At 63.1% G+C, this 56,887-nt stretch carries 50 protein-coding genes (1 of these 50 only partly in view); 24 read left to right on the forward strand and 26 right to left on the reverse strand.

The genetic code is table 11. The features are described 5' to 3' along the window. The 11 genes from AWB80_RS29265 to AWB80_RS29315 all read left to right on the forward strand — a co-directional run. Positions 1–434, forward strand: partial view of a porin gene (locus AWB80_RS29265; RefSeq protein WP_061178173.1) — the 3' end only. Its footprint begins 691 nt before the window's first position; only the last 434 of its 1,125 coding nucleotides appear in the window; the start codon falls outside the window, past its left edge; the stop codon is at positions 432–434. 14 nt (positions 435–448) lie between these two features. After that, positions 449–802, forward strand: a complete 354-nt coding sequence (locus tag AWB80_RS29270; protein WP_061178174.1) for a BON domain-containing protein — start codon at positions 449–451, stop codon at positions 800–802. Between the two features lie 16 nt (positions 803–818). Further along, positions 819–2,483 (forward strand): fatty acid--CoA ligase, encoded by a 1,665-nt coding sequence (locus AWB80_RS29275; RefSeq protein ID WP_425266898.1) that lies wholly within the window; start codon positions 819–821, stop codon positions 2,481–2,483. Beyond that, entirely contained in the window at positions 2,480–2,944 is a 465-nt protein-coding gene (locus AWB80_RS29280) for a MaoC family dehydratase (RefSeq protein ID WP_061178176.1), read from the forward strand. Before AWB80_RS29275 ends, AWB80_RS29280 begins: the two co-directional genes overlap by 4 nt. Positions 2,945–2,963: 19 nt before the next feature. Then, positions 2,964–4,634, forward strand: a complete 1,671-nt coding sequence (locus AWB80_RS29285; RefSeq protein ID WP_061178224.1) for an alpha/beta fold hydrolase — start codon at positions 2,964–2,966, stop codon at positions 4,632–4,634. 90 nt (positions 4,635–4,724) lie between these two features. Further along, positions 4,725–5,540 (forward strand): poly(3-hydroxyalkanoate) depolymerase, encoded by an 816-nt coding sequence (phaZ, locus tag AWB80_RS29290; RefSeq protein ID WP_061178177.1) that lies wholly within the window; start codon positions 4,725–4,727, stop codon positions 5,538–5,540. 271 nt (positions 5,541–5,811) lie between these two features. Then, entirely contained in the window at positions 5,812–7,896 is a 2,085-nt protein-coding gene (locus tag AWB80_RS29295) for a type VI secretion system Vgr family protein (protein WP_061178178.1), read from the forward strand. 21 nt (positions 7,897–7,917) lie between these two features. Then, positions 7,918–10,503, forward strand: coding sequence for a M23 family metallopeptidase (locus AWB80_RS29300; RefSeq protein WP_061178179.1), 2,586 nt, complete (start codon positions 7,918–7,920; stop codon positions 10,501–10,503). Beyond that, on the forward strand, positions 10,500–11,090 hold the full coding sequence (locus AWB80_RS29305) for a hypothetical protein (protein ID WP_143328153.1): 591 nt from the start codon (positions 10,500–10,502) through the stop codon (positions 11,088–11,090). Before AWB80_RS29300 ends, AWB80_RS29305 begins: the two co-directional genes overlap by 4 nt. Positions 11,091–11,231: 141 nt before the next feature. Continuing rightward, positions 11,232–11,837 carry a hypothetical protein gene (locus AWB80_RS43530; protein ID WP_143328154.1) on the forward strand — a complete coding sequence of 202 codons (606 nt, stop codon included), beginning with the start codon at positions 11,232–11,234 and terminating at the stop codon, positions 11,835–11,837. A gap of 124 nt (positions 11,838–11,961) precedes the next feature. After that, on the forward strand, positions 11,962–12,204 hold the full coding sequence (locus AWB80_RS29315; protein ID WP_061178182.1) for a hypothetical protein: 243 nt from the start codon (positions 11,962–11,964) through the stop codon (positions 12,202–12,204). Positions 12,205–12,234: 30 nt separating this feature from the next. Here the strand turns inward: AWB80_RS29315 and AWB80_RS29320 are convergent, their stop codons facing one another. Both AWB80_RS29320 and AWB80_RS29325 read right to left on the reverse strand, forming a co-directional pair. Next, positions 12,235–13,932: an electron transfer flavoprotein-ubiquinone oxidoreductase gene (locus AWB80_RS29320; RefSeq protein ID WP_061178183.1), complete on the reverse strand. Its 1,698-nt coding sequence runs from the start codon at positions 13,930–13,932 to the stop codon at positions 12,235–12,237. 15 nt (positions 13,933–13,947) lie between these two features. Continuing rightward, positions 13,948–15,738 carry an acyl-CoA dehydrogenase C-terminal domain-containing protein gene (locus AWB80_RS29325; RefSeq protein ID WP_061178225.1) on the reverse strand — a complete coding sequence of 597 codons (1,791 nt, stop codon included), beginning with the start codon at positions 15,736–15,738 and terminating at the stop codon, positions 13,948–13,950. A 314-nt stretch (positions 15,739–16,052) separates the two neighbouring features. On the opposite strand from AWB80_RS29325, the gene AWB80_RS29330 reads away from it, so the two are divergent. The 3 genes from AWB80_RS29330 to AWB80_RS44105 all read left to right on the forward strand — a co-directional run bounded on the left by AWB80_RS29330 (position 16,053) and on the right by AWB80_RS44105 (position 19,052). Next, a complete protein-coding gene (locus tag AWB80_RS29330) occupies positions 16,053–18,350 on the forward strand; it encodes a mechanosensitive ion channel family protein (RefSeq protein ID WP_061178184.1) in 2,298 nt (765 codons plus the stop codon). A gap of 59 nt (positions 18,351–18,409) precedes the next feature. Next, a complete protein-coding gene (locus AWB80_RS29335; protein WP_061178185.1) occupies positions 18,410–18,802 on the forward strand; it encodes a hypothetical protein in 393 nt (130 codons plus the stop codon). Between the two features lie 88 nt (positions 18,803–18,890). Then, positions 18,891–19,052 carry a hypothetical protein gene (locus AWB80_RS44105; protein ID WP_160147481.1) on the forward strand — a complete coding sequence of 54 codons (162 nt, stop codon included), beginning with the start codon at positions 18,891–18,893 and terminating at the stop codon, positions 19,050–19,052. Positions 19,053–19,068: 16 nt separating this feature from the next. Here the strand turns inward: AWB80_RS44105 and AWB80_RS29340 are convergent, their stop codons facing one another. Genes AWB80_RS29340 through AWB80_RS29350 form a run of 3 tightly spaced genes read right to left on the reverse strand, consistent with a single transcriptional unit; the run spans position 19,069 to position 20,930 of the window. Then, positions 19,069–19,590 carry an SRPBCC family protein gene (locus tag AWB80_RS29340; RefSeq protein WP_061178186.1) on the reverse strand — a complete coding sequence of 174 codons (522 nt, stop codon included), beginning with the start codon at positions 19,588–19,590 and terminating at the stop codon, positions 19,069–19,071. Then, positions 19,568–19,936, reverse strand: coding sequence for an ArsR/SmtB family transcription factor (locus AWB80_RS29345; protein WP_061178187.1), 369 nt, complete (start codon positions 19,934–19,936; stop codon positions 19,568–19,570). The genes AWB80_RS29340 and AWB80_RS29345 overlap by 23 nt, the downstream gene beginning before the upstream one ends. A gap of 49 nt (positions 19,937–19,985) precedes the next feature. Further along, on the reverse strand, positions 19,986–20,930 hold the full coding sequence (locus AWB80_RS29350) for a helix-turn-helix domain-containing protein (RefSeq protein WP_061178188.1): 945 nt from the start codon (positions 20,928–20,930) through the stop codon (positions 19,986–19,988). A gap of 93 nt (positions 20,931–21,023) precedes the next feature. On the opposite strand from AWB80_RS29350, the gene AWB80_RS29355 reads away from it, so the two are divergent. The 3 genes from AWB80_RS29355 to AWB80_RS29365 are packed head-to-tail and all read left to right on the forward strand — an operon-like array spanning position 21,024 to position 24,580. Continuing rightward, complete coding sequence (locus AWB80_RS29355; RefSeq protein ID WP_061178226.1) at positions 21,024–22,268, forward strand: DUF1479 domain-containing protein; 1,245 nt, start codon at positions 21,024–21,026, stop codon at positions 22,266–22,268. Positions 22,269–22,312: 44 nt separating this feature from the next. Beyond that, positions 22,313–23,560, forward strand: a complete 1,248-nt coding sequence (locus AWB80_RS29360; protein ID WP_061178189.1) for an ABC transporter substrate-binding protein — start codon at positions 22,313–22,315, stop codon at positions 23,558–23,560. A 3-nt stretch (positions 23,561–23,563) separates the two neighbouring features. Beyond that, the gene (locus tag AWB80_RS29365) at positions 23,564–24,580 is read left to right on the forward strand and encodes an aldo/keto reductase (RefSeq protein WP_061178190.1); all 1,017 of its coding nucleotides are present in this window, start codon (positions 23,564–23,566) and stop codon (positions 24,578–24,580) included. A 115-nt stretch (positions 24,581–24,695) separates the two neighbouring features. Here AWB80_RS29365 and AWB80_RS29370 read toward each other — a convergent pair whose 3' ends face one another. The 5 genes from AWB80_RS29370 to speB all read right to left on the reverse strand — a co-directional run bounded on the left by AWB80_RS29370 (position 24,696) and on the right by speB (position 31,233). Continuing rightward, a complete protein-coding gene (locus AWB80_RS29370; protein ID WP_061178191.1) occupies positions 24,696–25,133 on the reverse strand; it encodes a diacylglycerol kinase in 438 nt (145 codons plus the stop codon). Positions 25,134–25,371: 238 nt separating this feature from the next. Next, positions 25,372–27,063, reverse strand: a complete 1,692-nt coding sequence (gene betA / locus AWB80_RS29375; RefSeq protein ID WP_061178192.1) for a choline dehydrogenase — start codon at positions 27,061–27,063, stop codon at positions 25,372–25,374. Positions 27,064–27,087: 24 nt separating this feature from the next. Next, positions 27,088–28,608 (reverse strand): purine-cytosine permease family protein, encoded by a 1,521-nt coding sequence (locus tag AWB80_RS29380; protein ID WP_061178193.1) that lies wholly within the window; start codon positions 28,606–28,608, stop codon positions 27,088–27,090. A 58-nt stretch (positions 28,609–28,666) separates the two neighbouring features. Then, on the reverse strand, positions 28,667–30,175 hold the full coding sequence (locus tag AWB80_RS29385; RefSeq protein ID WP_061178194.1) for an aldehyde dehydrogenase family protein: 1,509 nt from the start codon (positions 30,173–30,175) through the stop codon (positions 28,667–28,669). 83 nt (positions 30,176–30,258) lie between these two features. Further along, positions 30,259–31,233, reverse strand: a complete 975-nt coding sequence (gene speB / locus AWB80_RS29390) for an agmatinase (RefSeq protein WP_061178195.1) — start codon at positions 31,231–31,233, stop codon at positions 30,259–30,261. 153 nt (positions 31,234–31,386) lie between these two features. On the opposite strand from speB, the gene AWB80_RS29395 reads away from it, so the two are divergent. Continuing rightward, positions 31,387–32,304: a LysR family transcriptional regulator gene (locus AWB80_RS29395; protein WP_061178196.1), complete on the forward strand. Its 918-nt coding sequence runs from the start codon at positions 31,387–31,389 to the stop codon at positions 32,302–32,304. A 74-nt stretch (positions 32,305–32,378) separates the two neighbouring features. On the opposite strand, the gene AWB80_RS29400 is transcribed toward AWB80_RS29395, so the two are convergent. From AWB80_RS29400 to AWB80_RS29455, 12 genes are all read right to left on the reverse strand, one after another. Further along, positions 32,379–33,641: an MFS transporter gene (locus AWB80_RS29400; protein ID WP_244206778.1), complete on the reverse strand. Its 1,263-nt coding sequence runs from the start codon at positions 33,639–33,641 to the stop codon at positions 32,379–32,381. Positions 33,642–33,768: 127 nt separating this feature from the next. Further along, on the reverse strand, positions 33,769–35,430 hold the full coding sequence (locus tag AWB80_RS29405; protein WP_061178198.1) for a UbiD family decarboxylase: 1,662 nt from the start codon (positions 35,428–35,430) through the stop codon (positions 33,769–33,771). 68 nt (positions 35,431–35,498) lie between these two features. Continuing rightward, entirely contained in the window at positions 35,499–36,971 is a 1,473-nt protein-coding gene (locus AWB80_RS29410; protein WP_061178227.1) for an NAD-dependent succinate-semialdehyde dehydrogenase, read from the reverse strand. A 76-nt stretch (positions 36,972–37,047) separates the two neighbouring features. After that, complete coding sequence (locus tag AWB80_RS29415; protein ID WP_087131678.1) at positions 37,048–37,638, reverse strand: UbiX family flavin prenyltransferase; 591 nt, start codon at positions 37,636–37,638, stop codon at positions 37,048–37,050. After that, complete coding sequence (locus tag AWB80_RS29420; RefSeq protein WP_061178200.1) at positions 37,625–39,292, reverse strand: UbiD family decarboxylase; 1,668 nt, start codon at positions 39,290–39,292, stop codon at positions 37,625–37,627. Before AWB80_RS29420 ends, AWB80_RS29415 begins: the two co-directional genes overlap by 14 nt. Before the next feature lie 95 nt (positions 39,293–39,387). Then, a complete protein-coding gene (locus AWB80_RS29425; RefSeq protein ID WP_061178201.1) occupies positions 39,388–40,116 on the reverse strand; it encodes an enoyl-CoA hydratase/isomerase family protein in 729 nt (242 codons plus the stop codon). A 63-nt stretch (positions 40,117–40,179) separates the two neighbouring features. Then, positions 40,180–42,546 (reverse strand): xanthine dehydrogenase family protein molybdopterin-binding subunit, encoded by a 2,367-nt coding sequence (locus AWB80_RS29430; RefSeq protein WP_061178202.1) that lies wholly within the window; start codon positions 42,544–42,546, stop codon positions 40,180–40,182. 6 nt (positions 42,547–42,552) lie between these two features. Then, complete coding sequence (locus tag AWB80_RS29435) at positions 42,553–43,065, reverse strand: (2Fe-2S)-binding protein (protein ID WP_061178203.1); 513 nt, start codon at positions 43,063–43,065, stop codon at positions 42,553–42,555. Positions 43,066–43,079: 14 nt separating this feature from the next. Then, the gene (locus AWB80_RS29440) at positions 43,080–43,967 is read right to left on the reverse strand and encodes an FAD binding domain-containing protein (RefSeq protein WP_061178204.1); all 888 of its coding nucleotides are present in this window, start codon (positions 43,965–43,967) and stop codon (positions 43,080–43,082) included. Positions 43,968–43,997: 30 nt separating this feature from the next. Then, positions 43,998–44,711: an SRPBCC family protein gene (locus AWB80_RS29445; protein WP_087131672.1), complete on the reverse strand. Its 714-nt coding sequence runs from the start codon at positions 44,709–44,711 to the stop codon at positions 43,998–44,000. Between the two features lie 87 nt (positions 44,712–44,798). Beyond that, complete coding sequence (locus tag AWB80_RS29450; RefSeq protein ID WP_061178205.1) at positions 44,799–45,593, reverse strand: alpha/beta fold hydrolase; 795 nt, start codon at positions 45,591–45,593, stop codon at positions 44,799–44,801. Positions 45,594–45,653: 60 nt separating this feature from the next. Further along, positions 45,654–46,049, reverse strand: coding sequence for a carboxymuconolactone decarboxylase family protein (locus AWB80_RS29455; protein ID WP_061178206.1), 396 nt, complete (start codon positions 46,047–46,049; stop codon positions 45,654–45,656). Here AWB80_RS29455 and AWB80_RS29460 point away from each other — a divergent pair. From AWB80_RS29460 to AWB80_RS29480, 5 genes are all read left to right on the forward strand, one after another. Then, positions 46,044–46,886, forward strand: a complete 843-nt coding sequence (locus AWB80_RS29460; protein WP_244206779.1) for a GntR family transcriptional regulator — start codon at positions 46,044–46,046, stop codon at positions 46,884–46,886. The genes AWB80_RS29455 and AWB80_RS29460 overlap by 6 nt on opposite strands. Before the next feature lie 268 nt (positions 46,887–47,154). Beyond that, positions 47,155–48,453 (forward strand): MFS transporter, encoded by a 1,299-nt coding sequence (locus AWB80_RS29465; protein ID WP_061178208.1) that lies wholly within the window; start codon positions 47,155–47,157, stop codon positions 48,451–48,453. A 10-nt stretch (positions 48,454–48,463) separates the two neighbouring features. Further along, entirely contained in the window at positions 48,464–49,855 is a 1,392-nt protein-coding gene (locus AWB80_RS29470; RefSeq protein WP_061178209.1) for a uracil-xanthine permease family protein, read from the forward strand. A gap of 73 nt (positions 49,856–49,928) precedes the next feature. Next, positions 49,929–50,975 carry a porin gene (locus tag AWB80_RS29475; protein ID WP_143328155.1) on the forward strand — a complete coding sequence of 349 codons (1,047 nt, stop codon included), beginning with the start codon at positions 49,929–49,931 and terminating at the stop codon, positions 50,973–50,975. A gap of 138 nt (positions 50,976–51,113) precedes the next feature. Then, positions 51,114–52,160, forward strand: coding sequence for a porin (locus tag AWB80_RS29480; protein ID WP_244206782.1), 1,047 nt, complete (start codon positions 51,114–51,116; stop codon positions 52,158–52,160). 39 nt (positions 52,161–52,199) lie between these two features. Here the strand turns inward: AWB80_RS29480 and AWB80_RS29485 are convergent, their stop codons facing one another. From AWB80_RS29485 to AWB80_RS29500, 4 genes are read right to left on the reverse strand one after another with little or no spacing between them, the layout of a single operon-like run. Continuing rightward, the gene (locus AWB80_RS29485) at positions 52,200–52,700 is read right to left on the reverse strand and encodes an aromatic-ring-hydroxylating dioxygenase subunit beta (RefSeq protein WP_087131674.1); all 501 of its coding nucleotides are present in this window, start codon (positions 52,698–52,700) and stop codon (positions 52,200–52,202) included. Beyond that, positions 52,697–53,983, reverse strand: coding sequence for an aromatic ring-hydroxylating dioxygenase subunit alpha (locus tag AWB80_RS29490; protein WP_087131675.1), 1,287 nt, complete (start codon positions 53,981–53,983; stop codon positions 52,697–52,699). Before AWB80_RS29490 ends, AWB80_RS29485 begins: the two co-directional genes overlap by 4 nt. A gap of 31 nt (positions 53,984–54,014) precedes the next feature. Beyond that, a complete protein-coding gene (locus AWB80_RS29495) occupies positions 54,015–55,238 on the reverse strand; it encodes an NAD(P)/FAD-dependent oxidoreductase (RefSeq protein ID WP_061178213.1) in 1,224 nt (407 codons plus the stop codon). A 27-nt stretch (positions 55,239–55,265) separates the two neighbouring features. Then, positions 55,266–55,574, reverse strand: a complete 309-nt coding sequence (locus AWB80_RS29500; RefSeq protein ID WP_061178214.1) for a non-heme iron oxygenase ferredoxin subunit — start codon at positions 55,572–55,574, stop codon at positions 55,266–55,268. 260 nt (positions 55,575–55,834) lie between these two features. On the opposite strand from AWB80_RS29500, the gene AWB80_RS29505 reads away from it, so the two are divergent. After that, complete coding sequence (locus AWB80_RS29505; RefSeq protein ID WP_160147482.1) at positions 55,835–56,722, forward strand: LysR family transcriptional regulator; 888 nt, start codon at positions 55,835–55,837, stop codon at positions 56,720–56,722. Positions 56,723–56,887: the final 165 nt, after the last annotated feature.

Below are 56,887 nucleotides of genomic sequence, written 5' to 3' on the forward strand. Positions count from 1 at the left end.
ACGGACACGACGCGAGCCCGTTGCCCGGCGTCGCGCCGACGGGGCTCAACAACAATCGCTTCACGTACTTCGGCGCGATGTACACGTTCCGCGATTTCTCGGTATCGGGCTCGTACAGCCACGGCAAGAATCCGGCCAACGCGGGTCGCGCGGACTACGACCTGTATTCGGTCGGCCTCGGATACAGGTTCAACCCGGTTCTGAAGGTGACGTCCGGCTTCTACTACCTGAAGGACAAGAACAATTCGACGAATCATTCGAGCGAATTCGCGGTGGGCACGGAATACAGCCTGTCCAAGCGCACGCTCGCCTATGCGCAAGTCGGCTATGTCGACAATCACGGCACCATGAACCAGACGATCGTTTATGGACAACCCGTTGCGCCGGGCGAGTCGACCACGGCCGCGATGATCGGCATCCGCCATAACTTCTAAGAACGGACCAACCCATGAAGAGAATCAGTGCAGCATTGATCGTACTGGCGTCGATCGGCGCGAGCCTTCAGGCCGGCGAAACGATGGCGGCGGCGAGCGACCCCGCGATGGCGTCGGCCGCGAGCGCGCCTGTCGCGACGAAAAAAGAAAATCGCGCGCTGCGCAACGGCGTGTACGCCGCGTTCGCGAAAGACAAGCGTATCGATGCCGGAAACATCGGGGTTCGCGCAACGAATGGCGCCGTGACGCTGACCGGCACCGTGACCGAGCCGGCGCAGATCGACAAGGCGGGCGCGCTGGCGAAAGGCGTTCCCGGCGTCACGTCGGTGACCAACAAATTGACCGTACAGCGCAATTTCGGGCAGTAATCAAATGAATCACGACATGTTCGAATCATCCCCCGCAGCGTATGCCTATCCGTTGCTCATCAAGCATCTGCTGCATACGCCGCTCGCCCATGCGGTCGATCAGGAGATCGTGTATCGCGGCGAGACGCGCCTGACCTACCGCGCCATGCGCGAGCGCCTCGCGCGTCTCGCCAATGGTCTCTCTCGTCACGGCGCGAGCATGGGCACCACGGTGGCCGTGATTGACTGGGATAGCCATCGCTACCTCGAATGCTACTTCGCCATTCCGATGATGGGCGCCGTGTTGCAGACGGTCAACGTGCGGCTTTCGCCCGCGGAAATCGCCTACACGATCAACCATGCGGGCGCGCAGATCCTGCTGCTCCATACCGACTTTCTGCCCGTGATCGAATCGATCAGGGATCAGCTCGAAACGGTGCGCACCTTCATCTGGATCGACGACGCAGGCAGCGAAGCGAGCGCGCACACGATCCCGTTCGCGGACGAATACGAGCGCATGCTGGCCGCCAGCGAGCCCGCGTACGACTTCCCGGATTTCGACGAAAACACGCGCGCCACGACCTTCTACACGACCGGCACGACCGGCCTGCCGAAGGGCGTCTATTTTTCGCACCGTCAGCTCGTGCTGCACACCATCACAGGGATGGCGGCGCTCGCAAGCCCGGTGTCCGGGCAGCGCTTTCATCGCGGCGACGTGTACATGCCCATCACGCCGATGTTCCACGTGCACGCGTGGGGCATGCCCTACATCGCCACGGTGCTGGGCGTGAAACAGGTCTATCCCGGTCGCTATCTGCCGGAGCGCCTCCTTGCGCTCGTGCGCGATGAAGGCGTCACGTTCTCGCATTGCGTCGGCACCATCATGCACATGCTGCTCGGCTGCGGCGATGCGAAGAGCATCGATCTGAGCCGATGGAAAGTGGTCATCGGCGGCGGCGCGCTGCCGCACGGACTCGCGCGCGCGGCGCTCGAACGCGGCATCGATATTTTCGCGGGCTACGGCATGTCGGAGACGTGTCCGCTTCTGACGCTCGCGCAACTCAAGCCGGGCAGCGAGACGCTCGATCTCGACGAGCAGGTCGAACTGCGGTGCAAGACGGGCTTGCCGCTTCCGCTCGTCGATCTGCATATCGTGGATGAAGAGGGAATCGACGCGGTTCATGACGGCCGCGCGAGCGGAGAAGTCGTGGTGCGTACGCCCTGGCTCACACAAGGTTATCTAAAGGATGCCGAAGCATCGGCGCAGCTTTGGGACGGCGGCTATCTGCACACGCAGGACGTCGCGAACATCGATCCGAACGGATATCTGCAGATCACCGACCGCATCAAGGACGTGATCAAGTCGGGCGGCGAGTGGGTGTCGTCGCTCGAAATCGAGAGTCTGATCTCGCTGCACCCGGCCGTTTCCGAAGTGGCCGTGATCGGCATCAAGGACGAGAAGTGGGGCGAACGCCCCGTGGCGCTGGTGGTGTTGAAGCCGCAAGCGGCAGCGCCTGCATCGGCGGACGACATCAGGAATCACGTGCTCGCGTTCAGCGAGACAGGACGGATCTCGAAGTACGCGGTGCCGCAGATCGTGAAGATCGTCGATCAACTCGACAAGACCAGCGTCGGCAAATTGAACAAGAAGCGGTTGCGCGAACAGTTCGCGGTTACGCCGGAAGGGAAAGCAACATCATGAGCATCGCAGGATACGGCATCGCGACGATCGACGAGTTCGTCGGCACGGAGTTGGGTGTCTCGGAATGGATCGTCGTCGACCAGGCGCGCATCGACGCCTTCGCGCAATGCACGGGCGACACGCAGTGGATTCACCTGAACGAGGAGCGCGCAAAACGCGAGAGCCCGTTCGGCGGCACCATCGCGCACGGCTACCTGACGCTTTCGTTGCTGGCGACGCTCGCAATCGACGTGGGTCTGATCCCGCCGGATGCGTCGGCTGCGCTGAATTACGGGCTCGACAAGGTGCGCTTCATGACGCCGGTCAGATCCGGTTCCCGCGTGCGAAGCCGCGTGGTGCTGACCGCGGTCGAAAGGAAGGGCGATGGCCGCATGATCGTCAGAACGGACAACGAATTGCAGATAGAAGGCGAGGACAAGCCCGCGCTGATCGCGCAGACGCTCGTGATGATCATCGCGTGACGAAAGTATGGAGATGGAGATGGCAGTAAACGTAAGCAGCGAACAAGACGACATCACGGCCGGCGCGACCGATGGCATGTCCGGCCCCAATCCGTTCGTCGGGCTGCGCGCCGTCGACATGCTCGCCGCCGCGCAGCAGATCGGCGCGCAGGCAGTGCTGCATCCCGCGCTGCTGCTGACGCAGACCGCGGCGCTCGCGCGCGATCTGATGTCGGCATTGCCGCAGCAGAACGACAAGCGCTTCGCCGATCCCGCATGGCGCGATCAGCCGCTGTATCGCGCGACGCTGCATGGGTATCGGGCGTGGTGCAGCGCGGTTGCCGGATTCGTCGAACGCTCGGCGCTCGACGGCAAAAGCAAGGAACGCGCGCAGTTCGTCACGTCGCTCGTGACCGACGCGCTCGCACCGACCAACACGCTGGCGGGCAATCCCGCCGCGCTCAGAAAGCTCGTCGAGTCGGGCGGCGCGAGCGTCGTTGCCGGCATGCGAAACATGCTGACGGACACGCTCTGCAACAAGGGTATGCCATCGCAAGTCGACAAGCGCGCGTTCGAGGTCGGCGGCAATCTCGCCGCAACGCCCGGCGCGGTCGTGTTTCGCAACGAAGTGCTCGAATTGATTCAATACGCGCCCGTCACGCCGAACGTCTACGCGTGCCCGCAATTGATCGTGCCGCCGCAGGTCAACAAGTACTACATCTTCGATCTGGCCGCGAACAAGAGCATCGTCGAATATCTGGTCAAGAGCGAGTTTCAGGTGTTCGCCGTGAGCTGGCGCAATCCCACCGTGGAACATCGCGACTGGGACATGGACACCTATGTCGCCGCGCTGATCGAGGCGATCGGCGCGGTGCGCGATATCACCGGCCATGAGGCCGTGAACCTGCACGGCGCGTGTTCCGGCGCGATGACGATCTCGGCGCTGCTCGGCCATCTGGCAAGCCGTGGTGAGCAGACCGTCAACGCGGCCACGCTGATGGTGGCGGTGCTCGACAATGCATCGGAATCGCAGCTCGGGCTTTTCACCACGCCCGAGGCCATCGAGATCGCCAACCGCAACAGCGAGGCCAAAGGCGTGCTGGCAGGCGACGAAATGGGCCGCATGTTCGCCTGGATGCGACCGAACGATCTGGTGTGGAACTTCTGGGTCAACAACTATCTGATGGGCGAAGCGCCGCCGGCCTTCGACATTCTCTACTGGAACAACGACACCACGCGTCTGCCCGCGACATTCCACGGCCAGTTGCTCGACATCTTCTCGCGCAACCTGCTCAGCACGCCGAAGGCGTTGACTGTGCTCGGCACGCCGGTCGATCTGTCCGAGGTCACGTGCGACACCTACGTCATGGCGGGCGCGACCGATCACATCACGCCGTGGAAAGGCGTCTACAACACGGCGCGCGCATTCGGCGGCAAGACGCGCTATGTGCTGAGTTCGAGCGGCCATATTCAGAGCCTGATCAATCCGCCGGGCAATCCCAAGGCGAAGTTCTTCCACAACGCGGCGCTGCCCGAAGACGCCGATGAATGGCTCGCCGGGTCCCGGTCCGTAGCGGATTCGTGGTGGAGCGACTGGCGCGAATGGCTCGCCGAACGCTCGGGCGCATTGCGCGCCGCGCCCAAAGCGCTCGGCAGCAAGCGTCATCGACGTATCGGGGATGCGCCGGGAACGTATGTTCACGAGGCGTGATCCGCCTCAAAACGTAAAACGTGGGCAAGCGCACCGGGGAATGCCGCGCGCTTGCCCGGCGTTTCGTCGACATTCACATGGACAAGAACGATGAAAAGTGTGCGCACAGTGGATATACAGACCGTCGCGCTCGGCGCGCAACTGCTTCGCGTCGGCATCTGGAAGGGCAGCGATGCGTCGCCGCCGCTCCTCATCTTCAATGGCATCGGCGCGAATCTCGAACTGATCCAGCCGTTCGTCGACGCGCTCGGCGACGTGGAAGTCGTGATGTTCGATATTCCCGGCGTGGGTGGATCGCCCGCGCCGCTCATGCCGTATCGCTTCTCGACGCTCGCCGTGCTAGCCGACCGGCTGCTCGCGCAACTCGGCTATGACGGACCGGTCGATGTGCTCGGCGTGTCATGGGGCGGGGCGCTCGCGCAGCAGTTCGCGTATCTGTATCCGTCGCGTTGCAGGCGGCTGGTGCTGGCCGCGACTTCGCCGGGCGTCATCATGGTACCGGGCAGGCTTTCGGTGCTTTCGAGGCTGGTCGGGGCGCGCCGCTATCGGGACCCCGATTATCTGCGGGAGATCGGCGCGGAAATTTATGGCGGCGCATACAGGCGCGATCCCGGGTTGCTGGCGGAACACGGGCGTCATATTCAGGCGCCCGGCGGGCGTGGATACATGTATCAGCTGCTCGCCACGTGCGGATGGAGCAGCCTGCTGTGGCTCGGTTCGCTGCGCCAGCCGACTCTCGTCATGCACGGCGACGACGATCCGATCGTTCCGCTCGTCAACGCGAAGATCATTGCCAGCCGCATCCGTCGGGCGACGCTTCGCGTCATCGAGGACGGGCATCTTTTTCTCATCACGCAAACGGATGAAGTGGGTCCGCTGGTGCGCGACTTCCTGCTGAAAGCGTAGTGCGGAACCGCTCGATGGTCGATAGGACTGTCGAGCCCTATGTAAGTCGTGAGAACACAGCTCGGATTGTTTCCAGCACGAGGTGATCTGGTCCGCGTCCCCAAATTCGTTGCTCATCAAAAACGGGGTCGCATTAAGAATTTTCCTGTGTCGGGAAGTTTCTCCTCTCCTCATAATCAGTTCGCGGGGATTCTCCTTGCGGATGCCCCATTGCATTTAACGACTTGACTTCGCCTCGCGTCGTGCGAGGCATTCGGGGAACTGATTATTCATGCCGCGTCAATCCGACCAGCGCTTCACTTTCGAACCCGTCAGTGGCGTGCCCTTCGATGTGCGGGAGTTCCGCCTCACCGAAGCGCTCTCCGAGACCTTCACGCTCCAGCTCGAACTCTCCAGCAGCGATCCCGAGATCGACTTCGGCAAGGTGCTGGATCAGCCCGCGCTCTTCACCATCTGGCGTGATGGCGCGCCGGTGCGTTATGTCCACGGTATCGCGACAGCCTTCGAGCAGGGCAAGACGGGGTTTCGGCGAACGGTCTATCACGTGACGGTGGAGGCCGCGCTGGCCCGTGCGAATTTATCCAGCGATTGGCGAGTGTTCCAGCAAAAGAGCATCCTGCAAATTTTTCAGACGCTGATGGATGAACAGGGGATCACTGACTACGAGCAGCGGATTTATCTGCCGCATGAACCACGCGAGTACTGCGTGAACGCAGGGGAAACGGTCCGTCATTTTATCGATCGAAATGCCGCCGAAGAAGGTCTGTACAACGCCTATATCCATACCAAGCAAGGCCACCGACTGATTCATGGCGACAAGCTAATCGTGCATGGTGCAATCGACGGTGGTCCGGTCTCCTACAATCCGAATCCCGGTGGCGACGCGCCCGAACCGGGCTTGCGTTCGTTCCGCTACGCCGAGCGGGTACGAACCGCACGCCAAACGCAGCGTGACTACACTTTCAAGCATCCGCAGTACAACCTGCAACACGTCGCCGACGGCGTGAGTCTCGATCATCAGGGCCGAGGGTCCGAAAACTATAACTTCCCCGCGCGCGCCAAACGCGATGAAGCCGCTCGGCCTTTTACGCAAACCCGCATTCTCGCACTGCGAAACGATGCACAGATCGCGATCGCCGAAGGCGACGACGCGCGCCTGGTGCCCGGTCTGTGCTTCCAGCTCGTCGATCATCCGCGCGACGAGTGGAATCGTGGCTGGCGGCCCGTGCGGATCGAGCACCACGGCAAACAGCCTGTAAGTCAGGAAGAAGAATCCGCCGACGCTCAACAGGGCACGCACTATAGCTACACCGCCGAGTTGGTGCGAGACGATGTCGAATGGAAGGCGCCTTTGCTTCCCAAGCCGCGCATCGACGGGCCGCAAATCGCGACCGTGGTGGGTCCTGCGGGCGAGGAAATTTTCTGCGATGAGTGGGGGAGGGTCAAGATTCAGTGGCCCTGGGACAGGGAAGGGAAGAGCGACGAACACAGCTCCTGCTGGGTGCGCGTGGCGCAGAACTGGGCCGGCGCGACGTGGGGGCATATGTCGATTCCCCGTATCGGGCAGGAAGTGATTGTCGCATTCCTGGACGGCGATCCGGATCAGCCGATCATCATCGGCAGGACGTACCACGCGACCAACCTGCCGCCCTATGAGTTGCCGCGCCACAAGACGCGCATGACGATCAAGAGCCAGACGCACAAGGGCGATGGTTTCAATGAACTGCGCTTCGAAGACGAGAAAGATCAGGAGGAGATCTACGTCCACGCGCAAAAGGATCAAAACATCCACGTCAATCACGATGAGACGACTTTCGTTGGCAATGATCGTAGCGAGAACGTCGAGCACGACGAGACGATCGGCATCGGACATGACCGCAAGGAGAGCGTCGGTAACGATGAGCAGGTCAGCATCGGCCATGACCGGCGGCACACCATCGGACAAGATGCGTTTCTGAATATCGAGCGCAATCACACGATCAACATCGGCAAGGACCGCGTCGAGCAGGTCGGAAACGATCGCAAGGACCAGACGACGGCGAACCATATCATCGATGTGGGTGGCCACGTCGAGCACACCGTGCAGGGGCATCACAAGCTCAGCGCCGGCCAAAGCATCGAGCGGCAGACTCAGAAGTACCAGTTGCAGGCGAGCGACCGCGCGGTGATTCAGGGGCCGGGCGGCACGATCACGCTCGACAGCAGCGGTGTCAAGATCGAAGGTACGGCGATCCGGCTCAAGGGGGCATTGACCGTCGATCCCGATGGCGCAGGGCGCGCTTTCGGTCTCAATGGCACGCCCATGCCCGGCCTCCCTCCTGATGAAACGTCGACGCCTTCCTCATTCTCTGAGTAACCCTGACACGCATTCGACGCCATGTTAATCAGCGCTCCTTTTATCACTGGCACGGCCGACAGTAACGCCAACGAGAACACTCTGGGCGAACTTGTCGGGCAAGGTGCCTTTCCGATCAGCAACGAATTCGGTTGGCATGGCGGCATTCATGTTCAGGCGCCCGGTGCCCCCCAAAAGCCCGAGTGGGTCCGTGCCATCGCCGACGGCACGGTTATCTTTGCACGCGAAAGCGACCCGATGCCCAAACCGGATACTGATCCCGCCATCCTCGCCGCCAACCCGCTGCTCAACTACAAGGGTTGGACTAGCAATGGCGTGGTGATCATCGAGCACACCACTGAAGTTGGCGAGGGCGTGAGCGTCACGTTCTATTCGATCTATCAGCACTTGCACACGCTCGCTCAGCGCACGGAGAACGGCCATCAGAAGACACAGCAGCGTGCGCTGAAGAATGGCGACAAGGTTTATCGGAAGGAATTCATCGGAATGGCTGGCGCGATGTATGGGCAGCCTAACCGTATCCACTTCGAGATCGTGGCGGACGCCGCCAACGTCGCTGCGCTGATGGGGCGCAACAGCGGCGCTTTCACTCAGGCGCGCTCCACGAGCGTGTGGGGCGATATCCATATTCGCGTACCGGCAAACACGCCCTATTACGCGACCGATCCGCGTGAAACTACGCTGCGATACATGGTTCCATTGACTGATAGAGGCGATCCACGCGGCACAACCCTCACCTCCCTTGCCGCACAATTCGCCACCACGGTCGAACGCATCACGCACCTTAATGCCGAACTCATCGCCAGCTTGCGCCAGCGTTATCCTGCGCTTTTCTCAAACGACTGGTTTTCTGCGGTCAATGGTTCGTATCAGAACGCGGCTCGCTTGCCCGCTCCGGATGGTCACGCGCGCTTTGTCACGGTACCCGCGATCTGGGGTTCGGCTCCACCTCCCGCCGATATGCCCGCCGAGCTATGGGCTCAGTGGCAGGTGCCAGTTAAGGGGCGTACCAAAGCAGACACGATCATCTCGCTCAGCGAGAACAAGGCCACGCTGACGCTGACCACGCGCGATGCTTCCGGCCGGGCTTTGGGCAGCATCACCGAGAATAGCTATGATTTATACGAACGCGCCACAGCCCAATATTCCGGCTGTCCCAGCGCGGGGTATGAGTTGCTTCGTTTCGGTCGTGTGCTGGGACCCGACGCGCTGGCGGCCAGCGACCAATATCGAGGCCGCGTTCCGCATATCCGCAAAGTGCGGCTCAACCCGGAGGCGGTTTTCATCGACCTCAACGTGCCGGGCATTCAGGCCTACAGCGATGCGGATTTCCCCGACTGGCAAGGATGGACCTTCATCGATGACGACACCGACGGCAACAGCCGATGCGATTCGAACCGGCTGATCGAGCTGATCCTCGCTGAACTGCCACCTGAATCTGGCGCGGCCGACGATCAGCGCCAGCGCATCGTACGCGCTTATCTCGGCACGCACGAGGCCAGGGTACGCGAGCGCCTGAAGCGATGCGTCGTGAAGATGCCCACCGAATGGTCCAGGAATGACTTCGACACGCGCTGGAGCTGGATGAAGGATGCGGAGGCGGATCGGCCTGCCAATACGCAGTTTTCCAGGACGCTGACGCCAGCGGACTACGAGAAGTTCAAACGCCATCAGGCAGCGTTGGCGTTCTGGGAAGATGCGCAGGCCGCGGGGCTGAAGCTCGACAAGGAGCATTATCACTTTCATCCGCGCCTGTTCATTCAGACGTTCAAGAAGTGTGGGTGGTTGAGTGAGGGGGAGTTGACGCAGTTGCTGCCCATGACGGCTATGCGAAAGAGCGGGACGGGATGGGTGTCGGAGCCGGTGACGATAAACAGAGGTAACAGTCCCGCGATACACAATAACCGTGTCGAACTCAACAAGGCGTTGCGCAAATACGGCATCGCACCAAGTCCACAACGCATGGCCGCCTTCTTTGGCAACGCTATGCAAGAGACGCAATGGTTTGCGAAGCTGTACGAGAGAAACAGCACGGCGTGGTACTTCCCGTGGGATGGGCGGGGCTTCCTTCAACTCACGGGGCCGGACAATTACATTAAGTACTGGCGCTTCCGTGGACGCAAAGTGAGCGATGCACTCAGGGCCGAGCTGAGTGCTGCTGCCTCCAGGGCGCACGCCGAGCGAAAGAACGATGCGTTACGGGATGCACAACACCCAGCCATCACGGCGGCGATGGTTAAATGGCGTGAAGAAGTGGCCGATGACAGGGTCAAGGATCCCGGCGATAGTGCTGGTGCCTATTGGGCCTGGACCGGTGCGGCCAGCTTCGCCGACCAGCCACCGGCTCTGAAGCGCGAGGTCGAGATTGTGAACAACACGATATTCGTCTACTACAGTTGCGAGTCGTTTGGGCAAGTTGCGGCTACCGTGAACTTCGGCAGTCCGGTCAAAGATGCAAGCAAGATCGCCAGGGTCAATGGCATTGTGGCGCGTTATCAGGCGTACACCAATGCGCTCGTGATTCTGGAGGATTATCGAATATTTCCCTATTCACAAGGGCATGAAGAAGAAACACCGGAAGGCCATGAAAGGAGAAGGCCGCAATGAAGAAACGCATGCTATTAGTGGCATGGCTCGGCTGCATCGCGATGTCTGCGTCGGCGAGACAGCCGCACGCGGACCAAATATCAAAGCAAGAATGGAACTTCGACGGATGCCATTTCATGCTGACGGACCTCTATGGAGGCCGAACGACTAGGCCAGAGGGTGCCCTCTATATCGCCAATATCAATCCCTTGGCTCGCCACCCCTTCGATACATCGATTCAATTCAGTTGCGAGAATCCGGCAAGCGCGAAAACGTATCTTGATCTCGCTGGAATCCGAATGACTGGTAAAGAGTGGGCGCTTGATCCGTCTCCGGAGAATGTTGGACTCAAAGAGCAGCGCACGACGTTTCAAGCGCTACGCGGCAAGGGATGGGCTGGTGGGGGAGTCACGCAAGACGACATCAATGGTGACGAGCAGCGTCGTACTCGAATCTATGCATTCTGCATTCCACATAATCAGCTTGCGTTATGTGGTGTAGTCCGACATGTTGGATACCTGATGTGGCCCAAAGAGACGACTCTGCCGCAGGTCATCAAGTTACTTGAAAGCATTGAATTCATCGACAGCTCAGAGCCGTCAAACTGAAAAAAACCCCGCTCAAAGGGTGGCGAGGAAGGGGCAGCAGTCATCAGCAGGCACAGCAGCGTGCGCTGAAGAATGGTGACAAGGTTTATCGGAAGGACATGAAGAAGAAACACCGGAAGGCCACGAAAGGAGAAAGCCATAATGAAGAAGTGCGTGCTATTGACGGCATGGCTCGGCTGCATCGTGATGTCAGCGTCGGCCAAGCAACCAACTTCGGTTCAAGCCATCGACCGTGAAATCCAGTTCGAAGACTGTCACTTCAAAATGAAAGATCCATACAACGGTGACTTTCGAGCATCACGCGATAGCACACCAGCGGTGGGAGGCTATATCGCCAACATCAACCCCAAAGCCCGCCACCCATTCGACACGTCGATTCAATTCAGTTGTGAAAATCCCGCGACTTCACAGGTTCTTCGAGATTTAGTAGCAATGCGAATGACAGATAAAGGATGGGCGCTTGATCCATCATCAGAAATCATCGGCCCAAAAGAGCAGCGCACCACCTTTCACGCACTTCACGGCAGAGGGTGGGATGGAGGGGGCGTAACCGCAGATGACATTAACGGCGACGAGACGCGCCGCATGCGCGGCTACGCCTTTTGCATTCCGCATAGGCAGTTAGCGCTATGTGGCGTGGTTCGGTATGTCGCTTATCTGAAGTGGCCGAAGGAAAGCGTTTTGCCGCAAGTCATCAAGTTACTCGAAAGCATTGAATTCATCGACAGCTCAGGGCCACCAAACTGAAAAAAACCCCGCTCAGAGGCGGGCGAGGAAGAGGCAGCAGTTCATCAGCAGGCACAGCAGCGTGCGCTGAAGAATGGTGACAAGGTGTATCGGAAGGAATTCATCGGAATGGCTGGCGCGATGTATGGTCACCGACGGCAACAGCCGATGCGATTCGAACCGGCTGATCGAGTTGATTCTTGCTGAACTGCCGCCTGAGCCCGGCGCGGCCAACGATCAGCGCCAGCGCATCGTACGCGTGTATCTCGGCACGCACGAGGCAAAGGTGCGTGAGCGCCTGAAGCGTTGCGTGGTGAATTGGAATGGCAGAAGTACCAGCTCTACATCGACACGCACGGCATCAACTTCGATGGCCTGCGATAGCTGAGCCGAGGGCCGCGCAAGCGGCCCTCTCGATTCACATGTTCGGATAACCCGGCCCGCCGCTGCCTTCGGGCGTGACCCATACGATATTCTGCCCCGGGTCCTTGATGTCGCAGGTCTTGCAGTGCAGGCAATTCTGCGCGTTGATGACGAGTTGCTCCGCGCCATCGTCGTCCTTCACGAACTCATAGACGCCCGCCGGGCAATAGCGGCTTTCCGGCCCCGCGTACTTCGCGAGATTGATCGTGACGGGCGCCGTCGCATCCCTGAGCGTCAGATGTGCCGGCTGATTCTCCTCGTGGTTCGTGTTCGAGATGAACACCGAGGAGAGCCGGTCGAAGGTCAGCTTGCCATCGGGTTTCGGGTACACGATCGGCTTGCAGTTCGCGGCGGGCCGCAGCGTTTCGTGATCCGCATGACGATGCTTCAGCGTCCATGGCACCTTGCCGCCAAAGAGCTTCTGTTCGACGCCCACCATCAGCGAGCCGACGACCAGTCCCTTGCTCATCCACTGCTTGAAGTTGCGCGCCCTGTGCAACTCCTCGTGCAACCACGAGCGTGTGAACGATTGCGGATAATCGCCCAGTTCGTCATGCTGGCGGCCGGAGCGGATCGCCTCGAAAGCGGCTTCGGCGGCGAGCATGCCGGATTTGATCGCGCCGTGGCTGCCCTTGATCCTCGACGCGTTCAGAAAGCCCGCGTTGTCGCCGATCAGCGCGCCGCCCGGAAACGTCAGCTTCGGCAGCGCGGTGAGACCGCCCGCCGTGATGGCGCGCGCGCCATACGAAAGGCGCTTGCCTCCTTCCAGAAACGGCCGGATCGCGGGATGCGTCTTGTAGCGCTGAAATTCCTCGAATGGCGACAGGAACGGATTCCGATACCCCAGTCCGACGACAAACCCGACCGCCACCTGATTCTCGTCGAGGTGATAAAGGAACGACCCGCCATAGGTGTCCGTATCGAGCGGCCAGCCGGCCGTGTGAACGACGAGGCCGGGCTTGTGCTGCGCCGGGTCGACTTCCCACAGTTCCTTGATGCCGAGCCCGTAGACCTGATGGCCCGCTTTTGCGCGCAGTCCGAACTGGTCGCTCAACTGGCGGCCGAGATGACCGCGCGCGCCTTCCGCGAACAGCGTGTATTTGGCGTGCAGTTCCATGCCGAGCTGAAAGCCGGCGGTCGGTTCACCATCCTTGCCGACGCCCATGTTGCCGGTGGCGACGCCCTTGACCGAGCCGTCGTCGCGATACAGCACTTCGGCTGCCGGAAAGCCCGGGAAGATTTCGACGCCGAGCGCCTCGGCCTGCTGAGCGAGCCAGCGCGTCACGTTGCCGAGACTGATCACGTAGTTGCCGTGATTTCTGAAGCTCGCCGGCAACGCCCAGTTCGGCGTCTTGACCGATCCCTTCTCCGACAGGAACAGGAACCGGTCTTCCGTCACTTCGACGTTCAGCGGCGCCCCGAGCGCCTTCCAGTCGGGGATCAGTTCGGTGATCGCGCGCGGGTCCATGACGGCGCCCGAGAGAATGTGCGCGCCGATCTCCGAGCCCTTTTCGAGCACGCAAACCGATACGTCGGCGCCTTCTTCCTGCGCGAGCTGCCTGATGCGGATGGCCGCCGACAGCCCCGCCGGACCGCCGCCCACGATCACCACGTCGTATTCCATCGATTCGCGCGGGCCGTATGTTTCGATCCATCGGTCCGATGGATTCGCTTGTCTGGTCGATATCGTCATGAGTTGATCGCTCGCTCAGAACTGGTCTTCATCGAGCGCGAGCACGCCCTGATCGCCCTTCGCGCTGACGATCGACGCCTCCAGCGCGACCGCCTGCGGCAGCAGATGATCGGCGAAGAAATGCGCGGTCGCGATCTTTGTTTCGTAGAACGCGGGATCGTCGGCGCGTTTGGTGTGCGCCGCGATCAGCGCGCGCGCCATCTGCCAGCCCGACAGCACGATGCCGGCGAGCTTCAGATACGCCACGCCGCCCGCGAAAACGGCTTTTGTGTCGCTCTTCGCGTTGTGCAGCATGAACTCGACGGTGTTCGCGAGCGCGGCGCGTCCGGCCATGAGCCGCCGATGCATCGCACCGAATGCGGCGCCGTCGTGCCGTTCGAGCGCGACGAGCGTCTCGTCGATCTGCGCGAGGATCGCGCGGGCGGCCGCGCCGCCGTCGCGAATCGTCTTGCGGCCGATCAGGTCGTTGGCCTGGATCGCGGTCGTGCCTTCGTAGATCGTCAGGATGCGGGCGTCGCGGTAGTGCTGCGCCGCGCCCGTCTCCTCGATGAAACCCATGCCGCCGTGCACCTGCACGCCGAGGCTCGTGACGTCGATCGACATCTCCGTGCTCCAGCCCTTCACGACCGGCACGAGGTATTCGTAGATGGCGGCGTGCCGCGCGCGCGCGTCGGCGTCGGCGGCGTGATGCGCGATGTCCGAATGCGCGGCTGCGACATAGGCGAGCGCACGGGCGCCTTCGGTCAGCGCGCGCATCGTTGCGAGCATGCGGCGCACGTCCGGGTGCTGAATGATGGCGACGGACTGTTTCGCGGAACCGTCGACGGGACGGCTCTGCACGCGATCCTTCGCATAGGCGGCCGCCTGCTGGTAGGCGCGATCCGACACCGCGATGCCCTGCACGCCGACCGCGAAGCGCGCCGCGTTCATCATGATGAACATGTACTCGACGCCGCGATTTTCCTCGCCGATCAGATAGCCGAGCGCGCCGCCGTGATCGCCGTATTGCAGCACGGCCGTCGGGCTCGCCTTGATGCCGAGCTTGTGTTCGATCGACACGCAGTGCACGTCGTTGCGCGCGCCGAGCGAGCCGTCGTCGTTCACCAGGAACTTCGGCACCAGGAAGAGCGAAATGCCCTTGACGCCTTCGGGCGCGTCCGGCGTGCGCGCGAGCACGAGATGCACGATGTTCTCCGCCATGTCGTGCTCGCCGTACGTGATGAAGATTTTCGTGCCGAATACCTTGTAGGTGCCGTCGCCCTGAGCTTGTGCGCGCGAGCGGACCAGAGCGAGATCGGAGCCGGCTTGCGGTTCCGTCAGGTTCATCGTGCCGGTCCATTCACCCGAGATGAGTTTCGGCAGGTAACGCTGTTTCAGTTCGTCGGAACCGGCGGTGAGCAGCGCTTCGATCGCGCCGTCGGTGAGAAGCGGGCAGAGCGCGAACGACAGGTTCGCGGCGTTCAGCATTTCGATGCACGGCGTCGCGATCAGCTTCGGCAATCCCTGTCCGCCGAATTCGGCCAGATGCACCACGCCTTGCCAGCCGCCTTCGCCATACTGGCGGAACGCTTCCTTGAAACCGGGCGTCGTCGTGACTTCGCCGTCATGCCATTCGCTCGGATTCTTGTCGCCTTCGGCGTTCAGCGGGGCGAGAATCTCGCTGTTGAACTTCGCGGCTTCGTCGAGCACCGCCTGTGCGATGTCGAGCGAGGCGTCCTCGAAGCCCGGCAGCGCCGAAATGCTCGCGACATCGGCGAGTTCTTCGATCACGAACAGCATGTCTTTCAGTGGCGCGGTGTAAGTCAATTGTCTCTCCGGATAAATGCGTGTGAGCGCCGCGGCAGCGGCCGTGAAGCTCGCGGATGCGCGCGTGCCATATCCCACAGTGCGTTGAGCCGATCTTAGAGCGGCGCCGGCCCGTCGCGCGCCTCCCGCAACGGGAGGGGCGCAGGCGCGGATGACTTAAATGTTCACTGAGATGACTCGCCGCCGTTAGCCATGCCCACGTCGATAGGCTAATCTCCAAGAACCGAAACCCCGGCGCACTCGGCGATTCGAATCCTTTGACGATCTCGCGGATAGTGCCGCTTTGACCGGGATGACATCCCGGGGGAGTCTTCATGAGCGCATTCACGCGGCGTATCAAAGCGGACCACGTCCTGATCCATGCCCGCGCGTGGATGATTGCGCTCGGCATCTTCATCGGATGCGCGATGTTCGTGCGTTGCGCCGTGGCCGCGCCCCTTCCCGCGGCGATGCAGGGCATCATCTCGAGCTGGGCGGCTTCCGGGCCTCAGGCGGCCGCCGCGCCGTCGCCCGCGAGTCAGGCCGAAATGGTGCGCTCGCTGAACGGCCTGATCGGCACGCTCGACAACGACGCGCAACGCAGCGCCTTCGTCGCGCAATTGAAAGTGTTGCGCGACGCCACGGAGAAAAACGCGCCGGCCGCGCCCGTGCCCGTCAACGGCGATCTGCTCGGGGCGATTGCATCGGGCATCGCCTCGGTCGAAACGAATCTCAGCCAGGGCATTTCGCCGTTGCGATTCTGGGCCGCGCGTTCGAGCGCCGCCGCGAGTGAATTGCGGGCCGTCGTCACCGGCGCGACAGGCGAGTCGTTCGGCATGATCGTCGCGCGCATGGGCACGACGCTCGCGCTCTGGGGCCTGTGCGCGTTCGTGCTGATTCGCGTTCAGCGGCACGTGTTTGCACGCTATGGCAGGAACGTCGCGCTCGCGCCGAATCCGACATCGGTCGAGATGTTGAGCTTCGCCTTGCGGCAGACCGGACCGTGGATCGTCGCATTCCTGGCGGTGCTGCTCTTCGTGCGCGCGATGCCCGACGCGCTCGGCCGCACGCTCGGGCTCGTCATCGCCTATTCGATCCTCGGCGGAGCCATCTTTTCGGCGATCTGCATGATCGTGATCTCGATGTTCAGCACGGCGCATCGTCGCGCCGCCGTGCAGCATCTGCTGGCGCGGTCGCTTTGGCCGCTCTTCGCGGTCGGCGCGTGCGGCGCGCTCGGCGATGGAACGGCCAACGTCGATGTCACACGGCAGCTCGGCCCGAATCTCGCGGGCATCGTATCGACCTTCGCCAGTCTGGCCGCAGCGCTGCTTTTCGCCTATTTCGCACTCGTTTACCGGCGGCCGGTCACGCATCTGATTCGCAATCGCCCGTATGTGCGACGGCGCGATCATCAGTTCGCGACGGAAACGCTCGATATCCTCGCGTCGCTATGGCATATCCCGGTGTTGCTGATCGCGGCGGCGTCGATCGTCGCGATCATCGACGGGCGCGGCGCGGAAAGGGACGTGCTGCGGCCGTCGGTGCTCAGCGCGGTACTGCTCGTGCTGACGATTTTCGTTTCCGCGTTGCTGCTGCATCTGACGCGCCGGCGCGACACGCGTGCGCAACGCCGCGCGCCGCACATGACGCGGCTGTTGCGCTTCGTGTGCACGCTGGTCGTGTTCCTGATCTGGCTCGCCTACCTGCGTTTCGAGCTGGAACTCTGGAGCGGACCGATTGCGCGCGTCATCAGGCACGGCGCGTTGACGCCCGGCTTCAGGCACGCGCTGATCGCGGTCGTCGCGACGGTGTTCGGCGCGTGGTTCCTGTGGATTCTCATCGACACCGTCATTCTCGAAGCGCTCGGCCCGAACAACTCGCGCAACAAGGCGCTCAATCCAGGCACGCGCGCACGCACGATGCTGCCGATCGTGCGCAACGCGATCTTCGTGACGGTCGCGAGCCTCGCGGTCATCGTCGCCGCCGCGAGTCTCGGCATCAATCTGACGCCGCTGCTCGCCGGCGCCGGTGTGATCGGTCTCGCGGTCGGGTTCGGCGCGAAATCGCTCGTCACCGATCTGATCACGGGGCTTTTCATCATCGTCGAGGACACGATCTCGGTCGGCGACTGGATCGATCTCGACGGCGGACATGCCGGCACCGTGATGGACCTCACGATCCGCACCGTCCGGCTGCGCGATGCGCAGGGCGCGGTTCACACCATTCCGTTCTCGCAGATCAAGATCGTGAAGAATCTGTCGCGCGATTTCTCCAACGCGGTGTTCGAAGTGCGCGTCCCGTTCTCCACGAAACTGGACGACATCACGCGCATGATCACGGAAGTGGCCGACGATCTGAGCGCCGACTTTCGCTTTCGCAGCGAGATACTGGCGCCGGTCGAAGTGTGGGGCCTCGATCGCTTCGAGGCGAACTGCGTCGTGGTGAAAGGGCAGATCAAGACCAGGCCGCTGCAGCAGTGGAGCGTGGCGCGGGCCTTCAACGCGAGGCTCAAGCTCAAGATGGACGATGCCGGTATCGAGATGATGCTGCCGCAGATGCAGATTCACTCGCCTGCACAGGAACGCAGCGCGTCGGCTCAGCCGGAGTTGCGCGTGCTGAGGGAGTCGCCCTGAGCGGTCGCGAAGCCGTTGTTTGCCCTATACTGAGCCCACTCCAGGAACCGGAGATTCCGATGCGCGCCCACGTCTCGCTGCCTGTTCTTGCGTCAGTTTTCCTCCTTGCCGCGTGCAATACGCCGCCTATCCCGCCAGGCAAGCCGGTGGATATACCCACGGCGCTCCAGAATGTCCTGGACGGACTGTGCAACTTCAAGAAGGCGCAGGCCGAGCACAAACGGGACTACGGCGTCGCCATCGATTCGATCACCGTGGAACTCGACCTGACCGTCGATGGCGCGCAAAACCCGCCCGTCGCCGTCGCGCCCGATATCAAGTTCATCCCCACCGTCAGTTACGGGCATATCATCACGGCGACGACCGGAAGCAGGCTGCTTGTCTCGCTGAAGAATGTCGACGGCGGCAAAGCGGCGGACATGCGATGCCCATCGACCAGTGCGGAGAAATAAGCCGGTTTGACGTGGGTCAATCGAGCAGCGGGGCGCGGAGATAGGCTATGAGTGTCGCGCAAGGCTTGGTGGCCGCGAGGAAAACGCCATGGGAATTCTAGTGTCAGCGGTGATCTTCCTCGTATCGGCTGGATATCTCGTCGGTGCGTCGGGGCCCGAGCCGTCGACGGAGGTCGCACCGGCGTTCGCGCCGGCTTCGTCGAACGCGGGAAGCGGCGCTGCGCGGCCCTCGACTGGCCGCGGCGATTGAATGCGAGACGACTCGCTCAGTTCCGTTGCGCGCCCGCGCCGCGCGCAATGAGAAATGCGTCCAGTTGCTCGAACGTCTCCGGCATCGCTTCGTCCATGCCTTCGATGGCGATGTCGAGCGCTTCCTTCGACGGATAAAGCTCGCGCATCACCAGCAGCGTCTTGCCGTCCTTCTCCTCGAAGGTCACCGTGGTCACCGCGCCGTCTTCGCTTTCCTCGTTGGTCCAGACGAGGCGGGCGTTCGGCACCACTTCGAGATACTTGCCGAAGAAGGCCAGTGGCGCGGCGGCCTTGGGATGAGCGAACTCCAGGCGATAACTGCCGCCGACACGGACATCCTGTTCGCAGGAAAGCAGGGTTGCGCCGCTCGACTTCGGCACCCACCATTGCCTGAACAGCTCGGGCGTGGTCCACGCTTCGAACACGAGCCGCGGCGGGGCGTCGAAGATTCGCGTGATGACCATTTCACGCTCGGACTTGCGTTCCGATGTCGTGCGGTTGCGAGTGCCGGCGGGCTCATTTTCTCTGCTTGCGACCATCACGTTTCTCCTTGCGTTTGAGTTCCTCGATGACCGTGTCCAGCGCGTCGAAGCGCGCCGCCCACATCTGGCGATAGTTCTCGATCCAGGCCAGCTCTTCCTCGAGACGGCGCGAGCCAAGCCTGCAGGTCCGCACGCGCCCCACCTTCTCCGTGGCGACGAGTTCCGCCTGCTCCAGTATGCCGATGTGTTTCCGCATGCCGGTCAGGGTCATGTGGAAGCGTTCGGCGAGGTCCGTGATGGACGCGTCGGCGCGCATCAACTGCTCCAGCACGCCGCGTCGGGTAGGATCCGATAGCGCGGCGAACGAAGCGTCGAATCGAGCTTGTTGAGAATACTGAGCCATTTGGTTCAGTATTGCATGGGTGTCGATGGGAGGCAAGGGGGACCAGCGCTCAGGATGCGTTGCGCTTCCTTCGAAGCGAAGGCGGCCGTTCGGTCAGGCTGGTTGCCGTGCCGGTTTCAGCGGCGCCCGCCGCCATGAACTGCCGTCGATACTCCGCCGGCGTCGCCTGCTTCGCAGCCTTGAACTGCCGATTGAAATTGGCGACGTTCGCGAAACCCGAGCGGGCCGCGATGACGGACACGGGCAGCGACGTATCGCCCAGCATCCGGCACGCGTGCCCGATGCGAACGCGCGCGATATATCGGCCGACGCTCTCGCCGATATGCTGCACGAAGTAGCGCGTGAGCGTGCGCTCCGACAGGCTCGCCGCCGCACAGAGCTCCGAGACCCGCAGCGGTTCGGCGAAGCGCGCATCGATCATGGCGAGGACGCGGTTGATCCGCTCGGGCTCGTGGCCGGATGGGCCGGCGTTCGTCTGATTGAAGGCGCTCGGCGAAGCGAGCGGATGGCCGGGCGCTTCGGCGAGCATGCACAGAATATCGAGCGCCGCGCTCAGGCGTTCGCGCGGCACGTTCGAGAGCAACTGATCCAGACGGCCACGCATCGATTCCCCGGCCGGCGGTTCGAACGCCAGCCCGCACGCAGCGCGGCGCAAGAGCTTGCGAAGCGGCTCGTATTCGCGGCAGCAGTCCGCCATGCGTCGCGCCCACTCGCCGTCGAACCATATGACGATGGCGACTTGCGGCAAGGACGGCTCGATCGACCGGTTCGATGACCACGTATGCGGCAAATCCGGCGGCACGAGAACCAGGTCCTCGGCTTCATAGTCGCTGACCGAGTCGCCGATGTAGCGCTTGCCGTGACTGTTCATCGTCAGCGTCAGTTCGTACTCGGGATGGTGGTGCCATTCGAACGGAATACGCGCAAGCTGCCGATGGTAAACCCGCACCGAGCAGTCCTCGCCGAACTCGACATGTTCGTAGGCTGGTTTCATGGCCGAAAACGCAAATGAATTGCCTGAATAGTATCACCAGCACCCACCGCCGCGTCATATGCTGTGCGCACAGAAATTGACATGGAGACGATCATGGCGCTGAAAATCGATGACTTGCCGGGCGCGATCCGGCAGGCAAAAAAGGAGTTGCGGGCGGCGCTGCCGAATTACCGGGAGGTGTTCGCCGAAGTCGAACAGGCGATCGGCGCGCAAGCGCAACGCATCGCCGCGCAGCGCGATCGCGGGGAAGACGTGATTCCCGAGATTCAGTTCGCCGACATCGCCGAACGACGCGTGACCGACGAGCAGATCGCGCTCGTCAGATCGCGCGGCGCGTGCGTGATTCGCAAGGTCTTCCCTCGCGCGCTGGTGCAAGAGTGGGACGACGATATCGCGCACTACGTCGAGCGGAACGATCTCGACAAACGCCTCGAAAATCGTGCGGAAGACAAATACTTCGGACAACTTGCTTCGAGCAAACCGCAGATCTACGGCGTGTACTGGTCGAAGCCGCAAGTGCTGGCGCGTCAGTCGGAGTCGCTGACGGCGGCGCGCGTCTTTCTCAACAGGCTCTGGCGCAACGAGAGCGAAGGGCGCGTTCATTTCGATCCGGAACACGTGCCTGTCTATGCGGACCGTCTGCGCCGGCGGCCGCCCGGCTCGGCGTCGCTCGGTCTGTCGGCGCATTGTGACGGCGGCTCGGTCGAGCGCTGGATCGAAGGCAATTTCCGCAAGGTGTATCGCCACGTTTTCTCCGGCAACTGGCAAGGCTACGATGCGTTCGACGCCGCCTTCCGTCCCGATGTGGAAGAGATCGCGTCGCCGGCGGTGTGTTCGATGTTCCGCACGTTCCAGGGCTGGACCGCACTGACGCCGCAGGGCCCGGGCGACGGCACGCTGCAACTCGTGCCCATCGCCAATTCGATGGTGTACATCCTCCTGCGCGCCCTTCAGGACGATGTCGCCGACGACGATCTGTGCGGCGCCATGCCCGGACGCGCGCTCTCGATCAAGCAGGAATTTCATGCGCCGCTGTTCGAGGCGCTGTCGTCGATTCCGAAGATGGAAGCGGGCGACACGGTGTTCTGGCACAGCGATGTCATCCACGCGGTCGAGGACGAGCACAAGGGCGCGGGGTTCAGCAATGTGATGTACATCGCTTCCGCGCCCGCCTGCGCCAAGAACGACGCCTATCTGAAGCGGCAGTTGCCCAGCTTTCTGAAGGGCGAAAGCCCGCCTGATTTCCCGACCGATCATTTCGAAACCGATTTCGCCGGCCGCGCGACCGTCGACGATCTGACGCCGCTGGGCCGCGCGCAACTCGGGCTTGACCTGTAATCGCTCGCACCGCTTCATCCATAAAGAAAACATCGGAGACTGCAATGAAGACATCACTGACGTCGGCGGCGGCGGCCGTCGCGCTGTTCATCGGCGCTACGCATGCGGTGCTGGCCGCCGAACAGCTCTCGGTCCTGCACTGGTGGACCTCGGGCGGCGAATCGAAAGCCATTCGCGTGCTCAAGGACGACATGAGCAAGCAAGGCTATGAGTGGAAGGACTTCGCGGTCGCCGGAGGCTCGGGCACGGCCGCGATGACCGCGCTCAAGACGCAGGTGATCTCGGGCAACGCGCCATCGGCTGCGCAGATCAAGGGGCCGTTGATTCAGGACTGGGCCGATCAGGGCGTGGTGGTCACGATCGATCAGGCCGCGGCCGACTGGAAAAGCCACACGCCCGCGCAGATCGACAGCGCCATGAAATCCGGCGGTCATTATGTGGCGGCGCCTTTTTCCGTGCACCGGATCAACTGGCTGTGGATCAACAAGGCGGACCTCGACAAAGTGGGCGGCACGCCGCCGACGACGTGGCCGGAGTTCTTCGCGCTCGCCGACAAGTTTCGCGCGGCGGGCATCACCGCCGTCGCGCATGGCGGTCAGCCGTGGCAGGACATGACGATCTGGGAGACGGTCGTGTTGTCGCAGGGCACGGACTTCTACCGTAAGGCGCTCATCGATCTCGATCAGAAAACGCTGACGTCGCCGCAGATGGTGCAGGTCTTCGAGACCGTCCAGAAGATCCGCACTTACTTCGACAAGGCCTATCACGGCCGCGACTGGAATCTCGCCACCGCGATGGTGATCTCCGGTTCGGGCGGCATGCAGTTCATGGGCGACTGGGCCAAAGGCGAGTTCGCGAACGCGAACAAGAAGGCGGACGTCGACTTTGTCTGCGCACCCGCGCCCGGCACGTCGAATGCCTACACGTACACTGCGGACGCATTCGTGTTCTTCCAGCAGAACGGCAAGAAGGATGCGACGCCCGGACAGCTCGCGATGGCCAAAACGATCATGTCGCCCGCGTTTCAGGAGCAGTTCAGTCTCAACAAGGGATCGATTCCCGTCAGGCTGGACGTGCCGATGGACAAGTTCGACAGTTGCGCAAAAAAGTCACGCGCGGACGAGCAGGCGACGATCAAGTCGGGCGGCTTTCTTCCCTCGCTGGCGTTCGGCGAACTTCAGTCTCCGGTCACCGCCGGCGCCATCACCGATGTCGTGACGAATTTCATGAACTCCAACGAAGACGCGAAAGAGGGCGTGCGCAAGCTCGCCGCTGCCGCAAAGGTCAAATAAGACATGAACCCGATCGCCAGGGAAAAATGGCCCCGTTCCGGGCTCGAGGCAACGTTGATGGGTTTCGGCGCCGCGCCGATCGGTAACATCTTCAGGCCGATCAGCGAAGAGGATTCGGCCGCCTTGATCAAGGCAGCCTGGGATGCGGGCGTGCGCTACTTCGACACCGCTCCGATGTACGGGCACGGGTTGAGTGAGGCGCGCTGCGGGCAGGGCCTGCGATGGTATCCGCGCGATCAGTACGTCCTCTCCACGAAAGTCGGACGACTTCTCAAGCCGCGCAGGCGCGCCGAAATTGACTTCACACCGTGGGTCGACGGCTTGCCGTTCGAAACAGTTTTCGACTACAGCTACGACGGCGCCATGCGCTCGATCGAGGACAGCCTGCAGCGTCTTGCGCTGGAGCACATCGACATCGCGTTGATCCACGATATCGATGTCTTCACACACGGCGAGCGTCAGCCCGAGATGTTCGAGGCAGCGATGGCCGGCGCGTCGAAAGCGCTGCTGAAGCTGCGCGATGAAGGCGTCGTGAAGGCGGTCGGAGTCGGCGTCAACGAATGGCAGGTCGCGCACGAAGCGATCCGCCGTCAGGATTTCGATTGCCTGCTTCTGGCCGGCCGTTACACACTGCTCGAACAGGAGGCGCTCGACGGCTTTCTGCCGCTGTGCGAAGCGCAACAGGTGTCGGTCATCCTCGGCGGCGGCTACAACAGCGGCATTCTAGCGACAGGCGCGGTGCCCGGCGCGAAATACAACTACGCGAGCGCGCCGGAGGCCATTCTGGCGCGCGTTCGCGAGATGGAGCAGGTCTGCCGGGAGTACGCGGTGCCGCTCAAGGCTGCCGCTCTGCAATTCGTCCTCGGACATCCTGCGATCCCGACGAACATTCCAGGCGTGCGCACGGTTGCGCAACTCGAAGACAACCTTCGAACCTTCCGGACCGACATACCTGCGGAATTCTGGGCTGAGTTGAAGCGCCGCGAACTGATTCGTGAGGACGCGCCCACGCCGCGATAGCGCGATCAGACGTGCAGAGCCAGTCCCTTCACCGCCTTGTCCACGGCTTTCCTCGCGCCATGCAGCGCGAGGCCCACGACCTAGCGTCATGGACCGCGATCGATAACGCGCAACCTCAAAGATGCGCGCTCAGCCAGCGCCACGCGAGCGGCATGCAGATCACGCCCCACGTCAATGCCCCGATGACGATGGACACCGTCACCGCCGCGCTGCCGCAGTCTTTTGCGCGCCCGGAGAGTTCGTGACGTTCGAGCGAAATGCGGTCGATGGCTGCTTCGATGCTTGAATTGATCAGCTCGACGAGCAGCACGAGCAACACCGATGCCGCGAGCAGCACGTGCTCGGCGGCGCTCACCGGCACGAAAGGCACGATCGGCAGCAGCACGGCCGCAACGCAGACCTCCTGTCGAAACGCGCTCTCCTCGCGCCAGGTGGCGACGATGCCGTCGCGCGAGTGACGCAGCGCGAACAGGCCGCGCAGCAGTCCACTGCGCTTGATGGGCACGGGTTTCGAAGTCCCGGCGGCCTTGGGGGAAGAGGTGGATCGAACCATGACGCAACGTGGCGATTTTGGTGAAGAGATCTCTGGCTTGATGCGAACTGCCATAGATTATGCAACCGTTGCGCAAACAGGCCTGCACGCACCGGCCCGATCCGCGTCCGCAACTAACGGTCAATCGCGCCACCGTCTGAATCACAACCCGATGCGCGTGGTCTCAATGCTCGGGGCTGCAAGCATCGAGACCAAAGCTTCGAGTTCATGATGAGACGAACAAGCCGCCGCCCGACACTCACACGTGATGCAGCTTGCGCTTGGGCTGATGCGTGCGTTGCTGCGTTTCCCAGCCTTGCGCGAGCCCCACTTCCGCGTGCGATGGTTCGAGCGTCGGAACGCCCTTGACCAGGTCGGCGGCGCGTTCCGCCAGCATGATCGTGGGCGCGTTCAGATTGCCGTTCGGCTCGGTTGGAAACACGGACGAGTCGATCACGCGCAGGCCGTCCATGCCGCGCACGCGCAGTTCGGAATCCACCACTGCCCTCGAGTCTTCGCCCATCCGGCACGAACCGCAGGGGTGCATGGTGCTTTCCAGATTCTTCCGGACGAAGGCGTCGATTTCGGCGTCCGTGCGGACGTCCGGCCCCGGCGCGAGTTCGACATCGCGAAACGCATCCATCGCAGGCTGCGCGATGATTTCCCGCGTGAGGCGCACGCAACGCCGGAAGCCCTCGCGGTCTTCCTCGCGTTCGAGGTAATTGAAGCGGATCTCGGGATGCACGTACGGATCGGCGGCGTTCAGGCGCACGTAGCCCCGGCTCTTCGGCTTGTTGGGTCCGGTGAGCACCATGAAGCCATGCCCCTTGAGCGGTTTGTCGCCGTCATAGCGCATGGCGGCGGGCAGGAAGTGGAACTGGATGTCCGGCCAGCGCAGCCCTGCTTCCGAGCGAATGAAGCCGCCGGCCTCGAAATGATTGCTGGCGCCGAGTCCATCCTTGAAGAGCAGCCAGCGCAGCCCGATCATGAACTTGCTGAACGGGTCCATTCGGCTGTTGAGCGTGACCGGCTGCTTGCAGGCGTACTGGATGTAGATTTCCGCGTGATCCTGCAGACTCTCGCCGACGCCCGGCAGATCGTGCCGGACTTCGACGCCCGCGTCGCGCAGCACCTGCGACGGACCGATTCCCGAGCGCTGCAGCAGATGAGGCGAGCCGATCGGCCCCGATGAGATCAGCACTTCGGCGCGGCAGCGCGCGGTACGCGTCGTGCCGCCCTGTTCGTAGACGACGCCGACCGCGCGCTTGCCCTCGATCAGCACGCGATGCGTCATCGCGTTAGTCACGACATGCAGATTGGGTCGGGTCATCGCCGGACGCAGATACGCATTGGCGGTGGACCAGCGCACGCCGTCCTTGACGGTCATGTGCATCGCGCCGAAGCCTTCCTGCATGTGGCCGTTGCAATCGTCCGTCTTGATGTAGCCCGCCTGCGCGCCCGCTTCGACCCATGCGCCGTAGAGCGGATTACGCATGTTGTTGCCGTTGTTCGTCGACAAGGGTCCGCTCTCGCCGCGATATTCGTCGCCGCCGAACTTGTAGCTCTCCGCGCGCCGGAAATACGGCAGGCAGTTCGCATAGCCCCAGCCGCGCGCGCCGAGCGATTCCCATTCGTCGAAGTCGTAGGCATGGCCGCGAATGTAGACGAGGCCGTTGATCGACGACGACCCGCCCAGCACCTTGCCGCGCGGACAGTGCAACTGGCGTCCGTCGAGATGCGGTTCCGGCGCGGTCTGGTATTTCCAGTTGTACTTCTTCGTGTTCATCGGCATCGAGAAGGCGCTCGGCATCTGGATGATGATGCTGCGGTCGCTGCCGCCGTATTCCAGCACCAGCACGCGCACGGACGGGTCTTCGGTGAGGCGGTTGGCCAGCACGCATCCGGCCGAACCCGCGCCGACGATGATGTAATCGTATTGATCGGTAGACATGACTTTTTCCTGATCCTTTGCTGTTCAGAAGCGCTTGTCGCCAGTCGTGTACTGCGGCTGCGTCTTTTCGATGTGATGGATGATCACTTCTTCGTTTCTCATGTCGAGCGAGCGCGCGAGCAGGAAGTACGCGACGCCCGAAACGATCAGGCCGACCAGCCACGCGAGATCGACACTGCCGATCGCCCGTGCGAGCGGACCGACGTAGACTTCGTCCTGACCGTCGAAGATGCAGAAGAAGGGGATCATCGCGGCGAAGCCGATCACGTATGAAATCAGGCCGCGCGCGCCCCATGCGCCATACACGCTGCCGTGCGGCATGAAGAAATGCGGAATCGCATAGCGGCCCTTGCGCACGAAGAAGTAGTCGGTGAGATTGACCGCCGTCCACGGCACGAGGAAGTACAGCATCACGACGAGATAGATGTTCAGCACCGACAGTCCCTTGCCCGACGTGTAGATGCTCAACGCGACGCCGAGCTGCAGACACACGACGAAGAGCACCGCGACGATGCGCGTGCGGGCCGTCGGCCGCAGCTTCCTGAACGAATCGACACCCGTGATGGCTGTGAGCTTCGCGCTGTAGATGTTCATCGCGATGACCGGCAGGAACGCGATGATCGTGACGGCGACCACCACGCTGCCGAGTCCCGGCGCGAGATCGCTGCCGACCTGATTGAGCGCGACGAGCACATCGCTCGCATGCAGGTGATCCGCGAGCCAGCCGCCCACGGCGATCATCCACGCACCCGACAGCGACGCCCCCACGAACACCGCCGCGATCAGCTTGCCGCCCGGCGTGTTCTTCGGCAGATAGCGCGAGTAGTCGGACACATAAGGCGCGTAGGCGATGTTGTAGCTCGCGGCCGCCGCGAACTGGGCGATGAATCCCGTCCAGTTGAAGCCGAGCGGCGCCGGCGCATTCGCGCCCGCCGCTGTTGCCGGCAACGGGATGTCGTGAACCCAGTGCATCAGCACCGCAAGCGTGACGAGGCCATACAGCGGAAGCGACAGATAAAGCGCCCACTTGAAGCTGCGGTGCATCCAGTCGTGGCCGAGCACGGCGAGTATCGACGCGGGCACGGTGACCGCGAGCGCGATCCTGAACGGGTCCCATCCGAACAATGTCTTCAGGCCCTGCATCATCAACACGAGATTGACGATGTTGAAGCCCGCGAAGACGAACAGCGTCGCGAACAGCACCAGAATCACGCCGCGATAGCCGAACTGCGCGCGCGACTGGATCATCTGCGGCAAGCCGAGATGCGGACCCTGCGAGCCGTGAAACGCCATGAACAGCGTGCCGAACATGATGCCGAGCGTACCGGCGACGGTCGTCCACCACGAAGTCAGTCCGACGCTCGGGCCGACGAAGCCGATCGTCATCGTAAAGAACGTGAAGTTGCCGAGAAACCAGAAGGGACCTTGCCTCGATAGCCGGTCGGTTCGTTCGTGCTCGGGAATGAAGTCGATCGAATGACCTTCTATTGCTCCGTGTTCGCTTGCCGCCGCGCTTGCGTTCGCGGCGCTTTCATATGATTCCATCGCATACCTCGATCAGTAAGCTGATGCCATGAGAGTAAAAAGCCGAGGGGAAAGCGGCTCAGTGCAGCGTGATCCAGACGGCCTTGGTCTCCGTCAGATGGTCGAGCTGCTCCATCCCGAGGTCTTTGCCGAAGCCCGATTCCTTGAATCCGCCGAACGGCATCGCCGGGTCGATCGTGCTGTGCGCGTTCACGTAAACGCTGCCCGCGCGCAGTTGCGGCACCAGCGCGTGGATGCGATTCACGTCGTTCGAATAGATGGCCGCGGCGAGACCATAGGGCGAGTCGTTCGCGAGCCGCACGGCTTCGCCGATGTCGTCGAATGGCGAGGTCACGAGAACGGGGCCGAAGATCTCTTCACGGACGATCTTCATCGAGTTGCTGCAATGCGCGAAGATCGCGGGCTCGACGAAGTAGCCGGTTTCTTCCCGTCTGCGTCCGCCGTAGACGAGCTCGGCCCCTTCGCGCCGTCCCGCGTCGATGTATGCGCTCACGCGTTCCTTCTGCAGCGCCGACACCAAAGGACCGATGAAGCAATCCGGATCGAGGCCCGGCGCAATCTTCAAGGTGCGCGTGTAGTCGATCAGCGCGGCGAGGAAGCGGTCGTGAATCTTGCGCTGGACATACACGCGCGTGCCTGCGTCGCAGACCTGGCCGGAGTTGAAGAACATGCCGTTCGCAACGGCGCGCGCGGCGGCGTCGACGTCCGCGTCGTCGAGCACGAGCACCGGCGACTTGCCGCCGAGTTCCAGTGTCACGCGGCGGATATCGTGCACGGCGGCCTGTCCGACGTTGCGCCCCACGTCGGTCGAGCCGGTGAAGGTGAGCTTGTCGATGCCGGGATGACGCGCGAGCGCCGCGCCGATCACGCCGCCGCGTCCCGTCACGACATTGACGACACCTTGCGGAATGCCGGCCTCCTGCACGAGTTCGGCGAAGCGCAGCGTCGACAGCGACGTGAGTTCGGCGGGCTTGATGACCGCCGTGCAGCCCACGGCGAGCGCGGCCGCGAGCTTCCACGCCATGGTTTGCAGCGGAAAATTCCACGGCACGATGATGCCGACCACGCCGACCGGCTCCTTGCGCGTATAGGCGACGTAGTCGCCCGGCAGCGAAGGCTCGACGGTACGTCCGTGCAGCTTCGAGGCCCAGCCGGCGAAGTAGCGGAACGTATCGATGGTGCCCTGCACGTCGACGTCACGCGCCTGCGCGGCGGACTTGCCCATGTCGATCGATTCGATTTCCGCGAGTTCGGCGGCGTTGGCTTCGATCAGATCGGCGAGCCGGTGCAGCAGGCGCTCCCGTTCGAGCGGCTTGAGCTTGCGCCACGGACCGCCGTCGAACTGCGCGCGCGCGGCGCGCACCGCGCGGTCGAGGTCGTCGACGGTGGCGAGCGGAATCTGCGTGATGACGCCGGTGGTCGATGGCTCGATCACATCGAGCGTCTCTCCCGCGCCGCCCGGCACCCACTCGCCGCCAATGAACATTTTCTGCGGCTTGTTCAAAAAGCGCGTGGTGGCTTCCTGAACGCCGAACCGATTCAGATAGTCGCGGACATTGGTATCCAAAACTCGTCTCCTGTTTATCCGGGGCTTCATGATGTCGAGCCCCGTGAATGTCGATGTGAAACCGTGGAGTTGCAGGCGCGTTGTCAGCGTTTGGCCTTGCTGCGCTCGTGAAAGATGAAGCCGATCGAATTCATCAGCAGTTGCGCGGCGAGAATCGGCGTGACGCCGGCGGGGTCGTAGGCGGGCGCGACTTCCACGAGATCCATTCCTACGATGTTTCCGCGGCTGCGCCGGGCGAGCGCCTGGATGATCTCGAGCACCTCGTAGTACAGGAAGCCGCCGTGGCTCGGCGTGCCCGTGCCAGGCGCGATGGACGGGTCGAAGCCGTCGATGTCGATGGTTATATAGTAGGCCGCGCCTTCCGGAACCCGGGCGAGCACGCCTTCCGTGCCGAGCTTGCGCACGTCGCGCACCGAGAGGATTTCCGAGCCGGCACTGCGCGCGGCGTCATAGTCTTCGCGGTTCGACGACGACACGTTGCGAATGCCGAGCTGCGTCATGCCGACGATATGCGCCATCTCGGATGCGCGCCGCAGCGGATTGCCGTGCCCGTAGCGCACGCCGTGGCGCTCGTCGACGAAGTCCAGATGCGCGTCGAAATGGATGATGTGGATCGGTCCCTTGCCCTCGAACGCCTTGATCACCGGCGCGTGGATCGAATGGTCGCCGCCGAGCGTGATGGGCATCGCGCCGCATTCGAGTATCTTGCGCACCGCGAGTTCGATGTTCGCGTTGCTGCTCGCCATGTCGGTGTGCACGATATCGGCGTCGCCGACGTCGACCATGCGCAACTGGTCGCGGCTCAGATACAGCACGTCGTCTTCGTGGTCGTACGCGCCTGCGTGCCCGAACGAAAACAGCGTCGACGCTTCACGAATGCTGCGCGGCCCGAAGCGGGCGCCGGAGCGCCATTGCGTGCCCATGTCGTTCGGCGCGCCGAGGATCGCCACATCGGCGTCGATCCGGTTCCAGTCGAGGCACACCGGCGACTTCGCGAACGTGCAATGGCCGACGAACGGCAGATTGAGCCGCCCGGATTCATAGCTGTTGCCCTGCATTTCAGCATCTCCTGTTCTGTCAAGTTGGACCGCAGGTTTGAGCCCGCGCGTTGTTTTGAGAAACTATGAACAGGAATGACGGGCGTAAAAATCACGAGTATCGGATGTTCACATCGGATAATCCGAAGCAACGACGAGGGGAGGCGGAGCCGGATGACCCAATTGCAGGACATCGATCTGAAGCTGTTGCGCGTCTTCATGGCCGTGGTGCGATGCGGCGGCTTTTCGGCCGCGCAGGCGAGCCTGAACGTGAGCCAGTCGACGATCAGCGAACAGATGACGACGCTCGAGACGCGTCTCGGGCTCAAGCTCTGCGAGCGGGGCCGGGGCGGCTTCCGGCTGACCGAGCATGGCATTGCGACCTTTGAGGCGGCGCAACGACTGCAGATCGCCGTGGAAGCATTTTGTATGGATACCGATGCGCTGAAGAAGCACATCTCGGGCAGGCTTTATCTCGGAACCATCGACAACACGGTTTCCGACAAGACGTCGCCGCTGCCGCATGCGTTGCAGAAGTTCGTATCGCGTGGGCACGATGTGCACGTCGATATCTATGTCGGCTCACCGGCCGAACTCGAGGAACGCGTGCTCGACGGGCGGCTGCATGTGGCGATCGGCCACTTTCCGATTCACGTGCCGGGGCTGAGTTACGACGAGCTATATGTCGAAGCGGATGGCCTTTATTGCGGCAGGGGCAATCCGCTTTATGCGAGCGCGTTCGATGCTGCGGTGTCCAGCGAGATGATCGCCGAAAGCCGGATCGTCGCGCGAGGTTACTTTCAGCAGCACGATCTGCGGATGCTGAGCGCGAGCAAGGCGGCGGCCACCGTCGATAATGTGGAGGCGCAGGCCATCCTCATTCTGTCGGGAGCGTATGTGGGGTTTTTGCCCAATCACTATGCCGCTGGCTGGGTCGAGAGCGGCGACATGCGCAGGGTCTGCGCCGGACGATTCGGCGGGGACTGGCCGTTCTGTGCGATCACGCGGCGTGGGGCGTCGATGGCGTCGATTTTGAAGGTGTTTATGGCGGATCTGCAGGCGTGTCATGAGGCGTTGCGGGCGGCGAAATAGGCTTCTGTCTCTTGGCGCCGAGTTAGTTTCGCCGGATCGCGTACACGCGATCCGGCGCAAGCCCGAAACACTTTCTAATGCCGTGAAAGCGCCGACCGCGACGACATCTCCCGCGCCACCTCCGGCGTGATCGTCCTGTTGAGCATGAAGCAGGCAACCCCAGCCGCCAGCAACGGCAACGCACCAAGAAGAAAGATCGTCCCGATGGGCGTTCCGATAGCGATCAGCACACCGGCAAGCAGCGGTCCGACGATCGCGCCGATGCGCGCCACCGCGAACGAAGCGCCGGTCGCGGTCGAGCGGATGAAGGTCGGATAGATCATGCTCGAAATGGCGTTGAGGCCGATATTGCCGCCCAGCACCAGCAGACCCGAGGCGAGCGCCATCGCCATCGTAGGACCGGCGCCCGTACCGACGGCCACCCCCAGCGCCGCCACCGGAATGGCGCCGAGAATCATCGTCAGCGTCATCACCGATACGCCCTTCTTGTCGATCATCCAGCCGAAAAAGAAACTGAAACCCGCGCCAAGCTGGAACAGGGCCTGACTGCGGGCCGCATTGGCGTAGCCGATTTCGTCGGTGAGCAGCGTCGTCATCCACTGCGACAGAAAGAAGTGCGTGACGAACGAGAAGCCGAGCGCGAGCCACAGGAAGGCGGTCATGGCCGCACGGCCTTCGGTGAAGAGGTGTCTCACCGGCACGCCCGTGCGCACCTTTTCCTGGATGGTGAAGCGCGTGTCGTCCGCAAACCGCGCGCTGGGCTTGAGCTTGCGGGCATACGACAGGATGCGTTCGCTGCCGGGATTGCGCAGGGCCAGATAGCGAATCGATTCAGGCAGTCCGATCAACAGGATGATGCCCACCACCACCGCGCCGGCGCCGCCGAGGTAGAAGACCGAGCGCCAGCCATAGGCCGGAATCAGCTCCGCCGCGAGCAGGCCGCCGCCGGACGAGCCCGCCGTATAGCCGAGATAGAGCAGCGTGATGACGAGACCGCGGTTGGCCGAGCGGGCATAGTCCGTGATCAGCGAGACGGCCATCGGCATGCCGCCGCCGATGCCGAGCGCGGCGCAGAAACGCATGATCGACAGTGTGACCAGATCGTGCGCGAAGGGCACGGCGAAGGTAAAGCCGCCGAACACCACGGTCGCCAGCAGGATGGCGCGTCGCCGGCCGATGCGGTCCGCCAGCATCGCGAAGACGACCGAACCCGCCATCCAGCCGATGATGCTGACGTTGAACACAGGCGTCATCAGGGCCCGGTTGATGTCCCATTCCTTGATGATGCCGGGAGCCGCGTAATTCAAGGCCTGATTGTCGAAGCCGTCCGCCAGCATGACGAGGGCGCACAGGACGAAGAGGGTCACGGTGAACCAGCTGCGCTCCTGCGTCTCGACGACCTGGGCGATATCGACGGTAATCTTTTGAGTCATGGATGTCTCCGGATGTCTCAGCTCTAATGGCTTACTCGTCGTGGCCGCCCGAGGCTTCGCGAACCGGCGTTTCCGGCTTCACGCCGCCGCGCCGGTTGGCCCATGTGCGTTCGCCTGTCTCGCGCCAGCCGCCGGAGGTCGCCGCATCTGCATACTCATCCCAGCGCTTGTCCCAGTCGCCCAGATGATAGCCATGCCACGGCGACTGGGGCGTGAGATGCGGAAGCTTCAGCTCTTCCCAGATCTTGCGTGCCGCCGTCATGTATCGCTCCGCCGGCAGGGCCAGCGGCGGCATGTCGTGCTTCAGCGTGGCGTCGATCAGCAGCGTGCTTTCGAGCGGCGCGCGGCCGGACTTCGGACCATGGCCGCTCGTGCGATAAGGCGTCACATGCACGTCGTGCGTGAAATCGGAGCGATACGCCAGCGACCAGAACACCGCATCGGCGTTTTCCGGGTCGATGTCCTCGGAGACGGCGATGACCAGCTTGCCGCACTGCGCCTGAAGGGTTGCCGCGCCCTGCAAGCCGCGCCAGACCTCAGCCTGCGGCGTGCCGCGCGCAAACTGCACGAAAATCACCTTGCGCAGGTTGGTCAGCGGCTCGTGCATCACCACCCGCTTGACGCCGCGCACGCCCATCACCTTCTGCAGATGTTCGAGGAACAGCGGCTCATAGGCCACTTTCTTCAGCACCGAACTCTCGCTCGGCGTCACCTGGCTGATGATCGAGACGAACACGGGCTTCTTCTTCATCGTGATCGCGGTGACGTGCATCGACATGTTGTAGTCTTCGAGCGCGATATGACCGTGGCTCTCGCCGAACGGCCCTTCGGGCTCCAGAGCATCGGTGTCGATCAGGCCTTCGATCACGATTTCGGCATCGGCGGGGACGACGAGGTCGATGGTCCTGCAGCGCACCACCTCGACCGCCGAGCGCATCAGGCCGCCGGCGACCGCCATCTCGTCCTGATCGATCTGGAGCTTCTGCGGCCCGGTGAACAGCACGGCCGGCGCGCAGCCCAGCACGATCGCGCAGGGCATCTGCTGACCCTTCGCGCGATATTTCTCCCAGTGCAGATAGCCGCCCGCACCCGACAGCCGGCTTGCCATGCGCACGCCCAGCCGATCCTCTGACTTCAGCGCGGCGCGGTACGTGCCCATGTTCTGGACGCCGCTCTCGGGGTCCCTGGTCACGCACAGCGTCGCGGTGAGATAGGGCGCCGCGTCGAAGCCGGGCGTGGACACCGGCACCGGCAGTCGCGACAGCCCGCGGCGCTTCAGTTCGTCGCCCGTAATCACGACTTCCTGACACGGCGCGTCATCTGCCATGACCGGCGGGATCGGCTCGGCGATCGCCTCCATCCAGACCTTGCCGATCTGATCGACCGGCAGGCCCAGCCCGGTGGCGTAGATCTCCGGCGAGGCCGCGAGACCGCCGATCAGCACCGGCATGTCATAGGTCTGGCCTTCGCCGTCGACCACGTTGGTGAACAGGAAAGCGCGGCGCTGGTCTTCGTCCAGTCCGCCCTGAAACTGCCAGCGCGCGAGCGGATGCAGTTCCGTATCCTTGTTGATGGGCCGCTCGATGCGGGTCAAAAGCCCCTTGGCTTCCAGCCGCGCGATATGTTCCTGCAAGTCGCGCGGGGCGCCTTCGGCGGTGGCCGCGGGCGAAAGATCGTGAGGCGACGTCGACATGCTTTCTCCTTCATGTGAGACCCGGCGAACGGGTTCATCACGGTCATTGTTTGATTGCACGACAGGCTTCAGACGCCGCCCATGCACAGATATTTGATTTCGAGGTATTCCTCGATGCCGTACTTCGAGCCTTCGCGACCGAGGCCGGACTGCTTGACGCCGCCGAACGGCGCGACTTCGTTCGAGATCAGACCGGTGTTGATGCCGACCATGCCGTATTCGAGCGCCTCGGACACGCGCCAGATCCGGCCGATGTCGCGGCTGTAGAAGTACGCGGCCAGCCCGAACTCGGTGGCGTTCGCCGCGTCGATCGCCTCGCGCTCGTCGTGAAAGCGAAAGAGCGGGGCGACCGGGCCGAAGGTTTCCTCGGTCGCGAAGCGCATCGAAGCGGTGACGCCATCCACCACGGTCGGCTCGAAGAAGAGCGTGCCCGCAGCATGACGCTTGCCGCCGGTGATCACGCGCGCGCCGTGCGCCACCGCGTCGGCGATATGCGCTTCGACCTTCCCGATCGCCGCCTCGTTGATGAGCGGTCCTTGCGTGACGCCGCCCTCGAAGCCGTTGCCGACCTTGATGCGGCCGACCGCCGCCGCGAACTTGTCGGCGAATGCGTCGTACACGCTGTCCTGCACATAGAAGCGGTTCGTGCAGACGCAGGTTTGCCCGGCGTTCCGATACTTCGAAGCGAGCGCGCCTTCGACGGCCGCGTCGAGATCGGCGTCGTCGAATACGATGAACGGCGCGTTGCCGCCCAGTTCGAGCGAGAGCTTCTTGACGGTCGGCGCGCACTGGCTCATCAGCAGCCGGCCCACCGGCGTCGAGCCTGTGAACGAGAGCTTGCGCACGATCGGGTTGGCCGTCATCTCCGCGCCGATCTCGCGCGGATCGCCGACGACCACGCTGAACACGCCCGCCGGAACGCCCGCGCGATGCGCGAGTTCGGCCAGCGCGAGCGCCGAGAGCGGCGTGGCTTCGGCGGGCTTCACGATCATGGCGCAGCCTGCGGCGAGCGCGGGCGCAACCTTGCGGGTGATCATCGCGGCCGGGAAATTCCACGGCGTGATCGCGGCGCACACGCCGATCGGCTCCTTCGTCACGAGCATGCGCTTGTCGCTGGAAGGCGAGGCGAGCACGCCGCCATCGACCCGTTTGGCCTGTTCGGCGAACCATTCGATGAACGATGCCGCATAGCCGATTTCGCCCTTCGCTTCCGCGAGCGGCTTGCCTTGTTCGGCCGACATGATGATCGCGAGGTCGTCGGCGCTGGCGACCATCAGCGCGTGCCAGCGCTTCAGGACCGCCGCGCGCTGCGCGCCGGTGAGCGCGCGCCAGCCGCGTTGCGCGCGTTCGCCCGCCTCGATCGCGCGGCGCGTCTCGACGCCGGTCATCAACGGGACGTCGGCGATCGTCGCGCCGGTGGCGGGATCGTCGACGGCGAAGGTGCGGGCGTCGTCGGCGCCGCACCACGCGCCATCGACATAGGCGAGCGTGCGCAACAGGCTCGGATCGGCGAGCCGGGAAAGCGGATTGGATTCAGTCATGGTCATCGCAAAAGGGCGGCCGCCGACGCACGCGGCGGGCCTGTGATGGGGATGAAGGCGCGTCAGCGGCGCATCGCTATTCTTCCTGCTGCTCTTTCCAGCGCTTGACCACGCCGGTTTCGATATCGAACAGATCGAGCATGCGGCCGATCGTGTGATTCACGATGTCGTCGATCGTCTTCGGCTTCGAATAGAACGCCGGCACGATCGGCGCGATCACCGCGCCCATGTCGGAGAGCTGCACGAGCGTGCGCAGATGACCGCCATGCAGCGGCGTCTCGCGCACGCCGAGCACGAGCCGCCTGCGCTCCTTCAGGACGACGTCGGCCGCGCGGCTCACCAGCGAACTCGTTATGCCGGTGGCGATCTCGCTCATCGAGCGCACCGAGCACGGCACGATCAGCATGCCTTTCGTCTTGAACGAGCCCGACGAAATGGCGGCGCCGATGTCGCCGGGCGAATACCATCGCGACGCGCGCGCGCGCAGATCGGCGGCGCGGAAGTCGGTTTCATAGGTCATCGTCAGCTCGGCGGCCTTGCTGATCACGAGATGTGTCTCGACGCCCGCCTCGGCGAGCAGTTCGAGCGCGCGAATCCCGTAGATCACGCCAGACGCGCCCGTGATGCCGACGATGATCCGGTCGGGAGTGCCGTTATTGGTCGCCACGGTCGCCCTCATGGCCGCGTGCCGGCGAGTTCGGTTCGACGCCGCTCTGGCGGCGCGCCTGGTAGGACGCGTCGCGCTGCATCCATTCACCGCGCGTCGCCTGCTCGGCGTTGCGCTCCCATTCCTCCGTCCAGTCGCCGAGCGAATAGCCGTACCACGGCGACTCGGGCTTGAGCGTGGGCAGGCCCAAGCGCTCCCACAGCAGCTTCGCGTTCTCCATGTATTCCTTCTTCGGCAGCGCGAGCGGCGGCATCGGCGCTTTCATGGTCGCGTCGATCAGCATCGCGGAATCGAGGCCGGTCGCGTGGTCCGAGCGCGGACCGTGGCCCGGCTCGCGGTACGGAATCATCTTTACGTCTTCGACCGGATTGCAGCGGTAGCCCATCGCCCAGAACACCGCGTCCGCGTTGTCAGGATCGATGTCGTCGTCGATGGCGATCACGAACTTGCCGATCGCCGCCTGCAGCGACATCGTGCCGTACAGCGCGCGCCAGACTTCGGTGCGCTTCGCGCCGCGCTCGAATTGCAGGAACACGAAGCGGCGCAGGTTCGTAAGCGGCTCGTGCAGCGATACTTTCTTGATGCCGCGAATGCCGAGATGGTCGCGCAGATGACGCAGGAACATCGGTTCGTAGGCGAGCCGCTTGATGACGCTCGATTCGGACGGCGTGACTTGCGAGATGATCGACGTCAGCACCGCGTCCTTGCGCCGCGTGATCGCCGTGACTTCGATGACGAGGTTGAAGTCCTCAAGCGCGACATAGCCGTGACTTTCGCCGAACGGACCTTCGGGTTCGAGATACTGCGGATCGACGTAGCCTTCGACGACGACTTCCGCTTCGGCGGGCACCAGCAGATCGACGGTGCGGCCTTTCACGACCCGCACCGGCGCACCCGCGAGGCCACCGGCGACGCTCAGTTCATCGACGTTCGGACGCAGCTTCTGCGGCCCCTGGAACGCGACGACGGGCGGCGCGCCGAGCACGATGGCGACCGGCATCTTCTCGCCCTTCGCGGCGTATTTGCGCCAGTGGTCGAGACCGCCCGCGCGCAGATTCACGAGCATCATCATGCCGAGCCGCGTCGCCGACTTCAGATGGCCGCGATACGTGCCCATGTTCTGCACGCCGGTTTCCGGATCGCGCGAGATCACGCCGGTCATCGTCATGTACGGCGCGGCGTCGAAGCCGGGCGTCGAGATCGGCAGCGGCAGCGATTCGAGGCCGTTGCCCGGACCTTCGAGGTCCTTTCCTTCGATCACGATGTCGTGCACAGGACCGTTTTCGACCGCGACCGGCGGAATCGGATTGTCGATCGCGTGATTCCAGGCGTCGCCGATATCGTCGAGCGAGGGCACGTTCATGCCGATCCGGTAGATCTCCGGATTCGCCGCGATGCCGCCGACGATGACCGGGATGTCGTACTTGCGCCCCTTGCTGTCGACGATGTTCGTGAAGAGGAACGCACGGCGTTCGGCTTCGGGAATGCCGCCGCGAAACTGCCATCGAACGAGCGGATGCATTTCGGTGTCTTTATTGACCGGCTCGTCGATTCGATACAGCAGGCCGGCCGCATCGAGCCGCGCGATGTGTTCGTGCAGATCCGCGTAACCCGTGTTCGCGGCGGACGTGGAAGTGGTGTCTTGATCAGCCATGACTGGATGTCCCATGAAACGCCGCATTGCGCGGCGCCCTTGTTGCTTGAAGTGCTGCCCGGCGCGGGCAGGGTAGTGCGCGTGGCGTCGACGGTTCAGCGGCGCATCGACGTCATTGCGTTGGCGAGCGACGCGCCCGCGACTTCGCTTGCGAGCGAGAAGTCGGGAATCGTGATCTCGCGGAAATACGTCTTCAGTGTGGCGATGGCGATGCGCTCGCGCGTGCAGATCGAGGCGACCATGGCGTCGGCGCGCGCGGCGAGGCTCGCGCCCGGCACGACTTCGGCGACGATGCCCCATTCGCGCGCGTTCGCGGCATCGATCGTCTCGGTCAGATAGACCAGATGCGCGGATGCCTTCGGCGGCACCTTGTGACGCAGCACGGAAAGCACGAGCGTCGGCGGCAGGTTCTTTTGCAGCTCGGGCAGGCTGAAGCGCGCATTGTCGGCAGCGACGGCCATGTCGCACGCGGTGACGAGCGCGCAGCCGAAACCTTCCGCATCGCCTTGCACTTCGGCGATGAGCGGCACTTCGCTTTCGTGCATCGCGCGATAGACGTCGAGAATCGGATCGGCGACGTTGCGGCGGAACTGCGCGGACGTCGGCGGCGTGGCGGGCGGCGCGCTGGCCGCGCGGCCACGGCAGAACGCGGGACCGGACGCGCGGATGCGGATGATCTTCACCTCGGGGTCGCGGCCGGCCTTGCGGATCTCGGCGGCGAGCGCGCGCATCGCTTCGAGTGTCAGCGTGTTGCCGAGGTCCGGCTGGGCGAGGGTGATCCGGTATTCCGAATCGTGGAGCGCGGCGTTGAATTCAGTCGTCATGGCGGGCAGTTAAAGTCAATGAAAACGGGAAATCGACACTTCTGATGAGTCGGCGCGCACCAGTCAGCGAGCGTAGGCGCCGGCCTCCTTGAGCTTCTGAAAGACGCGTTGCGGAACGAGCGGCGCTTCGGTGAATTCGACGCCGTACTCCGAGAGCGCGTCCTCGATTGCCGCGACGATCGCCGCCGCGGCCGGAATCGTCCCGCCTTCGCCCGCGCCCTTGACACCGAGCGGGTTCAGCGGCGAAGGCGTTTCGAGATGCACGATGTCGACGTTCGGTACGTCGGTCGCCATCGGCAGCAGGTATTCGCCGAAGTTCGTCGTGGTGGGCTGCGCGTTCTCGTCGTACTGCATCCATTCGAGCGTCGCGTTGCCGATGCCGTGCGCGACCGAGCCGATCACTTGCCCATCGACGATCATCGGATTGATGAGCTTGCCGGAGTCGTGCGCCATCACGTAGTTGAGGATCGTGATATGGCCGGTCTCGCGATCGACTTCCAGTTCCACGACAGCGGTGCCGTTGCAATACGTCGACTGCGCCGGCGAGAAGTATTTGGTTTCTTCGAGGCCGGCGGTGAGACCCTTGGGCATCGTGAAGCCCGGCATGCCTTGCGAGATCTTCGCGAGCTGGCCGTAGCTCATGCGCTGTTCGATGCCCGCGCGGCGCGCCACGTGACCCTCGACGAGCACGAGTTCTTCGGGTTCGCACTTCCACAGATGCGCGGCGAGCGTGAGCATCTTCTCGCCGACGGCCTGCGCGGCGATGTAGACCGAGTTGCCGGCGTTCACCGTCACGCGGCTCGCGAAGGTGCCCACGCCCATCGAGATGCCGCCCGTATCGCCGGTCACGACGTCGATCGTTTCGAGCGGCACGTTCAGTTGTTCGGCGCAGATCTGCGCGAAGGTCGTCTTGTGGCCCTGACCTTGCGGCGACGCGCCCGTAATCACGACGATGCGGCCATTCGCCTGCACGCGCACCGTCGCGCCCTCGAACGGTCCCATGCCGGTGCCTTCGACGAAGCTCGCCATGCCGATGCCGACGAAACGGCCCTGACTGCGCGCCTCTGCCTTGCGCGCGGCGAAGCCCGCGTAGTTCGCGCGTTCGAGCGCCGCGTTCTGGCAGGCCGGATAGTCGCCGCTGTCGTAGCGCAGCGGGCTGCCGTCGCGATAGATGAAGCCCGCGTCATACGGCATCTGCTCCGGCTGGATCAGATTGCGCCAGCGCAGCTCCGCGCGGTCCATGCCGAGTGCGCGCGCGGCTTTGTCGAGAATCCGCTCCATCGCGAACACCGCCTGCGGGCGGCCCGCGCCGCGCACCGGCGAGGTCGCGCACTTGTTGGTGTAGACGACGTCGAGCTTCGCGCCCATCGCAGGAATCACGTAAGGGCCGGGCGTCGTCGTGATCGAGATGTACGGCGTGATGATGCCCCACGGCAGGAACGCGCCGTTGTCGTGCACCATCTCCAGCTTCACGCCGCGAATCTTGCCGTCGCTTTCGAGCGCCATGCGCACGGTCCACCACTGGTCGCGCTCCTGCGTGACCGCGAGGAAGTGCTCGCGCCGGTCTTCGATCCATTTCACCGGACGCTTGAGCGCGACCGCCGCGATCGCGACGAGCGCCTCTTCCGGATAGAACGGCAGCTTCGGGCCGAAGCCGCCGCCGACATCGTTCATCAGCACGCGCAGCTTCTCGGCATCCCATTCGAGCAACTCGACGAGGTTCTTCTTCTCGTGATGCGGCGCCTGACCCGACGACCAGACAGTCAGCTCGCCGTTGGTCGCGTGATATTCGGCGAGATAGCCGCGCGTTTCCATCGGATGCGCGGAACCGCGGTTCTGCCAGTACGTTTCCTCGACGACATGCGGTGCGTTTTCGAAGGCGGCGTCGATGTCGCCGAAACCCATTTCGATATGCGCGACGACGTTGTCTTTCGCGTCGGTGTGGCAAAGCGGCGATTCGGCGCGCAGGCCGTCGCGGCAGTCGGCGACGGCGGGCAGCGTGTCGTACTCGACCTCGATCAGACCGCACGCGTCTTCGGCGATATAGCGGTTATCCGCGACCACGAACGCCACCGCTTCGCCCGCGAACGTGACTTCGGTCGAAGCGAGCAGTTCCTGCGTGCGCTCGAAGCGGATCGCCGGATTCGGCAGCATCGACGGTGCGCGGCCGCGTGCGCGGCCGCTCAGGTCCGCGTGCGTGTAGACGGCATGCACGCCCTTGAGTTCGCGCGCCGCCGAGCAGTCGATCGACACGATTTTTGCGTGCGCATGCGGGCTGCGCAGCACGGCGGCCTGCAGCATGTTCGGCAGGTGCACGTCGTCGACGTAGGTGCCCTGGCCTTGCAGCAGCTTCTTGTCCTCGGTGCGCGTGATGCGCTTGCCGATGTAACGCTGGTCGGTGGGCGCGCCCTTCAGATCGGAAATTTCCATCGTGTGTTACTCCGTCGCGTAGGCCGCCGGCGCGGCGGCACGCTGATCGCGGATGCGCTGCGCGGCGAGCAGGGCCGCAGCCACGATCGGCTGATAGCCCGTACAGCGGCACAGGTTGCCCGTGATCGCTTCGCGGATCTCGGCTTCGGTCGGCGAATCGGTTTCGTTGAGCAGTTCGGTCAGCGTCATCAGCATGCCGGGCGTGCAGAAACCGCATTGCAGCGCGTGCGTTTCGGTGAAGGCTTTTTGCAGTTCGTTGAGCGTGCCATCCGCGTGAGCGAGCCCTTCGACGGTGGTAAGCGTCCGGCCGTTCACCTGAGCTGCGAGCGTCAGGCAGGCGCGCGCGGTGCGGCCTTCGATCAGCACGGTGCAGGCGCCGCATACGCCGTGCTCGCAGCCGTAGTGCGTGCCGGTGAGTTCGAGGTCGTGACGCAGGAAGTCACCGAGCATGCGGCGCGGTTCGACGTCGCGCTCATAGGCGGTGCCGTTGACGACGACTCTGACGGTACGAGTCTCCATGTCTATCTCCTTGCTCACTGTACGTTTTGTCTTGCGACGCGCGAGAACGCCCGTGTCAGCGCTCTTTCGGTCAGGACGCCGGCAAGATGCTGGCGGTAGTCGGTGCTCACGTGCGCGTCGGTCATCACGTCGAGCGCGCGCGCGGCGTCGCTCGCGATGCGCAGCGCGTCTTCGTCCATCGGACGGCCGCGCAGCGCGGTTTCGACGTCGTGCATGCGCACCGGGCCGGGCGCGACGCCGCAGATCGTCAGCGATACGCGGTCGATGTATCCCTTTGCATCGGCGGTGCAGAGCGCGGCGACGCCGACGATGGCGTAATCGCCATGACGCCGCGCGAACTCCTCGAATGCGTAGCCGTGGCCTTCGGGCCAGATCTCGAGCGAGATGCCGGCGAGCAGTTCGCCTTCTTCGAGCGCGGGCGTCATGTACATCAGCGCCCAGTCGGACATCGGCAGTTCGCGGTGCGTGACCGCGCCGTCTTCGTAGCGCGCGATGCTCAGCACGCCGTCGAGCGCGGCGGTGAAGCACGGCTGCTCCGACGATGGATCGAGCTGGCACAGGCTGCCGCCGAGCGTGCCGCGATTGCGGATCTGCTTGTGGCTGACGAGTTGATACGCCTCGCGGATCAGCGGCGCGCGCTTCGTGACGAGCGGCGACAGTTCGATGTCGCGCTGCCGCGCCATCGCGCCGATGTGCAGACGGCCATCGCGTTCCTCGATGCGGGTCAGCGCCTCGACGCCGTTCAGGTCGACCAGATGACTCGTCATCAGATACCGGAAGTTCATCATCGGCATCAATGACTGGCCGCCGGCGAGCACGCGCGCGTCCTCGAGCGTGCCGAGCAGATGCGCGGCCTCGTCGACGGTGGTCGGTGCGTGATACTGGAATTCACTGGGTTTCATGGGTGCTCCACGGGTGTGTCGGCCGCTTCGTCAATGCTGTTGCCCGGGTCTGAAAAGCCGTGCGAAGAAGTTTCGGATCGACTGCCACATCGCCTTGCGCATCAGCGCGCCCGCGTCGAGCGGCGCGACCGGCGCAGGGGCGGGCGCTGCGCGGCGCGATTCGGCAGGCGCCGGCGCGGCGGTTGCGTGCGCGGCTTGCGCGGTTTGCGGCGCGGCGGACGTCGCGGTGTCGCCGGGGACACTGGCGCTGACGAGCGTGTGCGTCGTTTCCGCATCATGCGCCGCGTCCGCCTCGATGAGCGCGGTCAGATTCTTCGCGAACTGGTTCAGCAACTGCTGCGACAGCGCTTCGATCATCCCCGCGCCCCGGCCGTACTGCGCGACCGTGCCCGACAAATTCACTTCCGAAACGACATCGACTTTGGTCTTGCCGCCAGCGTCGGCGACGGCGGCGTTGATTTGCGCATCGGCGCCGCCGCGGCCTTTGGTATCGGTGCCGCTCGCCGAGACGACAACCGTGCGGTCGGCGTCGTTCTGATCGGCGATCTTGAATTTGCCTGCGAATTTCAGCGTGAGCGGGCCGAGCTTGACGGTGAAGCCGCCCTTGTAGCTGCCGTCGGGCTGCTGCTCTTTCAGTTCCGCGCCCGGAAAACACGGCGCGGAGCGCTCGATATCGGTCATGGTCTTCCAGACGTCGGCGGGCTGCGCATCGACGGTGAACGACGAACGGATGGTGATTGCCATACTGCCTCCTCGGAGCGATCGACGTATGCAGGCGTCGGCTCCACTTATTTGGTTGATTCTGAGCCGCGCCGTGCGCGAACTCGGGTCTTACTGCGCGAGCTCCGCCAGGAACGCGTCGAACACCGGCGCAAACGTCTCGCGCATGTCGAACGCGCCGAAATGCGCCGCGCCCGGAATCGAGACGAAACGGCCATTAGGTAGCGCGTCGGCGATTTTTTGCGATACCGCCGGAGGAATGCTTGCGTCGGCGTCGCCCGCCACGACGAGCGCCGGCTGGGGCACGGCGCGCAATTCAGCGAGGTTGTCGAGCCGGGAAATCGCCTCCCAGTTGGCGCTCCAGCTGAACCAGTCATCGGCGGCGAGGCGCGCGCGGCACTTCGCGACGAGATCCGGGCGCGGTGTATCCGCCGCGAACCAGCGCGCGATGGTGTCGTCGATGACTTCCGGCATCGCGCCCTGACGGCTCGTATCGCCGCGCGCGCGAATGCGCGGACGCACGTCGTCGGGAAAACCGCCGGCGGTCGCGCAGAGGATCATCGCGCCGACGAGTTCGGGAAACTGGATCGCCACGCGCTGGGCGACCATTCCGCCCATCGACACGCCGATCAGCGTGGCGTCGGCGACGCGCTCCTTGCGCAGCACGGCGGCGATATCGGTTGCGTGGTCGGCGAGCGTGATGCTCGACGTGACCGCGCTCGAATCGCCGTGACCGCGCATGTCGATTGCTATCACGTCATGAGACGAGGCCCAAGACTCGACGTATTCGCCCCACCAGCTTCGGTCGACGCCGATCGGATGAAGCAGCATCAGCGGCCGACCCGTCCCGCAACGCGCGTAGGCGATACGGCCGGCTGGAATTTCGCAGTAACTTGATTGAGACATGACGTGTGCTGGAAAAGCGAGGAAGTCATGCGCGCCACACAATCGGACGCGCGAATCGGCTCAGGCGGCCTTGGCCTTGAGTTCCAGAATGACGGCCTTGGCGCGCCGCAGCGCTTCCGCCGCGACCGGAATGCCCGCGTAAACACCCGCCTGCAGCAGCACTTCGGCGATTTCCTCTTCGGTCACGCCGTTGTTCACCGCGCCGCGCGTATGCACTTCGAACTCGTGCCAGCGCCCGAGCGAGGCGAGCATCGCGAGGTTCAGCATGCTGCGCGTCGAACGCGTGAGACCGGGACGATTCCAGACGTTGCCCCAGCAGAAGTCCTCGGTGAACTCGAGAAAGACGGCGTCGAACAGGTGAGGCTCGGTGTTGCGCTGCGTGTGCGCCGTGCCGAGCACTTCCTTGCGGATCGTTGCCCCGATAGCCCTGCGTTCAGATGACGTGATGTCTTGCATGAAAACCTCTTGGGTGCAGTGGTTTGGACGGTTGTACGATTGTATAATCACACACAGTATGAACACGCGCTGAAGGCGTGTCAATATGATTGTATTACGACCTTTGATGAGAGAGGGGTTCGAATGTCAGATACGCAAACGTCGGTGAAGGAAGGAATGAATACGAACAGACAGGTGGTGCGGCCGGCGGCGACGTTGCGGCAGCAGGTGATCGAAGGGCTGCGCTCATGCATCAGCGACCTCACGTTCAAGCCGGGCGACAGGCTCATCGAACGCGAGCTTTGCGAGATGCTGGGTGTGAGTCGCACGCTGATTCGCGAGGCGCTGAGTCAACTGGTCGCCGAAGGGCTCGTGCAAACGATTCCGCACAAGGGGCCGATCGTCGCCGTCATCACTAAAAACGAGGCGAAAGGGCTGTACGAAGTACGCGCGGCGCTGGAGGCGCTGGCCGGGCATCAGTTCACCGAGCGGGCGTCGAACGACCATCGGGTCGCGCTGATGCAGGCACTGAAGGAACTGGCCGCGATCCGCGACATGCACGCCGACGACGCTATCCTGTTGTTTTTGAAACAGAAAGCCAAGTTCTACGATGTGATTCTCGAAGGCGCCGGCAACCCGGTTCTGACAGAAATGCTGCGTCTCGTGCATACGCGCGTGATGATGCTGCGCGCCACGACGCTCTCGCAGGAAGGGCGCCTCGACGAGAGCTACAGCGAAATTTCGGCGATCGTCGACGCGGTCATGCGAAACGATGCCGACCAGGCCGCTGCCGCCTGCAAGCGGCATGTTCAGCAAGCCGAGCGTCTCGCCATCGAAGTACTCGCGGATATCAACTGACTCTGGCTGTTCCTCCGCCGCCCTGAGGATGCGACGTCCGTCGCACATCGGGGCGGCAGCACTCCTGCTCACTTCCGCCTCCTCCGTTTTCTGGTCCACGCACGCGCGTCCAGGACCTCGTCTCTGCATCGACCAAACTGGCAATATTCTGTATTGCAATAACATTGTATTACGACATATACTCCCGGCAACGGATCGGCATGTGCCGATAAAGCTGCATCGGCGCGTCCGGTCGTAAAAAACGGCAGAAGACCAGGAGACAGCAGGAATGGACACTTCGCAGGAGATAGGCGAGCGGGTGGCGGCATCGGCTGCGGCGCCGAAGTTCAGACTGTCGCGCTATCAGTGGCTGACGCTGATTTCCGCGTTTCTCGGCTGGATGTTCGATTCGATGGACCTGAATCTCTTCACGCTCGTGCTCGTGCCGAGCGTGAGCCAGCTGATGCAGACCACCGACGCGGCGGAGATCAGCAAGATCGGCAGTTACATCATCGCGGGCAAGCTGCTCACGTGGGGTATCGGCGGCGTGCTGTTCGGCGTGGCCGCCGACCGGCTCGGCCGCTCGCGCGTCATGGCCTGGACGATCCTGATTTATGCCACGTTCACCCTGCTGAGCGCGTTTGCGCAAACCTGGACCCAGCTCGCGGTCGCGCAGGCGATGGCTGGCTTCGGCATCGGCGGCGAATGGGCGGCGGGCGCCGCGCTCGTCGCGGAATCGTGGCCGGAGCGGTATCGCGCCCGCGCGATGCAGATCATGCAGATGGCGTTCGCGTTCGGATTTCTCGCCGCCGCGCTGGATAACCTGCTGCTCGGCAGTCTCGGCTGGCGCTGGGTGCTCGGCATGGGCGCCGCGCCTGCGCTCGTCACGATTCTGATCCGCTTCTTCGTTCCGGAACCGCAGCGCTGGGTGAAAGTGCGCGCGAGCGTCGACGCCGAACCGGCGATGCGAACTTTCGCCGCGATTTTCGCGCCGGGGCTGCGCCGCAAGACGATCGTCGGCGTGCTGGTCGCGTCGGCGGCCATGCTCGGCTGCTGGGGCGGGCTCACTTTTCTTCCGAGCTGGATACATCAGTTGTCGGTCATGGCCTCGGATCACCGCGACGTCGGCTCGACGGTGAGTTACGCGTTCATCCTCATGATGATCGGCGCGACGCTCGGCTATCTGACGCTCATCTGGATGCTCGACGCACTCGGCCGGCGGATGTCCTACTTCATCTTCTCGGTCGGCTCGCTTGCCATTTCGCTCGTGCTGTTCATGACGGTGCACGACATCGGCGGCGTGCTGTGGCTCATGCCTTTGTACGGGTACTTCGTGATCGGCGCATTCGGCACTTTCGCCGCCTATTTGCCGGAGCTTTTCCCGACCCGCGTACGCGCAACCGGCCAGGGCTTCTGCTGGAACATGGCGCGCGCGCTGACCAGCATCGGCCCGCTGGCGGGCAACGTCGTGGTCGCGAAGTTCGGCTCGTTCCCTGCGGCGTCGGCGGCGGTCTCGCTGCTGTTCATCGTCGGGATGGTGTCGATCTGGCTCGGTCCCGAAACGAAGGGCGTACCGCTCGATGACTAAGGGAACAGATATGTCGAAGCCAGGCGCCTCGAGCCGAAACGGCGCATCCGATGCCGCCACCGCGCGCGTCTTCGATGTCGGCATCAACGAGCGCCTGCCGCTTTCGCAACTGGCCGTGCTCGGCTTGCAGAACGTCTTCGGCATGACGGGGATGTTCGTGTTTCCCGGCATTCTCGGGCGCGCCTTTCAACTGCCCGATGCGCAGATCGCGTACCTCTACGGCATGACCTTCATGGCGTGCGGAATCATCACGATCCTGCAGTCGATCTTCCTGCTGCGCTTGCCGATTGCTCAAGGTCCGTACGCGGGCAGCTTCGGTGCGCTGCTGGCCGTCGGGCATATGCAGGCGGGCGGACTCGGCACCGCGTTCGGCTCGTTCTTCGCCGCCTCGCTGATCTGGTGCGCGCTCACGGTGCCGATCCGCGGGCGCAGCGTGGCCGGGTTGTTCGCGCGGCATCTGCGGGTGCCGCTCATCTCCGGCATGATCGTGATGCTGATCATGGTGCAGATCGCAAGCGTCGCGCTGCCCACGTGGATTGGCAATCGCGCGAGCCCCGGCTTTCCCGGCGTGAATCTGTTCGCGGGTGCGGTTGCGGTCTCCGGCATCGTCTTCGCCATGCTGAAGGGCGGCCGCTGGGTTCGCCGGATCTCGATCCTGCTCGGCCTCGCGCTCGGCACGCTCGCCTATACGCTGTTCCAGCCGATTTCGTTCGCCGCGGTGGCCGCCGCGCCCCTGGTCGTTCTGCCGCGCGTCTTTCCGTTCGGTTTCGGCGTGCATGCTGATCTCGTCGCCGTGTTTCTGCTCGTGCTGATTCCGGCCGGCATGGGATCGATGGCGCTTTATCAGACCGTCGCGGACTGGGGCGGCGAAGCGCTGACGCCCGGAAGAATGTCCGAAGGACTCTTCGGTGTCGCGCTCGGTTCGGTCGTCGCGGCGATGTGGGGCGGCTTCAGCACGATCGCCTATCCCGACAATATCGGCATTCTGCGCGCGACGCGCGTCGGCTCGCGCTTCGTCACACTCACGGCAGGCATCTTCCTGATCGTGCTGGGCGGCTGCGTCAAATTCGACATGTTGCTCGTGGTGGTGCCGATTCCCGTGATCTCCGCGGCCGCGACGCTGCTGTTCGGCGTGGTCTTCATGCACAGTGTGCACATGCTGGCGCAGGTCGAGTGGGACGACCGCCGGCTCATCGCGACGGGGCTTTCGTTTCTGATCGGTCTGGGCGGCCTGTTCGTTTCGCCGGACGTCATGCGCGCCATGCCGCTGATGCTTCAACTCGTGCTTCAGCAACCGGTCATCTCGGGCGGTCTCACGCTCGTCGTCCTGCACGGCTTGCTGTGCTCGACGCGGGAACCGTCGGCAACGCCATCGGCTGCGGCCACGCGTACGCAGCATTGAGGCCGCGCAGACAACGTAGCTAGTTGCTCGAAAAACCTGATTAGCACTACAAATCAGCTAAAAAGGAGACGGAGTGAAAATAATAAAAAGCGGTATGCAGGCGATGGTTATCGGCGCCGCCCTCTTCAGCTTGGCGGCCCATGCGCAGTCGAGCGTGCAGCTTTATGGGCTCATCGACGCCTTCGTCGCGTACAAGAAGCCGATGAACGGACAATCGACCGTGCTGGCGGGCAATGGCGGCCTGACCGCATCGTACTTCGGCATGCGCGGTACCGAGGACATCGGCGGCGGCACGAAGGTCATCTTCGATCTCGAAGGCTATTTCAACGTTCAGAACGGCGCGATGGGACGCACCGGCTTTCCCCAGGACGGCCTGTTTTCGCGCAATGCGTGGGTTGGCGCGACCGGGCGCTACGGCACCGCGACGGTGGGCCTGATTCCTCCGCTGCTATGGTTTTCGACGATCACCTTCAACCCATTCTTCAACTCATTCGTGTTCTCACCGATGGTGCTGCACAGCTATGTCGGCGTGAACGGTCAGGGCGTGTTCGGCAACGCGGGAGAGTGGTGGAACTCGGTGTACTACTCGACGCCGGCGATCGGCGGTTTCATTGGCCGGGCGATGTATTCGTTCGGCAATGATCCGGGTCATCTCGGCCAGAACAAGTGGACCGGTCAGGTCTCCTACAGCAACGGCGGCTTCGCTACTTCGGTCGTGTATCAGCAGATCAAGTTCAGCCTGAATGCCGGCGATCTCGACACCGTGCTGCCGGGACTGAAGACTCAGTCGGTGGTCAACGTGGGCGCGTCGTACGACGTGGGCTTCGTGAAGCTATACGGACAATATCAGCACGTCTGGGATTCGATCTCGACGGGCGACGTGGGTATCGATACCGGCCAGCTCGGTTTTTCGATCCCGGTTGGTATCGGCCGGATTCTCGGCTCGGACGCCTACTCGAAGAGTTCCGGCAATAGCTCGATGTATCGCAACACCTGGGCGCTGTCTTACCTGTATCCGCTGTCGAAGCGAACCGACCTGTACGCAGCGGTGCTATCCGACCGCGCGAGCCACGAGTCCGCCGGCGAGACGATCGGTGGCGGCATTCGCACGCAATTCTGATCGACGGTTATCCGGAATCCACGATGGATAGGGCGGGTGTGCGGAACGTCGCGCATCTCGCCGCACAAAATGAAATTTATCAATGGAGGAGATATGCATAGAAGTGGAGGGGTAGGGAACGGCATGCGCAGGACTGGAATGAAACGATCGCTGGCCGCACTGACGCTGGTGGGGCTTTCATCCGGCGCCGCTCATGCGCAAAGCAGCGTCTCATTGTATGGGTCACTGGATGGCGGCCTGCGCAATCTCGTGAACGGCACCAAGGCGGGCGGTGCAGCGCTGACGATGGCATCGAACGGTGTCTACAAATCGAATCGCTGGGGGTTTGTCGGCACCGAAGACCTCGGCGGCGGATACTACGTTCGCTTGAACCTCGAGGCAGGATACGTTCTTGCGACCGGCGCAAACAGTAGTACTACCAATCAGATATTCCAGCGCAATTCGACGCTCGGATTCGGCGGACCGTTCGGCAGAGTCGACATGGGCCATCAGTTCACACTCCAGCACAGGCTGATCAAGGAGTTCGAGCCGTTCGATCTGGACTACCTCCAGGTGACGGAGGCCGCGGCGATATCGGGCGGCACCAGCGGCCGGGACGACAACGCCTTCTACTATCACGGCGACTTCGGCCCGTGGACGGCTCGCGCGGATTACGCGCCGGGCGGCGTGCCGGGCAGTCTCGCCAGTGGCTCCATGATCGCGGCCGGCTTCAACTATCACCCGGGCGGCTTCAATTTCGGCGCGGGCTATACGCGCCGTTCGGTTCCGGTTCCGTCCACGTCGAGTGCGTATTTCGGCAACGATCAATACACCGCGGGCGGAGGCGTTACGTTTGGTCCCGTCGAGATGATGGGCGGCTACTCGCTCGTGATGCAGGCGGTTCCTTCGAACATGGCGGGTCGGACGCGCAATCAGTACATGTGGGGCGGGGTCCGCTATCACGCGACGCCGTTCTTCAACGTTACGGGCGCGTACTATGACAACAAGAATACGACGAACGGCGTGGATGGTAGAAAGGGCGTCGCGATTCTGGGCGTCACCTATGCACTCTCGAAGCGCACCTTGCTGTATGCGGATATCGACTACACGCATTTCACGGGAGGCTACGTGACCAATGCGACGCTGAATCCGTCCTTGCATGAAAAGCAGACGGGCGTCTCGTTCGGTATGAACCACTGGTTCTAAGCGCTGCTGTGCCCTCGATGAGAGGGCACATGTTACTAATCAGACCGGCGCCACCACAGAAGTCGGGTAGAGCAGCGTATCCGTCACGCAGACACGGCTTTCGAACAGAAAGCGGTCTGCATCGACCACTACGCGGTCGATATAACAGCCCGACATTACGATTTCAGTCATGCGGTCGAGCATTGTCTGCAGGATCAGGAAATCGGCGCGGACGCGGTAGCCGTCGCCATCCGCACAGACCTTGATGCCGCTGACGATGTGCCGTAACGCGCGCGGCTGCGAGATGGTCGTCTCCGATGTCGTGAAAGCCCGGTCGTCGATCATGCCCTTGCCGTCGCAATAGATGATGGCGATCGGCAGTCCTCGCTCATGGTTTTCCTTCGTCGTCAGCCGATACTCCGCATGGGTGCTGAAGCAATCGGCCCAATCCTGGTAGCGGCCTTCGTCGAGCGCCGCACTGTATTCCGAGTAGAGATCCATGATGCCAAAGCGAACGTCCGCTGAAATGGCATGTTCGCGTCGATGAGTCGGTGTACTCATAATCCCATCACCTTGCGGTAGTGTTGGTAAAGGCCGCGCACGGCGACTTCGGTGACCGTATGGTCGTGATCCTCGACCGTGCGCCCGGCCATCTCCGCCACGCCGGCGCGATCGTTGTAGGGCGTCACGCCTTCCTGGGACATCACCATGACTTCGCTGTCGTCGACCGACACGAAGCCCGCTGGCCCCATCAGGTTTGCCTGCCTGATCCGGTGCGCGCGCATCTCCGGCGTATCGTCGGCGTAGCCGAAGAAGGTCCAGTGCAGATCATGGCTGCCGGGTCCGCGAGGCACCAGATGACGCATCGCGAGCGTGTTCGATTGCTGCTGGATGATCAGGTTGGGCCAGATCGTGCACATCACCGCGGTCACATCGCCGGGATATTCGCGGATCAGATCGAGCACGCGCGTATCCTTGAGCTGCATGTCGCTGCGAAGCGTCTGCCGCATCTCGTGCGCGGCCACTTCGTCTAGCTTGCCGCCGCGCCGGTTGATCATCGCACCGTGGCGTCCCGTCTCATCCATTTCGATTGCCGATTCCGCGTCCATTCGAAACAGGCCGAAGGTCACGAAGAAGACGTGCAGCAGGCTCGCGTGATACGGGTCCTTCAGGTTTTCGAACATGAACTTCCAGTTGCCGTCGATCCGCTGGCGCATGTAGCCGAGCAATTCGAGCTTGCGTCCGTCGAACACACGGTCGAAATACGTCAATAGCTTCGGGCCGAGATACGCGTCGAACGACTCGACGGTGGCGTCGAAGGACGCGAAGATTGCGCCGTTTCGCACGCTCACCACGAGCGGCTGCGCGCGATGCTGCTTCAGATCGAAATCGGCGGGCATGCCGCCCTTGCCCTTGTAGCCGCGACGAAAGGGCAGGCCTGTGACGTTGCCCTTCAGGTCGTAGCTCCAGTGGTGATAGGGGCACGTGAACGATTTCGCGTTGCCATGCTCGCTCTGGCAGAACGCCACGCCCCGATGTGCGCAACTGTTGCTGAATGCATTGACGCTGCCATCGGTGTCGCGGACGACGACGATCGGCAGATCACCGACGAAACTCCGTTTGAAGTCGCCGGGATTGGGAATTTCGCATTCGAGCGCGACGTAACTCCAGTTCGGTCCGCGAAAGATCCGCTCCTGTTCGCGTCGATAGATTTCCTCGTCGGTATAGACCCAGAACGGGATGCGCGAGCAGCCCTCATCGGGCCACACATAGTCGTGAGCAGGGCTATCGCCGGCGTTGGAAGCGGCCGCGTCGCGTTTCGCCCATTTGATTTCAGTCTCCATGTTTCGTCTCCGTAAAACGGGAATGTAAGGTCTAGGTTTGAGCGCGCGGCTGACTGAAGAGCGGTCGTCCCGCGTCGGCGATTTCGGCGCAGTCGATGCGCTGCCGCGTTTCGATCAATCGTTTGACATTGCGCCGCTCGCGTCCCGCGTTGATCAGCACTGCGCCGCGAATCGTGTTGTCGGCAACAAAGAACGCACTCCATGAAGGCGCGGTGACGTCGCCGCGTATCACGACGATGTCGTCGGCCACGCGGTTGCCGAGCATCTGGATATTGCGATCGTATTGATCGGTCCAGAACCACGGCGCCGCGGCCGCGACCGGGGCAGCGCCTGCAATCGCGCTGGCCGCGGCCTGAGCCTGCACTTCAGCGTTCTCCCACGATTCCACGCGTACCGATTCGCCCAGCCAGTGCGTGCGTTGTCGCGCGACGTCGCCGACGGCGAAGATCGAGGGCAACGAGGTGCGCGCGTGTGCATCGACGAGCACGCCGTCATCGCAATCAGCGCCTGCGGCCCGGGCGAGTTCGTCGTTCGCGGTCGCGCCGATCGCAACGACGACGACATCGGCCTCGACTGCCGTACCGTCCGCGAGTCTCACCGCCTCGACAACGGTATCTCCTTCGAGTCCCGTCACTTGCACGCCCGTGCGAACCTCGACGCCATGCATGCGATGAAGGTCCGACAGATACCTGCCCAGAAAGCCGCCGAAAATGCGCGGCAGCAAGTCATTGCCGTATTCGAGCACGGTCACTGCGCATTTTCGCGCGATGGCCGTCGCTGCGACTTCGAGCCCCAGAAAGCCCCCGCCGATCACGACGACATTCGCGCCGCCCGTGAGCCGTCCTGACAAGCTCAAGCTGTCCTCGATCGTACGCAGCGTCACCACGCCATCGAGGTTCGCACCCGGTACCACGAGCGGCCGGGCCCGCACACCCGTTGCAAGCACGAGATCATCGTAGGCGAGCGACTCTCCGTGAGCCAACAGAACCTGCTTTGCACGCCAGTCCACGCCGACGACTCGCACACCGGCACGCAGCGCGATCCGCTGTTCTTCGTACCAGCCGAGCGGAAAGATGGTCGTTTTCGCGGGCGTTCCACCGTTCAGCACGTCCTTCGAGAGCGGCGGACGCTCGTAGGGCAGCGCCTGTTCATCGCCTAGCAGTGTGATCTCGCGGGCCTGATCCAGCCGGCGCAAGGCTGCGGCGGTCCTCGCGCCGGCCTGACCCGCGCCGACGATAACGGTTCGTCCTGTCATGTCGTCATCCCCAGGCCGAAGGAAAGATCATTCGACATCGACCTGGACCTCATCGCCATCGATCCGTACGGCGAACGTCTGGATATCGACATCGACCGGACCCGATAACGCTTTTCCCGTACGCACGTCGAATACGCCCTGATGCATCGGGCATTCGATCTTGCCGTCTTCGAGATAACCATCCGACAGGCACGCGTGAGCATGCGTGCATATATCGTGCGTGGCAAAGAACTCGCCGTCGAGGTTGTACAGTGCGATTGGAATGTTATCGATCCGGCACGCCTTCACGTTGCCGGACGGAACATCGGCGACAGATGCCAACGGTTTCCATGTCATCAGACTTGTCTCCTTGTAGTGGGGTACGAAGAGGCGATATCGGTAACAGTCCTTTCAGGACCGCTTCACTCTGTCCATGCCAGATCGCCTGTGATTGACCCGTATTTTGAGGGACATGGTTCTGGCCCGCGTTGCTATTTCGTTGAAGGAGCGTTCGCCGTTCGCGAACGCTCGGGGCACTGCGCTCGTGTGGTAACGTCGCCCGGATACGGAAGGCGCGATGCATGCGTCAGCGCTGTCCGCGATGTGATGGAGACACCATGCGCTTCGATTTGACCGATTTGAGGCTATTTGCGGCAGTCGCCGCATGCGGGAATATCACCAAAGCGGCCGAGAGCTTGCCAATGGCGGTTGCGGCGGCGAGTTCGCGCATTCGCGCACTGGAGGAATCCGTCTCGGCGGCGCTCTTGTTCCGTCACAGTAGGGGCGTCGAATTGACTTCGGCAGGGGAAGTGTTCCTGCAACATACGATTTCCATCTTGCGGGAAACGACGAAGCTGCGTCACGAGCTCTCGCAATTCGGCGAAGGCATGCGAGGCAATATCCAGCTTTTCGCCAACACCAATGCGATCCACGAATTCCTGCCCTCGCTACTTGCACGATTTCTCGCGGACAATCCCACGATCAACGTCGACGTACAGGAACATACGAGCCCGGAGACCGTGCGCGCGGTCGATGAGGGCAGCGCGGATCTCGGCATCATCGTCGGGCTGGTGAATACGCGCAAGCTCGTCGTCACGCCGTTTCGCGATGACAGATTCGTCGTCATCGTCCCTGAGCATCATTCGCTTGCTCGTGAGCGGGCGATTCGTTTCCACCAGGTACTCGAGTGGAATTACATCGGGTTGAATGAGCGCTCATCTCATCAGCAGTACGTATCGAAGACTGCATTGCTGCTGGGCCAGAGCATTCAGTTGCGGACACAGGTCGAGAGCTTCGAGGCGGTGTGTCACATGGTGGCGGCGGGTGTCGGTGTATCGATCGTGCCGGAGTCGACGACGCGCCGTTTGCGTGACACGTTGCCGTTTTCCGTGGTCGATCTCGACGAGCAGTGGTCGAGCCGTGAGCTGAAGCTTGTCTCTCGCCCGCAGGAGACGCTGGCCGCGCCTGTCCACAAGCTATTCGACGCATTGGCGCAGATCAACTGATGGAATTCTTTTGGATTTGAGTCATTTGCGGGCGGGGAGCGTCTTTCTAAGCTGCTCCCCGCCCGCTTTTCGTTGGCGGCCACACTTGGCTCACGACTGCGAAGCGCGACCCACAGATCGCAATCAGAAATCGATCTGTGCGGAAAGCAGCAACGTGCGCGGTGC

Source organism: Caballeronia pedi (assembly GCF_001544915.2).
In the GTDB taxonomy this organism is placed as follows: Bacteria; Pseudomonadota; Gammaproteobacteria; order Burkholderiales; family Burkholderiaceae; genus Caballeronia; species Caballeronia pedi.

What these genes read in the sequence shown, in the direction of transcription:
- AWB80_RS29350 (WP_061178188.1), bottom strand. Translation starts at nt 20,930, where the DNA reads ATGAAACCAGCCTACGAACATGTCGAGTTCGGCGAGGACTGCTCGGTG.
- AWB80_RS29410 (WP_061178227.1), bottom strand. Translation starts at nt 36,971, where the DNA reads ATGACTGAATCCAATCCGCTTTCCCGGCTCGCCGATCCGAGCCTGTTG.
- AWB80_RS29315 (WP_061178182.1), top strand. Translation starts at nt 11,962, where the DNA reads ATGGTCACCGACGGCAACAGCCGATGCGATTCGAACCGGCTGATCGAG.
- AWB80_RS29500 (WP_061178214.1), bottom strand. Translation starts at nt 55,574, where the DNA reads ATGACATGGAAACCGTTGGCATCTGTCGCCGATGTTCCGTCCGGCAAC.
- AWB80_RS29300 (WP_061178179.1), top strand. Translation starts at nt 7,918, where the DNA reads ATGTTAATCAGCGCTCCTTTTATCACTGGCACGGCCGACAGTAACGCC.
- AWB80_RS29330 (WP_061178184.1), top strand. Translation starts at nt 16,053, where the DNA reads ATGAGCGCATTCACGCGGCGTATCAAAGCGGACCACGTCCTGATCCAT.
- AWB80_RS29345 (WP_061178187.1), bottom strand. Translation starts at nt 19,936, where the DNA reads ATGGCTCAGTATTCTCAACAAGCTCGATTCGACGCTTCGTTCGCCGCG.
- AWB80_RS29450 (WP_061178205.1), bottom strand. Translation starts at nt 45,593, where the DNA reads ATGTCTCAATCAAGTTACTGCGAAATTCCAGCCGGCCGTATCGCCTAC.
- AWB80_RS29280 (WP_061178176.1), top strand. Translation starts at nt 2,480, where the DNA reads ATGAGCATCGCAGGATACGGCATCGCGACGATCGACGAGTTCGTCGGC.
- AWB80_RS43530 (WP_143328154.1), top strand. Translation starts at nt 11,232, where the DNA reads ATGAAGAAGTGCGTGCTATTGACGGCATGGCTCGGCTGCATCGTGATG.
- AWB80_RS29335 (WP_061178185.1), top strand. Translation starts at nt 18,410, where the DNA reads ATGCGCGCCCACGTCTCGCTGCCTGTTCTTGCGTCAGTTTTCCTCCTT.
- AWB80_RS29295 (WP_061178178.1), top strand. Translation starts at nt 5,812, where the DNA reads ATGCCGCGTCAATCCGACCAGCGCTTCACTTTCGAACCCGTCAGTGGC.
- AWB80_RS29440 (WP_061178204.1), bottom strand. Translation starts at nt 43,967, where the DNA reads ATGAAACCCAGTGAATTCCAGTATCACGCACCGACCACCGTCGACGAG.
- AWB80_RS29445 (WP_087131672.1), bottom strand. Translation starts at nt 44,711, where the DNA reads ATGGCAATCACCATCCGTTCGTCGTTCACCGTCGATGCGCAGCCCGCC.
- AWB80_RS29395 (WP_061178196.1), top strand. Translation starts at nt 31,387, where the DNA reads ATGACCCAATTGCAGGACATCGATCTGAAGCTGTTGCGCGTCTTCATG.
- AWB80_RS29270 (WP_061178174.1), top strand. Translation starts at nt 449, where the DNA reads ATGAAGAGAATCAGTGCAGCATTGATCGTACTGGCGTCGATCGGCGCG.
- AWB80_RS29465 (WP_061178208.1), top strand. Translation starts at nt 47,155, where the DNA reads ATGGACACTTCGCAGGAGATAGGCGAGCGGGTGGCGGCATCGGCTGCG.
- AWB80_RS29285 (WP_061178224.1), top strand. Translation starts at nt 2,964, where the DNA reads ATGGCAGTAAACGTAAGCAGCGAACAAGACGACATCACGGCCGGCGCG.
- AWB80_RS29320 (WP_061178183.1), bottom strand. Translation starts at nt 13,932, where the DNA reads ATGACGATATCGACCAGACAAGCGAATCCATCGGACCGATGGATCGAA.
- AWB80_RS29485 (WP_087131674.1), bottom strand. Translation starts at nt 52,700, where the DNA reads ATGAGTACACCGACTCATCGACGCGAACATGCCATTTCAGCGGACGTT.
- AWB80_RS29355 (WP_061178226.1), top strand. Translation starts at nt 21,024, where the DNA reads ATGGCGCTGAAAATCGATGACTTGCCGGGCGCGATCCGGCAGGCAAAA.
- AWB80_RS29275 (WP_425266898.1), top strand. Translation starts at nt 819, where the DNA reads ATGTTCGAATCATCCCCCGCAGCGTATGCCTATCCGTTGCTCATCAAG.
- AWB80_RS29490 (WP_087131675.1), bottom strand. Translation starts at nt 53,983, where the DNA reads ATGGAGACTGAAATCAAATGGGCGAAACGCGACGCGGCCGCTTCCAAC.
- AWB80_RS29470 (WP_061178209.1), top strand. Translation starts at nt 48,464, where the DNA reads ATGTCGAAGCCAGGCGCCTCGAGCCGAAACGGCGCATCCGATGCCGCC.
- AWB80_RS29400 (WP_244206778.1), bottom strand. Translation starts at nt 33,641, where the DNA reads ATGCTGGCGGACGGCTTCGACAATCAGGCCTTGAATTACGCGGCTCCC.
- AWB80_RS29340 (WP_061178186.1), bottom strand. Translation starts at nt 19,590, where the DNA reads ATGGTCGCAAGCAGAGAAAATGAGCCCGCCGGCACTCGCAACCGCACG.
- AWB80_RS29405 (WP_061178198.1), bottom strand. Translation starts at nt 35,430, where the DNA reads ATGTCGACGTCGCCTCACGATCTTTCGCCCGCGGCCACCGCCGAAGGC.
- betA (WP_061178192.1), bottom strand. Translation starts at nt 27,063, where the DNA reads ATGTCTACCGATCAATACGATTACATCATCGTCGGCGCGGGTTCGGCC.
- AWB80_RS29455 (WP_061178206.1), bottom strand. Translation starts at nt 46,049, where the DNA reads ATGCAAGACATCACGTCATCTGAACGCAGGGCTATCGGGGCAACGATC.
- AWB80_RS29365 (WP_061178190.1), top strand. Translation starts at nt 23,564, where the DNA reads ATGAACCCGATCGCCAGGGAAAAATGGCCCCGTTCCGGGCTCGAGGCA.
- AWB80_RS29425 (WP_061178201.1), bottom strand. Translation starts at nt 40,116, where the DNA reads ATGACGACTGAATTCAACGCCGCGCTCCACGATTCGGAATACCGGATC.
- AWB80_RS29435 (WP_061178203.1), bottom strand. Translation starts at nt 43,065, where the DNA reads ATGGAGACTCGTACCGTCAGAGTCGTCGTCAACGGCACCGCCTATGAG.
- AWB80_RS29430 (WP_061178202.1), bottom strand. Translation starts at nt 42,546, where the DNA reads ATGGAAATTTCCGATCTGAAGGGCGCGCCCACCGACCAGCGTTACATC.
- AWB80_RS29380 (WP_061178193.1), bottom strand. Translation starts at nt 28,608, where the DNA reads ATGGAATCATATGAAAGCGCCGCGAACGCAAGCGCGGCGGCAAGCGAA.
- AWB80_RS29420 (WP_061178200.1), bottom strand. Translation starts at nt 39,292, where the DNA reads ATGGCTGATCAAGACACCACTTCCACGTCCGCCGCGAACACGGGTTAC.
- AWB80_RS29505 (WP_160147482.1), top strand. Translation starts at nt 55,835, where the DNA reads ATGCGCTTCGATTTGACCGATTTGAGGCTATTTGCGGCAGTCGCCGCA.
- AWB80_RS29360 (WP_061178189.1), top strand. Translation starts at nt 22,313, where the DNA reads ATGAAGACATCACTGACGTCGGCGGCGGCGGCCGTCGCGCTGTTCATC.
- AWB80_RS29495 (WP_061178213.1), bottom strand. Translation starts at nt 55,238, where the DNA reads ATGACAGGACGAACCGTTATCGTCGGCGCGGGTCAGGCCGGCGCGAGG.
- AWB80_RS29480 (WP_244206782.1), top strand. Translation starts at nt 51,114, where the DNA reads ATGAAACGATCGCTGGCCGCACTGACGCTGGTGGGGCTTTCATCCGGC.
- AWB80_RS44105 (WP_160147481.1), top strand. Translation starts at nt 18,891, where the DNA reads ATGGGAATTCTAGTGTCAGCGGTGATCTTCCTCGTATCGGCTGGATAT.
- AWB80_RS29305 (WP_143328153.1), top strand. Translation starts at nt 10,500, where the DNA reads ATGAAGAAACGCATGCTATTAGTGGCATGGCTCGGCTGCATCGCGATG.
- phaZ (WP_061178177.1), top strand. Translation starts at nt 4,725, where the DNA reads ATGAAAAGTGTGCGCACAGTGGATATACAGACCGTCGCGCTCGGCGCG.
- AWB80_RS29370 (WP_061178191.1), bottom strand. Translation starts at nt 25,133, where the DNA reads ATGGTTCGATCCACCTCTTCCCCCAAGGCCGCCGGGACTTCGAAACCC.
- speB (WP_061178195.1), bottom strand. Translation starts at nt 31,233, where the DNA reads ATGCAGGGCAACAGCTATGAATCCGGGCGGCTCAATCTGCCGTTCGTC.